We start from the raw sequence: 51,715 nt of genomic DNA, 5'->3' as shown, positions 1-51,715 counted from the left end.
GATCGGTCAGTAGTTCCTCGAACGCGGCCACGGCACCATCGGCATCTCCTGCGTCGCCTCGAAGGTCGGCGAGGTTGTGGCGAGTAGTCAAGGTGTCGGGGTGGTCGGGCCCCAGCACCCGCACCAGATCGGTCAGTAGTTCCTCGAACGCAGCCACCGCACCGGCAGCATCACCCGCGCCCCGCCAACGGGCCAGGTTGTGGCGGGTGGCCAGGGTGTGGGGGTGGTCGGGCCCCAGCACCCGCACCAGATCGGTCAGTAGTTCCTCGAACGCAGCCACGGCACCATCGGCATCTCCTGCGTCGCCCCGAAGGCCGGCGAGGTTGTGGCGAGTAGACAAGGTGTCGGGGTGGTCGGGCCCCAGCACCCGTATCTGATCGTCAAGTAGCTTCTTGAACGCTGGTGCACCGGCAGCATGCTCCACCTTGTCCTGACAACGGGCCAGGTGGCTGCGGGTGCTCAGGGTGTGGGGATGGTCGGGCCCCAGCACCCGTAACAGATCCGGCAGTAATTCCTCGAACGCGGCCACGGCACCGGCAGCATCACCCGCCTCACCCCGCCAACGGGCCAGGCGGCTGCGGGTGAACAGGGTGTCGGGGTGGTCCGGGCCGAGGATCTGGGTGGCTTGCGTGTGGAGGTGGTGGAAGTAGGTGGTGGCGTCGGCGGAGTGTCCTGCTTCGCCGCGGCTGTCTCCGGAGTGGAAGAGCACAGGGTGGGTGTCGGGGTTCCAGAGGTGGGTGCCGGTGTGGGTGTGCAGGTGGTCGGTGTTGGCACGCAGAGTCTGTACGTGGTTGGTGTCACGTTCCGTCCGGGGCCAGGTTTGCAGCAGTGCGTCGGCGGCGGCATGGGCGGTGTCGGCCGGGCGGTGGTCGGGGTGGTGCTGTTCGCGGGTGGCGCGCTGGACTAGAGCGTGTACGCGCACGCTGCGGTGGGGGTTGGCGGTATCGACGGTGGCCAGGCTCAGCCGGTGCAGCCCTCGGAGTGCGTCCCACACCTCGTCGGCATTCACTGGTTCCGACCTCAGGTGTCGGGTGGCGAGGTAGTTCTGCATCGCGGAGGTGGTGAAGATGTCGGCGGGGATGCCGTTGGGGTCGAGCACCGCGGCCAGCTCAAGGAGTGGACGCGCCAATCCGACGGGGGCGAGTTGGTCAGCGAGCTCGACCGACAGAGACCAGGTTGCGGCCACGGTGCTGTGCTGGTCATCCGGCAAACTCCCGGATTCTGGCACGAGTTGGTCGAGTCGGCGGCGTTGGTCAGCCAGCCGGTGCCGGTAGTCGGTGCAGGTGATCTGCCGGTCGGCAAGATAGGCCGCAGCCTGGGCTAACGCCAGCGGCAGATAGCCGACATCGGCAGCCAGCGCTTCTGCACCCTCGGCCAACGCCGGTTGGTCGGCGAGTTTTGCCTGTACATAGGCTAGGGCTTCCTGCGGGTGGAATAGGCCAACCTCCAGCATCCGCCGTCCCCGCCCGGACAGGGCTGCATCACGGCGGCGGGTGGTGACCACCACCCGCCCGGTCGCTCGCGGCGGCGGCCACAACCGGTGCACCTGTCCCGGCTCCTGTAGATCGTCCAACACGATCAGCCAACGCCGATCGGTTTCCCCGAGCCACTCCAAGAATCTCTGGCTCGCGAAGTCCTCGTCCTCCCCGCTGGTGATGAGCCCGATCTTGCTGGCCGCGGTCGCGTAGCCGGACACGATCGCCTCTCGACGGCCCGCCGTGATCCACACCAGAAGGTCGAGCTCTCCTACGGCCCACTGGTCTTCGGCGAACTCAGCCGCCAACTGCGTCTTACCTACGCCCCCCAACCCCGCCAACACCTGAGTGGGCACCGCTGTCTCGCCCGCACCGACCGTGTCCGCCAGCACGGTGCCGAGATGGCGCTGTTGGAAACAGTCCGCCCGTAGCGGCACCACACCGACCCGGCACGGCCATGGCACCGGCTGGGCCGGGTGAAAATGCACCCCACCCTGGTAGACAGCTCTCACGCTTCGGGCCTGGACGGCATCACCGCGGACCGTGCCGCTGATGTCGTTGCGGGTCCTCTCGTCATCCGCCACAAACGATCAGTGTGCCGCACCACATGATTGCTTACAGCGGCAACAAGCGAATTAACGCGAAACAGCTGCCCTACGGTGCCGGACCACAAGCAGGTGCGCCACTACGACAAGCGACGAGTCCCTGCCTGCGGGAGGGGCAAGGTGACCACCCTGCCCCGGCGTCCACAACCGCTGGCTATTGAAGCTCAGGCCTCCGCGTCGCTTCGGGCGATTCCTGGTATTCGTAGCCACGTTCTCTTGGCGGCCCCTGCGTGGTTCCCGGCCGCCTGCCTTCCGCTTCGCGCCCGGCCGCCGGCAGCCGGGACCGGCGCCAGCCGCACGCCCGGCGGACCGGCTTGGCCGGGCTCGCATACAGCAGGCAGGCGGCCCCGCAGGGGCCGCCCTTGATGAAGTAAAGAAACTCTGCACACGAAGGCTCTGGGCGGTTGAGCTGCGGTTAGAGGTTGCGCAGCTTGTCGAGGACCGTTCCCAGTAGTGAGGCTGTCGGCTCGGCCCACCTTCGGCGGAGCGGTGCTTTGGGTGCGGTGCGTGGAGAAGGGATCTCAAGGTCTTCAGAGGACAAGTCCCCGCGCCATGCGGTGATGTAGCCGGTGGGTGGCGTGCTGAGTCTGTGCTTGCCCACGATGCCCCCTGCTTCGTAGGTCAGTTCTCGTCGCTGCGGCCGTTGCGGATCTGGGTGATGCGCCCTCTGGTGATGCCGACGGAGTCGGCGACGTCCGCGAAGCTCATCCCGTGGTCGCGGTGAGCACGTTCGATCGCGGTGCGGCGGAGTGCGGCAAGCTGGGTGATTCGCTGGCGGCACTCGTTGATCAGCTCGGTGGCACGGGCGGCTTGGTGTACCGGGTCGGGTTCTTCGCGGAGCTCTTCGATGTCGTCCCACCGGGCGGCTTCGGTGGCCGCGCGAGGCTGCTGGGGCGGAACCAGCGGTGTTTCGGAGAGTCGGGATCTGGCGTCCTCGGTGGGCTGCGGAGGAGTCGGCGTCATGGCGTTATCAGTGCCCGTCGACGATCAGCGGCTGGTCGTCGTCATGGAGAGCTTGGGCGAGCTGGACCAGGGCGGTCGCGAGCTGTTCGCGCTGGTCGTCCGTGGCTCGCCCGGCTCCGATGTCGAAGGCGGCATCGTCGAGCGCCCACTGAGCTTGGCGCAGCAGCACGGCTAAAGATCGGGACTGGTCGGACATCGGCTCCTCCAATCGACCGGGACACTCAGCGACTCAATCGAGACATTCAAGCAGAACAAGTCAATCAAGCCTAGGGATAGGCACCTAAACGAGCCAACTGCGACAGTTCGAGCGTGGAGCAGCGGCGTCTCGTGCCGACCGGCGACCTTGCGCGTGAGCTGGGGATCAGCACGCGCACGGTGGCGCGCTACGTGCGCGAAGGTCTGCTGACTCCGAACGAGGTCACGCTGGGCGGCCATTACCGCTGGGACATCGAGGACGTCCGGCAGCAGATCCGCGAGCTTCGCGAGGGCGACGGCGAATGACCACGGCAAGCGCGATGTGTGCGGGCTCCGGCGTGTCGACTGGGGGCGAGTGAGTGCCGCCCAACGAACGACTGCGGGACGCTCTGCACCGCCAAGGCGTGACGAGCGAAGGTCTCGCCCAGGAGCTCAAGGTGGACCCGAAGACCGCGGAGCGGTGGGTCACCACGGGTCGAGTGCCGCACGCGCGGACCCGTCAGGCTGTCGCGGTGCGGCTTGGGGAGAACGAGCGGTACCTGTGGCCTGAGGCTGTGGGGAAGGAACGCCGGGAGCAGGTCAGCGAGTCCGAACTTCTCCACGTCTACCCGCACCGCAGCGCAGTACCGGCCGACCTGTGGGATCGGCTGCTGGACCAGGCGACCGAGCGCGTCGACATTCTCGTCTACGTCGGCATGTTCCTGACGGAGAAGCCGGATCTGCTGGCAACGCTGCGGGAAAAGGCGGCAAACGGCGCGCAGGTGCGGCTGGCCTTCGGCGACCGCGACGCTCCCGCGCTGATTCAGCGCAGCCTGGATGAAGGCATTGGGGAACGCACGATTTCAGCCAAGGTCGATCATGCGCTGGCGTTCTTCAAGCCGCTGGCCGAAATCCCGGGCATCGAGATCCGGACGCACGGCACCGTGCTGTACAACTCGCTGTACCGGTTCGACGAAGAGATGATCGTCAACCCCCACGTGTACGGCAAGCTCGCCTCGCACGCGCCAGCGATGCACCTTCGCCGCCTGGGTGTCGGCGACCTGTTCAACACCTACGCGGAGAGCTTCGATTCGGTGTGGTCCGCTGCGGCGCCCTGCACCTGGTAAGCAGGGGTCATGCCCAAGAAGGACCACTACGACGACCCCGCCGCACCTGTGGCGAATAGCCTCGTGGTCGCCGTGGCTACTGTCGTCCGCGACGATTCCGGCCGAGTGCTGATGATCGAGCGCACGGACAACGGTCTCTGGGCGGTACCCGGCGGTGCTCAAGACCTGGGGGAGAGCACCCGCCAAGCGGCTGAGCGCGAAGCCTTCGAGGAAACCGGCATCACGATCGCGATCACCGGCATCGTCGGGATCTACTCGGACCCGCGCCACGTCATCGCCTACGACGATGGCGAAGTGCGGCAGGAGTTCTCCATCGTCTTCCACGCGCGGCCGACCGGCGGCGAGCTCCGGACCAGCCAGGAATCCCGGCGCGTGCACTGGGTCGAGCCGGAACGCATCGCCGAGATCGATATCCATCCCTCCATGCGGCTGCGCATCCAGCACGCCTTGGAGGAACGGTCCGAGCCGTACCTCAGCTGACCGCGGCCTCGGCGCGCTGCCGAGTCCGGTCCACCGCCGCGAGCAGTTCCGGAGCGGCCTCGGTGATGAAGGTCGTGACTAGGTGGCCGGGGCCGTAGCGCTGCTTGATCTCCGCGATGCGTTCCCGCGCGTCGACTTCCTCGCCATCGGGCGTGGTGTTCAAGTCGCAGTACCAGAGCGCATCGCGAATCGGTCCGCGTTCGTCGGTGAACTCCGACAGCTCCGCCGACAGCCCGCGCAGGCACGCTTCGAGTTCGGCGTACGAGTGGTGCGCCACCAGGTGCACGAGTCGATCGGGCGCTTCGATGCTCCGCAGGAAGACGGCACCGTCGAGCGGGTGGAAACCGGTGGTCGCGATGTCCGGCGCATAGCCGACGTCGTGCAGGATTGCCGCTGACTCCAGCAGATCGGCTTCCTCACCCGCGGCCGACCGGAGTGAACGCGCGCGTTCGGCAACACCCTGGACGTGAGACCACCGGCGCGGCAGGCTCTCGGACAGCTTGCGCTCGGCCACGTCGAAGGCCCACCCGAACAGCGTCACGGCCGACACCGTATCCGGTGGGCACTGGCTCAGGTGCCCCTCAATGTGTGACGTCACGAGGGACGCGGAGGGACGTTTTTGCGCCCGGCAGACGTCCGCAACCGTCCTGGCACGCGGTGAATGCGTCCGCCGGATCACGGCAATCTTGAGGCATGACAGGGCAGAGCAGGAAACCACAGGGGCTAGGAACGGTCTTCCAGAGCCTCGACCCGAGCGCGGAGCTCGGAAACGGTGTCCTGAAGCTCGGCGAGCTGGCGGTTAATGGCGGCTGTGGACGGGTCGGTCCGCGCTTCCTCCTTGGCGGGGGGTTCCTGCGCGAAGTAGCCGAGTCCCGAAACGGCTTCCGCGTAACCGTCTTGAGCCAACTGGTTCAGCGCCTTCTGCGCTGTCATCGCCGAGACCTCGTGCTGTTTCGCGAGGGCACGGACGGACGGCAACCGCGTTCCCGGGGAGAGATCGCCGCCATCGATCTGCCTCGCTATCTCGGAGGCCATCTCCTGGTACGGGTGCGCGGCGACTCGGTGCTGATCCACAAGGTGACTGTACCGAGACGCCACATGACGCGCTAGATCACTCGATCGGAGCAATACGGCCCGTACTAGCACTGTGCTATTGTGGACTAGTACGACAAAGAACGACAAGCGACGCTAAGGATCACGCGATGCGGAACATTCCGGTGAACTTGCAGGGCTACAAGCTGATGGTGACGGAGTCTCCGGCGCTGAAGATGCGCGAGAACGACAACGGGGTGGAGGAGCCGGTCACGGACCGCTCCGGGGCACAGCACTTCGTGGTGTCGCTGTTCGCGAAGAAGCGCCCGCAGGAGGGCCAGTTCGCGGAGAAGGGCGAGGAGATCAAGGTGACCCTGACCGCCGACCCCGGCGACGGGTTCGAGGAGGGCACCTACGTGCAGCTGATCGACGCGACGGTCTCGCCCTGGCAGACCGAGCGCAACGGCCGTTACGCCTCCGGGCTGGCCTACCGCGCGGCGGGCGTGACCCCGCAGCTCTGATCTCCGCCACGTCCGGCGCGAGGTTCCTCGTCTAACGCATTTCTCAAGCCGTTTTTACGGCTGCTCGTTCTTTGATGAATTCCATAGTGGACCGAACTATGCCTTTTTCCGGTACGTCGTGTGCGTACCGGATGGGTTCTGGACGAAACGCCGTGAGGCGTCGGGCGGAGCGAGACGCCCCTGACGAGTCCCGATCGGAAAGGGGGACGACTGTGGCTGACAACTGGGCTGGTGGTTTTCATGGTTCGGGCTGTTTGGGGGTGCGCCGATGATGCGGGATGCGGCCGTGCTGGCGGAAGTGATGACCGAATTGCTGGATGCGCGGGCTCGGGTCGCTCGGTTCGGTGGCACCGTTCGCGACAACCGTCAATCGGTGTGGGCGGAAGACCTCGGCGATGCCTTCTCGGCGGGACTGCGGGAGGTGCGCGGGTTTGTCGGGCAAGTCGGGGAGTGATGGCAGTGACGACGTGGTGCCGGTGATCGCGGACCTGCGTTCGCACCTGGAGGCGGCCCGATCGTGTGCCGCCCGCGGATCGCCCCGGTTGCGGGCGGCATTGGCGGTGGTGCTGGACGAAGTGGAGCGGGCCGTGTGGGAGTTCGAGCGCAGGCACGTCACAGAGCAACGATGAAGGGAGCAGGGATGCAGAGCGCAGGTGTAACGCGATTGGCCGCGTTGCGGACTCGGCTGGACGAACTGCGGCAGGCGTTGGACTCGGTGTCGCTGGTGGCTGAGGAGTTCACCGACAAGCGGGATGCGGCGGCGGTCGAGGGAGAGGCGCGGCGTGCCATCACGGCGCTGAACCGAACCACCGGTGGTTTGAAGAAGAAGGCCGGTGTCGTGGTCGCGAAGGGGTGGAAGTGATGGAGGGTGTGCAGCGACGCATTCGGGAACTGGATGCGGCGATGGCATCGGTGAACCGGATGTGCCGGAAGTTCGGAATTCCGGCGGGATCTGAAAAAGACCTGTCGGCGACCAAGAAGGCGGTGGGCAACCTCATCGCGCAGATGGAGCTGTCGGCGCGGCGCAGCTGACGCGCATTCATTTCGTCCAGGGGCATCGGACCTTTCCCGGTCCGGTGCCCCTTTTCTTGTTCTTCACGCGGGAAGGGTTTCGATCATGTCGGATACGCGGGTCAAGGTGAACACCCCGGTTCGGGCTGCTGGCCGGTTCGTCTGGCGGCATCCGCGGTCGGTGGCGGCGAGCGTCGCTATCGGTACGGCGACCTGCTACGTCGGGTACGTCGCAATGCTGATCGGCGCCGGGGCGCTGGTGGTGGCCGGTGGGTCGTGGCGGTTGCTGGACGGGCCGACGTTCGACCGGTTCGCCGGTCGGTTGCTGCGGGCGTGGTGGCGACGCTGGGCGGTGTACCGGAGACGGTGGTTCGCGCTGGCCTACCGCGTCGGGCTGGTCGTGACCGATCACCGGGGCCGGGAGCGGGTGCCGGTGGTCGAGCGGATTTCCTCGTCGTGGTGCTGGGATCACGTCCGGCTGCGCATCGTCGATACCCAGGCTCCGGAGGACTACGAAGCCGTCATCGGGCGTATCGCGAATGCCTACGGGGCGCTGCGGGGCTCGGTGCGGGTCCTCGGCCCGTCCAAGTTGTCGCTGGACTTGCAGCGCCGCGAGCCGTTCCACGACATGCACGTACCGGTGCCCGCGTTGTCCGATCACGCGGCCGGGGTCGACCTGGCTCGGCTGACGTTGGGGCGGGACGAATACGGCCGGGACTTCGCGCTGAACCTCTCGGCGACGCATGTCCTGGTGGGCGGTGCGACCGGGGCCGGTAAGGGATCGGTGCTGTGGGGGTTGCTGCGCAGCTTGGCCGCGATGATCCGGGCCGGGTGGGCTCGGGTGTGGGTGATCGATCCCAAGGGCGGGATGGAGTTCTCCGCCGGGGCCGGGATGTTCCACCGCTTCGCCACCTCGGATGAGGAGGGCGTGGAGCTGCTGGCCGAGTACACCGACGTTCTCGACAGCCGGAAAGCCGAACTCGGCGCGGCCGGGTTGCGTTCGTTCACGCCCTCGGTCGAAACCCCGTTGGAGCTGCTGGTCATCGATGAGCTGGCGGCCATGACCGAGTACGCCGACCGCCCGATCCAGAAGGAATTCGAGCCGATGCTGGGCAAGGCGCTGACCCAGTACCGGGCGCCGGGCGGACGGGTCGTGGGCGCGGTGCAGGAGCCGACGAAGGACACGGTGCCGATGCGCGGGCTGTTCCCCACCAAGCTCGCGATGCGGCTGGACTCGGAGAGCTACGTGGACATGTGCCTCGGCGAAGGGATGCGGGACCGGGGAGCGCTGGCCGACCAGATTCCGGAGTTCCTGCCCGGTGTCGGCTACTGCAAGGTCGACGGCCGCCGCGAGCCCGTGCGGTTCCGCGCCGGGTACAGCACTGATCACGACATCGCCGATCTTGTGTCCTTCTGCACCTCCGGACCCGGCTCCGAGGTGGTCAACCTCCGCGCGACCGGCGCGGCATGAACCTCTTCAACGTTCGCGAGCTGGTCCGTTCCAGACCGCTATTTGTGTTGCTGTGAAAGGAAATTTGCCATGTTCCAAGTTCATCTGACTCTCGGCTCGTTGGGCGTGCTCGTCCTGCTCGGGTTCGTGGCGCTCGGCGTGGTGGCGCTGGTGTGGATGCTGGCCGGTTCGGCCGCCGGGCTCCTGGTGCTGCTCGTGCTGCTGCTGGTCGTGCAGGGCGTGAAGTCCCTGATCACCACTTCGACCGGGGAATAAGAGGGGAGGGACGGATGATGTGGCCGTTCCGCAAAGCCACCGATCAGGAGTCCGGGCGAACTCGGCGGGTGGAGCGGCTGGGCGTGCGGATCGCGGAGTCCAAGCGGCTGCGTCCGTTGTCCCTCGATCCCGATCTGATCGCCGTTGCGATGGAACGCACCCGGCGGCGCACCGTCGCCGGGTTGTGGTTCTTCCTCGCCCTCGGCCTGTCGTTCACCACGACCGGAGTCCATGCGTTCCTCGCCGGAGACGCGGGGATCGGTGATCCGGTGTGGTGGGCGGCTTGGACGGTGGAACCGATGTTCGCGGGGTTGCTGATCCTGCTTCTCAACTTCGAGGCGGTGATCCTCGCGCACGGGGTGGCGCCGGGTCACCACTGGTGGACTCGGATCAAGCGGGTTCTGCTTGGCGCGACGCTGTTTATGAACGTCGTGCCCCAGCTCGATCCGGCGCGATTCCAGCTCGGATCGCTGGCGGTGCACCTGATCATCCCGGTCGTGGTCTACGGCCTCGCCGAAGTCATTCCGGTGATCCAAGCGCGGTCACGTCAGGTCGTGATGCAGGGCTACGCCGACGCCGTACAGCATGATTCACCTGCGGAAACCGTGGCCACGGAGCAACAGACGGCCGCAGCTCCGGCCGTGGCAGAACCATCTATACCGACGACTCCGGCGGTGGCTCCCGGGCCGGTGACGCGGGCTCCGCGGCTTCCGGCGCACGTGATGGATGCGCTCAAGCGCGTCCGCGACCAGGCGGGCGAGTCCGGGGACGGTTTCACCCCGGCCGACGTGCAGCGTGTGGTGAACGTGCCCGACGCGATGGCTGCCGCGATCCACGCCGACCTGATCACTACCTGACGCACTCTCGCAGCGGGGATTTCCGTTGCCACAACTGAACAAGCACAACCCCTCGAAGGCGGAGCGCTGCCACCGATGACGACCGGTGGTGCTCCGCCTTCGTCATGCTCGAAAGGGATCACCTCTGATGGTGCGAACTGCTGCGGCGGTTGTGGACCGCTACCAACGACGCTTGCACGCCACCGACTACCAGCGGTGGCGCGACCAGGTCGAAACCACCGGCGGATGTACCCATCCGGTGCGCATGACCGGCGCGTGGACCGTCACCGACACCGCGACCAGCGAAGTTCTCGCGCACCGCGGCGGGCACGTGATGGTGCCGTGCGGAAACCGGCGCGAAAGCGTCTGCGCGGCCTGCTCGGACCGCTACGCGGCCGACGCCTTCCACCTCCTGCGAGCCGGGCTTTCCGGTGGCACGAAAGGCGTTCCGGAGCATGTGACCGAACGCCCGCGGGTGTTCCTGACCCTGACCGCCCCGTCGTTCGGTCCGGTCCGCGACGACGGGCAACCGCGGTTCCCGTCCCGCTACGACTACACCGGGCACGTCCTGTTCAACGCCCACGCCGGGGTGCTCTGGCACCGGTTCGTCACGTCCCTGCGCCGCCACCTCGCGAAGGCGGCCGGAATCCGGGTCCGGGAGTTCGGCGACCACGCCCGGCTGTCCTACGCCAAGGTCGCCGAGTACCAGCGCCGCGGAGCGATCCACTTCCACGCCGTGATCCGCCTCGACGGCCCCGACGGTGCCACCGACCAAGCGCCCGCGTGGGCCACCCCGGACCTGCTGACCAACGCCATCCACGCCGCTCACGCTCAGGTCCGGATCACGACTCCGGAGATCGACGGCCGACGTTGGGAACTGGCCTGGGGCAAACAGATCGACGTCCGGGCGATCGAGCCCGCCAACGCGCCCGACTTCGAGGATGACGACGGGCAGATCAGTGATGACCGGCTTTCGTCCTATGTGGCCAAGTACGCCACCAAGGGAACCGGCAAGTCCGAGGCCGCTGACCGGCCGATCCGCTCCGATGCCCACATCGAGCAACTGCGGATCAATGAGCATTACAAGCAGCTCATGCGCACCGCCTGGTCACTCGGCGCCCTGGAGGAGCTGGATCACCTCAACCTGCGCCGCTGGTGCCACATGCTCGCCTTCCGCGGCCACTTCCTGAGCAAGTCCAAGGCGTACTCGACCACGTTCAAGCAGATCCGCGGCGACCGCCGCCGCTTCCGCCTCGAAGCCGCCCTGGCCGAGCTCGGCGTTATCGAGGACTCGGTGACCGTGGTCAACCACTGGGACATGACCTCCGTCGGGCACCGCACCCCCGAAGAACGCGAGATCGCCGAAGGAATCGCCCAACGCCGCCGCGACACCCGCAAACACCGCCACGCCACCGAACGAAAGGACTGACCGCCATGCAGAAGCTTTGGGGACCGCAAGACGTCGCCGACTACTTCGGCGTGCCGGTCGGCACCGTCTACCAGTGGCGCACCCGCGGAACCGGCCCGATCGGCAAACGAGTCGGCAAACACGTCCGCTACCGACCCGAAGACGTCGAAGCCTGGTTCGACGAACAACCAGGAGGGGTCATCTGATGGCTGACATCGATGATCGCTGGCACCGCAAAGACCCGAACGGCAAGCAGCAGCGGACCGACCGGTACGGGGTGGGCGCGCGCTGGCTGTTGCGCTATCGCGAGGCGGACGGCACTCAGCGCAAGAAATCCTTCCACCGCAAAGCCGACGCCGAGCAGTACGCGACGACGGTCGAGCACGGCATGATGTCCGGTACCTACATCTCACCGGATGCGGGCAAGATCACTGTGCAGGAGTGGGCGGTCCGGTGGCTCCAAGCTCAGGGGCATCTCGCCCGGTCCACGTTCGCCCGCTACGAGATCGCGATCAACCGACACATCGTCCCGAAGTGGGGTCGGGTCCGGTTGTCCGCGATCAAGCACGCCGATGTTCAGACGTGGGTGTCCGGCTTGGCGGGGGAGTGGTCGGCCGCCTCCGTCGTGAAGGTGCACCGGGTGCTCTCGCAGATCCTCGCGTGGGCGGTGCGGGACGGGCGGCTCGCGCGCAACCCGGCCGAAGGAATCCGCCTGCCCCGGCCCGACCTGCCGGACCACCGTTATCTTGATCACTCCGCGGTGGCGAAGCTGGCCGAGCGGTGCGGCCCTTACGGGATGGTCGTGCGCTTCCTGGCCTACACCGGCTTGCGGTGGGGCGAGATGGCGGCGCTGCGGGTCGGCCGGGTGGATCTGGTGCGTCGCCGGTTCCTGGTCGCCGAGTCGGTGACCGAGGTGAACGGTGAACTGGTGTGGGGATCGCCGAAAACGCACGAGCGGCGCTCGGTGCCGATGCCCCGGTTCCTGGTGGAAGAGCTTCGGCCCCGGGTCGAGGGCCGGGCGGATGATGCCTTGGTCTTCACGGCCCCTCGTGGAGGCGTCCTGCGGTATCGGAACTTCCGCCGGAACGTGTTCGACGCCGCGGTTCGGGATGTCGGACCGGCCGGGTTCCACCCGCACGAGCTACGGCACACCGCCGCTTCGCTGGCGATCGCCTCGGGGGCGGACGTGAAGCTGGTGCAGCAGATGCTGGGGCACAAGACCGCGACGATGACGCTGGACCTCTACGGACATCTGTTCCCGGACCGGCTGAACGATGTGGCCGACCGGATGGACGCTGCGGCATGTGACCCGAATGTGCCCCGCGAGTGATCTTGCAGGGGTGCGGTAACGCTGTGAGATGGGCGCCCTCGGCAGGACTCGAACCTGCGACACCTGCCTCCGGAGGGCAGTGCTCTATCCGCTGAGCTACGAGGGCTTGTCGTTGCTGACGTCGTTCACCTTAGCGCATGGGGCCGGACAGTCGATAAGGGGGCCTGCGCGGTCGCGATCTTCGCGGCGAGTCCACTGGGTGGGCGCCGTCTTGCATTCATGCGTATTCGACTATATATCCTGGGGCGAGCGGAGAGGAGGTTCCTGATGGGACACGGCCATGGACATGGCCACGGGCATGGCATGTCGGCGGACGTGCCCGCCAGCGCCTCCTGGCGCTACTCGCGGCGGCTAGCCGTGGCGTTCGTGGTGCTGCTGGCGTTCTTCGTCTTGGAAGCGCTCGTGGGGTATCTCGCGTCATCCCTCGCGCTGCTGTCGGACGCGGGACACATGCTGACGGACGTGCTCGGCGTCGGGATGGCGCTCGCCGCGATCACCGCGGCACGCCGCCCGGCGGCGGGGAAGCGGACCTTCGGCTGGTACCGCATCGAGGTGCTGGCGGCGTTGGCGAACGCCGTGCTGCTGTTCGGCGTCGCCGTCTACATCCTCGTGGAGGCCATCGGCCGGTTCCAGGAGCCGCCGGAAGTGGCCGGTGTGCCCATGATGCTCACCGCCGCCGCGGGACTGCTGGCGAACCTCGTGGTTTTCCTGCTGCTGCGCAAGGGTGCGGGAGAGAGCCTCAACGTGCGCGGTGCCTACCTCGAGGTGGTCGCCGATTCGATCGGCTCCATCGGCGTACTGCTCGGTGGGGGCCTGTCGCTGGCGTTCGGCTGGTACCTGGCCGACCCGATCGTCGCCGTCGCGGTCGGGCTGTGGGTGTTGCCGCGCACCTGGAAGCTCGCCAGGCAGGCGCTGCGCATCCTCGTGCAGCAAGCTCCCGAAGGCGTCGACGTGCAAGCGATGCGCGACGATCTCGGCGCGCTGCCTGCCGTCACCGAGGTGCACGACCTGCACGTGTGGACGCTGACCTCCGGGATGGAAGTCGCCTCCGCGCACTTGGCCACCCCGTCCGACGCCGATCACGGCGAGGTGCTGGTTGCCGCGCAACGGATGCTCGCCGAGCGCTACCGCATCGAGCACGCGACCTTGCAGGTCGAACCGGTCGAGTGCGCTCGCCGCTGCGAGGCGTTGACCTGGTGAAACGAAACCGGCCCGCACCGAGCGGTGCGGGCCGGTCCAGTTCGGCGCCCAGCGTCAGTCTTCGTCCTTGCCCGGAGTCTGCTTGGCGACCTGCATCAGGAATTCGATGTTGGTCCGCGACTTGCGCAACCGGTCCTGCAGCAGCTCCAAGGACTGCTGCGCGTCCAAGGCCGAGAGCACCCGGCGCAGCTGGTGGGTCACCGCCAACTCGTCCGGGGACAGCAGGATCTCGTCCTTGCGGGTGCTGGAGGCGTCCACGTCGACCGCCGGGAACAGCCGCTTGTCCGAGAGCTTGCGGTCCAGCTTGAGCTCCGCGTTGCCGGTGCCCTTGAACTCCTCGAAGATCACCGTGTCCATGGTGGAACCGGTCTCCACCAGCGCGGTGGCGAAGATGGTCAGCGAACCGCCGTTCTCGATGTTGCGGGCCGCGCCGAGGAACCGCTTCGGCGGGTACAGCGCCGTGGAGTCCACACCACCGGACAGGATGCGCCCGGATGCCGGGGCGGCCAGGTTGTAGGCCCGGCCGAGGCGGGTGATCGAGTCCAGCAGCACGACCACGTCGTGGCCCATCTCCACCAGCCGCTTGGCGCGCTCGATGGACAGCTCGGCGACCGTGGTGTGGTCTGCCGGCGGCCGGTCGAAGGTCGAAGCGATGACCTCGCCCTTGACCGAGCGCTGCATGTCGGTGACCTCTTCGGGGCGCTCGTCGGCGAGCACCACCATGAGGTGGCATTCCGGGTTGTTCGTGGTGATCGCGTTCGCGATCGCCTGCAGGATCATCGTCTTGCCCGCCTTCGGCGGGGAGACGATCAGCGCGCGCTGGCCCTTGCCGACCGGCATGACGAGGTCGATGATCCGGCCGGTGAGGTTCTGCGGCTCGGTCTCCAGCCGCAGCCGCTCGTTCGGGTACAGCGGGGTCAGCTTGTGGAACTCGGAGCGGCCCTTGGCGGCGTCCGGCTCCAAGCCGTTGATCGCGTCCACCCGCACCAGCGGGTTGAACTTCTGCCGCTGCTGCTCGCCCTCCCGCGGCTGCCGGATGACGCCCTTGATCGCGTCACCGCGGCGCAGCCCGTACTTGCGGACCAGCGACAGCGACACGTACACGTCGTTCGGCCCGGCGAGGTAGCCGGAAGTGCGCACGAACGCGTAGTTCTCCAGCACGTCCAGGATGCCGGCCACCGGCAGCAGCACGTCGTCCTCGCGGACCTCCGGCTCGCCGCCGCCTTCGCCGCGGCCGCGGTTGCGGCGGCGGTCCCGGAACCGGCGTCCGCGCCTGCGGCCGCCGTCATCGTCGTCGTCCTGCTGGCGGTTGTCCTGCTGGCGGTTGCCGCCGTCCTGCTTGTCCTGCTGCCGGGAACCCTGGCGGTCGTTGCGGTCCTGGCCGCCGCGGTTGTTGTCCTGGCGGTCGCCGCGGTCGTCGCCCTGGTCCTGGTTCCCGCCGCCGCGCCCGGAAGAGCGGCGCCGCCGGTTGTTGCCGCCACCGCGGCGGGGCTCTTCCTCGCCGCCCTGGTCGGAGTTCTGCCGCCGCGGACGCCCGCGAGTCGGAGCACCGTTGGTGTTCTGCTCGGCGGTCGTGTCGCGCTGCTTCGGCGAAGAGTCGGTCTCGTCGAGCGCGGGCTGGTGCGCCTTGCCGCCGCCGGAGGCGCCGTCCTGCGCGGCCTTGCCGGACTCCGGCGCGCTCTTGCCGGTGTCCTCCTGCGTCGCGGTGGACTGCTTGTTGCCCGCGCCGCGGGAACGCTGCGGCGCACCGCCGCCCTGCCGCTCCTTGATGGCGGCGATCAGGTCACCCTTGCGCAGTCCGCCGGTGTCGATCCCCAGTTCCCCCGCGAGTTGGCGCAGCTCGGGGAGGAGCATGCCGGACAGCCCTCCGCGACGGCGCGGGGTGCCGTTGCTGTCGGTGCCCGAGGACTGGGCGGAGTCCTGCCCGCCGGCCGCGGGGACGCCGTTGGCCGCGTCGCTGCTCAACAGTTCGGTGTTGCTCACGAATGTCCTTCCTGACCGGACCGCGCCTCCTACGCGGCCCAGCGGATTGCCCGCCCGCTCATGCTCGCGGACGGCCTTTTGCGCTACCGGCCCGATGCCGGTCGAGTTCAACACGCACGCGCGGCTCGATCGGCGTCGGCGATTAGCCGGAACCAGCGGCATTGGGCGGTAAGAGGAGCCCAGCCCTGGCGTTCGTCCGATGTCGTTGCGCGGTTGCGGTCGTCACGCGCCTGCGTGCTGGAACCACGGTCCACGTGCGACGCATCCACTCCGATCCACACTTGCCGGTGCACGCCCTGCTGCCGCCTCACTCAGGTGTTGTCGTTCACGGGGAGCGCTGTGATTTCCGGTCCGGCCCGAAGTGTCGCCGTGCAGGACCGCAGACAGTGGCACCGGGGTACACGCCGATCCGGCGTCGATCGCCGCGGGCGTGCCCGCTGCCCCCGACTCGGCGGTTCGCCGAGTTCCCGGTACGAATCCACCGGAGCGGGGGCCGCCGCCTCGCGCGAACCCCATTGAGTTGACAACTCCTGCCTCTGCCACCGCGGCCGAGTACCCGCCGATCCTGACCTTCACCCGCGCCGGGTGGAGTCAATTCACTAGCGAGAGATGTGCCCCGGGAAACGATGCCCCGGATGCGGCACCGGCGCTCTGCGCGCGGTGACTGATTGACCTTGAGGGTAGACGCCCCGCCATCGAGGTGCAACAACCTCACCGGTCGCGGCCACACCCTCTGTCGATCATGGTGTTCGGCGTCCGCCGTGCTGCAACAGCCACGGAATTCGATCGAATCGGCGCCGCTCCGAGAGTGCCGTACAAGAACCCGATCGGCCTTGCAGCGAGCACTGCGCGGTGCCACCGAGCGAACCGGAGCCGTATCACGCACGTACAGCACCGGAACACCAGCCACCGGACTTCGTCCGGCTGACACTTCCTTTGTACCACCGCGCTCGGAGGAATGGTCCGGCCGGTCGGCTATTCGATCTGCGACCGCCCGGACACCACCCGAACGCCGCAGCGGTCCACCGGCAGGTGCAGTGCGGTGAAACCCGTGCTGTGCGCGGAATTCGGCAGTTCGCCGCGCGGTGGCAAGGCCAGCACGGTCGGCCCGGCTCCGGAGACCGCGGCCGCCACCCCGGCGGCCCGCAACCGCCGCACCAGCTCGATCGTGGCGGGCCACGCGGGTTCCCGGTAGTCCTGGTGCAGCCGGTCCTCGGTGGCCGCGGGCAGCAGCGACGGGTCGGTGGTCAGCGCGTGCACGGCCAGCGCCGCGCGTCCTGCGTTGAAGGCGGCGTCGGCGTGCGGGACCTGCGCGGGAAGCAGCCCCCGCGTGGTGTGCGTGGCGGATTCACCGGCGGGCACGAATGCCACCGGGTGCAGGTCGGCGTGCGCGGGCAGGCTCGCGGCCCGGAACCGGTCGCCGTCCTGCCAGGCGATCACCACGCCACCGAGCAGGCTCGCCGCGACGTTGTCGGCGTGGCCTTCCTCGGCGGCGGCCAGGTGCAGCGCCTGATCCAGGTTCTTGTTGTCCCGCAACGCGAAACCGGCGAGTTCGTAGGCCGCGGCCACGCCCGCGACGATCGCGGCGGCCGAGGACCCGAGACCGCGGGAATGCGGGATGCTGTTGCGGCACCGCAGCCGCACCGCGCGCCGGGGCAGGCCGAGTTCGGCCCAGGTCCGGTGCAGCACTCGGACCACGAGGTGTTCGTGGTCGGTGGGGATCGCCGCCGCGCCTTCGCCCTCGGCCGAGACCTCGGCGGTGCCGTCCGGGCCGTCCACGACTTCGACGTGCACCGCGTCGTACAGCGCCAGGGCGATGCCGAGCGCGTCGAAACCGGGGCCGAGGTTGGCGCTGGAAGCCGGAACCGTGACCCGCACGGCCGCACCGGCGGATGGGGGGCCAGCGGGTGGGGGAGCGGCAGGCCCGCTCACGCCAGCTCCAGCGCGGTGGCCACGGCGCTCGGATCCACCGGCAGCGGCTCGACCTCGACCATGCCCGCCAGCGCGGTGTCGGGGTCCTTGAGCCCGTGACCGGTCACCGTGCACACGACCTTGGAACCCGCGGGCAGCCTGCCGTCCTCGGCGGTGGCCAGCAGCCCGGCCACGCTGGAGGCCGACGCGGGTTCGACGAACACGCCCTCGCGGGAGGCCAGCAGCCGGTACGCGTGCAGGATGTCGTCGTCGCTGACCGCGGCGAACAATCCGTCCGATGCGGTCTTCGCGGTCTGCGCGCCCTCCCAGGACGCGGGGCTGCCGATGCGGATCGCGGTGGCGATCGTCTCCGGTTCGGTCACCGGCTCGCCGCGCACCAGCGGCGCCGAACCGGCCGCCTGGAAGCCGAACATCCGCGGCGTGACCGGGATCAGGCCGTCCGCGGCGTACTCCGCGTAGCCCTTCCAGTAAGCGGTGATGTTGCCCGCGTTGCCCACCGGCAGGCAGTGCACGTCCGGTGCCGCGCCGAGCACGTCGCAGATCTCGAACGCCGCGGTCTTCTGCCCCTCGATGCGCAGCCGGTTCACCGAGTTGACCAGCGTCACCGGGTGCTCGGCCGCGGTCTTGCGGGCCAGTTCCAGGCAGTCGTCGAAATTGCCCTGCACCTGCAGGATCTTCGCGCCGTGCAGCACGGCCTGCGCGAGCTTGCCCATCGCGATCTTGCCCTGCGGCACCAGCACCGCGGAGGTGAGCCCGGCGCGCGCGGCGTAGGCCGCGGCCGATGCCGAGGTGTTGCCGGTGGATGCGCAGATGACTGCCTTGCTCCCGGCGGCGAGCGCGTGCGTCATGGCCACGGTCATCCCGCGGTCCTTGAACGAGCCGGTCGGGTTCGCGCCCTCGACCTTGAGGTGCACTTCGCAGCCGGTGAGCGCGGAGAGGTGCGGTGCGGGAACCAGCGGTGTCCCGCCCTCCTGCAGGGTCACCGCCGGGGCGCCCTCGGGCACGTCGACGCGATCCCGGTACGCCTCGATGAGGCCGGGCCAGCCGGTCGCGCGCGCGGGCGCGCCAGGGATGTTCGGGGTCACGACGATTCACCTTCCACGCGCATCACGCTGACGACCTCGCGCACCGCGGGCAGCTCCGCAATCTTGTCCACAGTGGACTTGAGTGCGGCGTCGGTCGCGGTGTGGGTGACCACGACCAGGCTGGCCTCTTCGCCGCGGCCCGCCTGGCGCACCACCGAAATGCTCACATCGTTGTCGTTGAAGGTGGCCGCGACCTGCGAGAGCACACCCGGTTTGTCCGCCACGTCCAGGCTGATGTGGTAGCGCGTCGGCGTCGAGCCCATCGGCTGCACCGCCAGCTTCGCGTGCGCCGACTCCCGCGGCCCCCGGCCCGAGACCACCAGGTTCCGGGCCACCGCGACCAGGTCGCCGAGCACCGCGCTGGCGGTCGGGCCGCCGCCGGCGCCCTGGCCGTAGAACATCAGGTTCCCGGCGGCCTCGGCCTCCACGAACACCGCGTTGAAGGCGCCGCCCACGCTCGCCAGCGGATGGTTGCGCGGCAGCATCGCCGGGTGCACCCGGGCCGAAACGGCCTCGGTGCCGTCGGCGTCGACGACCCGCTCGCAGATCGACAGCAGCTTGACCGTGCGGTCCAGCTCCTTGGCCGCGGAGATGTCGCCGGGAGTGACCGCGGAGATCCCCTCCCGGTGCACGTCGTTGGCGGTCACGCGGGTGTGGAACGCCAGCGAGGCAAGGATCGCGGCCTTCGCCGCCGCGTCGAAGCCGTCCACGTCCGCGGTCGGATCCGCCTCGGCGTAGCCCAGCCTGCCCGCCTCGTCCAGGGTCTCCGAATAGCCCGCCCCGGTGGAGTCCATCGCGGAGAGGATGTAGTTCGTGGTGCCGTTGACGATGCCCATCACGCGGTGGATGCGGTCCCCGGCCAGCGACTCGCGCAGCGGGCGCAGCAGCGGGATCGCCCCGGCGACGGCGGCCTCGAAGTAGATGTCCACCCCGGCCTCGTCGGCGGCCTCGTACAGCTCCGAGCCGTACTCCGCCAGCAGCGCCTTGTTGCCGGTCACCACGGACTTGCCGGCCCGCAGCGCGCGCAGCAGCAGCGAACGGGCCGGTTCGATCCCGCCGATGAGCTCCACCACCACGTCGACGTCACCGTCGACCAGCGCGGTCGCGTCCGTGGTCAGCAGCTGCTCGGGCACCGCCGGGTGCTTGTGCGGGCGCCGCACCGCGACGCCGGTCACCTGCACCGGAGCTCCGACGCGGGCCGCGAACTCGACCGGCCGGTCCTGCAGCAGCCGCAGCACCTCGGTTCCGACCGTGCCGCAGCCCAGCAGCGCGACGCGGATCGGTGCACGGTCCTCGATCACTCACACCTCCAGCCGGAGCAGGTCGTCCTCGGTCTCCCCGCGCAGCAGCAACCTCGGCCGCCCGTCCCGCACCGCCACCACGGGCGGCTTGGGCAGCCGGTTGTAGTTGCTCGCCATCACGTAGCAATAGGCACCGGTAGCGGCGACCGCGAGCAGGTCGCCCGGAGCAATGTCCTCCGGCAGCCAGCAGTCTCGCACCACTACGTCACCGGACTCACAATGCTTGCCCACGATGCGGGACAGCGTGGGCGGCGCTTCGGCGGCGCGGGAGACCAGCCTGCAGTCGTAGATCGCGTCGTAGAGCGAGGTCCGGATGTTGTCGCTCATCCCGCCGTCCACGCTGACGTAGCGCCGCGAGACCCCGCCGTCGAGCTCGACGTCCTTGACCGTTCCCACTTCGTAGACGGTGACCGTGCCCGGCCCGGCGATCGCCCGGCCCGGCTCGACCGCCACCCGCGGCGGCTCGAACCCGGCGGACTCGCACTCCTTGCGCACGATCTCGTGCAGCCGGGACGCCAGCTCCGGCACCGGCAGCGGATCGTCCTCCGAGGTGTAGGCGATGCCCAGGCCGCCGCCGAGGTCGACGGTGTGCACGCTGTCCATCACCTCGGCGCCGTGCTCGGCGCGCAGGTCCGCCAGCAGCGCCACCACCCGGTGCGCGGACAGGCCGAACCCGTCGTCGTCGAAGATCTGCGAGCCGATGTGGCTGTGCAGGCCCACCAGCTGCAACGAGCGCGACTTGACGGTTCGCCGGGCCGCTTCCGCGGCGTCGCCGGAAGCCAGCGAGAAGCCGAACTTCTGGTCCTCGTGCGCGGTCGCGATGAACTCGTGGGTGTGCGCCTCGACGCCGACCGTCACCCGCACCATCACCGGTTGCAGCACGCCGTGCTCGTGGGCGATGTGCTCCAGCCGCGCGATCTCGTGGAACGAGTCCAGCACGATCGAGCCGACGCCGGCCTGCACCGCCGCGGTCAGCTCCGCGGTGGACTTGTTGTTGCCGTGGAAGGTGATCCGCTCCGGCGGGAAGTCGGCGCGCAGCGCGACGCGCAGCTCGCCGCCGCTGCACACGTCCAGGCTCAGGCCCTCCTGGGCGACCCAGCGCGCGACCTCGGTGCACAGGAACGCCTTCGAGGCGTAGTGCACCGAAGCGGGGTCGCCGAAGGCCGCCGCGTACTCCGCGCAGCGGGACCGGAAGTCGGCCTCGTCCAGCACGAACACCGGAGTGCCGTGCTCGCGGGCCAGCTCGCGGACGTCGGTCCCGGCGAAGCGCACCGCACCGTCGTCGCCGCGCTGCGCGTTGCGCGGCCACACCAGGTGGTGCAGTTCGTCGAGTTCGGCTTCGGCGGCCGGGGGCGGCCCGGCGGTGCTGCCCGGCAGCAGGACTTCGGCGTGCCGAGGCCCGGCGGGATGGGCGCGCATGATCGCGGCTCCTTATGAGAACTCGGGTGGATGCGGGTGCCCGCATCCGGACCGCCCGATCGCGGGCGGTGTCGGCAATTCACATTTGTTCGGGCGCGGTGACCCCGAGCAGCGCGAGGCCGTTGGCGATCACCTGGCGGGCCGCCTCGCACAGCTGCAGGCGGGCCACCGTCAGCGGGCTCGCCTGGTCGTCGCCCGGCTGCAGCACGCGGCAGGCGTCGTAGAACTTGTGGTAGGCGCTGGCCACGTCCTCCAGGTACCGCGCGATGCGGTGCGGCTCGCGCAGCTGCGCCGCGGAGAGCACCACCCGCGGGAACTCGCCCAGCGTGCGGATCAGGTCGCCTTCCCGCTCGTGGGTCAGCAGCGCCAGATCCGCCTGCTCGACCGGACCCCGCTCGATGCCCAGCGACTCGGCGTTGCGCTGCAACGACGAGAGCCGGGCGTGCGCGTACTGCACGTAGTAGACGGGGTTCTCGTTGCTGCGCTTGCTGATCAGGTCCAGGTCGATGTCCACCGCGGAGTCCACCGACGAGCGGATCAGCGAGTACCGGGCCGCGTCCACGCCCACCGCGTCGACCAGGTCCTCCATGGTCACGACGGTGCCCGCGCGCTTGCTCATGCGGACCGGTTCGCCGTCGCGCACCAGGTTCACCAGCTGCCCGATCAGCACCTCGACCGAGTCCGGATCGTCGTCGAACGCGGCGGCCGCGGCCTTGAGCCGGGAGATGTAGCCGTGGTGGTCCGCGCCCAGCATGTAGATGCACAGGTCGAACCCGCGGGAGCGCTTGTCGCGCAGGTAGGCGACGTCGCCCGCGATGTAGGCGGCGGCGCCGTCGCTCTTGATCAGCACCCGGTCCTTGTCGTCGCCGAACTCGGTGGAGCGCAGCCACCAGGCGCCGTCGGCGAAGTACAGGTGCCCGGACTCCTTGAGCTGCTCCACGGAGCGCGCCACCGCGCCGGAGCTGTGCAGCGAGTCCTCGTGGAAGAACACGTCGAAGTCGGTGCCGAACTCGTGCAGGCTGCGCTTGACCTCGTCGAACATCAGGCCCACGCCGATCCGGCGGAACGTCTCGTGGCGCTCGTCCGCGGGCTGTTCCAGCACGTCCGGCTGCTCGGCGCGAACCTGCTTGGCGATCTCGCCGATGTAGTCGCCGCCGTAGCCGTCCTCCGGAACGGGCTCGCCCTGCGCCGCGGCGATCAGCGAGCGCACGAAGCGGTCGATCTGCGCGCCCGCGTCGTTGAAGTAGTACTCGCGAGTCACCTCGGCGCCCTGCGCGGACAGGGTGCGCCCGAGCGCGTCACCGACCGCGGCCCAGCGCGCGCCGCCCAGGTGCATCGGGCCGGTCGGGTTCGCCGATACGAACTCCAGGTTCACCCGCAGGTCCCGGTAGCGGTCGCCGCTGCCGAAGTCCGCGGCCGCGGACAGCACCTCGCGGACGATCCCGGCCTGCGCGTCGGCGGCGAGCCGCAGGTTCAGGAAGCCCGGTCCGGCCACGTCGACCTCGGCGATGCCTTCCCGCCCGGTCAGCTCCTCGGCCAGCCAGCCGGCGAGGTCCCGCGGCGGCACGCCGGCCTTCTTGGCCACCTGCATGGCGATGTTCGTCGCGTAGTCGCCGTGCTCGGGGTTGCGCGGGCGTTCCACGGTCACCGCGTCGGGCAGCACGGATATGTCCAGGCCGCGGGCGGTGAGCACGTCGACGGCGGCACTGCGGACCAGGTCAGCGAGAACGGCGGGAGTCACCTGATGCAGTTTAAGTGCCGGTCTTCCGAGTCGTTTTGCCTGGGTGGGCGGTGCCGGGCGAGCGCGTTGCTCCGTTCGCCGCGCCGCGTTCCGCCGGAACCGGCTGGTCACCGCGTTGTGAGACCGTTATTACCCGCCGTGTTCGAAATTCTCCCCTGTTGATCGCGGCGTCCCTAAACTGGCGAGCCGTCCCGGCGACGGCGGGTGGAGGACGAGGACGAGATGACCAGCGGCAAGAAGAACAAGGCGATGCGCAACGCGCGCAGTTCCGTTGCGCAGCAGCGATCCGTCCCGTGGCTCACGATCGCCGGGGTCGGCGTCGTCGTTCTGGTGGCGGCCCTCATCTTCGGATTCGTGTACATGGAGCACCGCGAGAACACGGCCTCGGAGAGCGCGCAGGCCGAAGCGGACGCTGCTGCGGCGCCGTTCAAGCCCTCGCCGCAGAATCCCGACCCGTCGAAAAAGATCCCCGGTGTCGAAACCGCCGACTATCCCGGTATGCAGCACGTGACGGCTCAGCAGCGGGTGGCCTACGACAAGGCGCCGCCGTTCGGCGGCCCGCACGACAACGTCTGGGCCGACTGCACCGGCGTGGTCTACCCGCAGGCGGTACGCACCGAGAACATGGTCCATTCGCTGGAGCACGGTGCCGTGTGGATCGCCTACGCCCCGGAGAAGGTCGGCGCGGACGGCGTGCAGCAGCTGGCCCGGAGGGTGCAGAACCGCCCCTACACGATGCTTTCGCCGTACCCGGGGTTGGATTCGCCGATCTCGTTGCAGTCGTGGGGACACCAGCTCAAGCTCGACGCGCCGGACGATCCGCGGATCGACCAGTTCATCACCGCGCTGCGGCAGAACCCGAACGGCGTGTACCCGGAGGTCGGCGGCTCCTGCCAGGCGATCCCGGGCGGGTTCGACACGCAGAACCCGCCGCCGTTCGACCCCGCTGCGCCGCCGCCGGACGCCGTGCCGATGAGCGGTGCGGGCGCGCAGAGCGGTGCCGGTGACATGGGCGGGGGCCGTTGACCGGCGCGGCGTGGAACTCGCGGTGGCCGCTGATGGCACGGGTAGTCATCGCGGCCGGGGTGGCGACGGCTCTGCTGCTGCTCGGTGCCGCCGCAGGACTGCTGATCGCCGGGCCGGCACGACCATCGGAGCCCGCGCCCGGCGCGGTCGACGTCGGCTTTGCGCAGGACATGTCGATGCATCACCAGCAGGCGGTCACCATGGCCACGCTCGCGCGGGAACGCGGCGGCGACGCCGAGGTCCGCGGGCTCGCGTTCGACATCGAGACCAACCAGCGCGACCAGATCGGCCGGATGCAGGGGTGGCTGAACTTGTGGGGGCAGCCACCGCAGGCGAGCGGTCCGCCGATGCAGTGGATGCACGGTGGCGAGCACCAGCGCGGGGGCGAGCACCAGCACGGCGGCATGGCGGCCGGGGCGGGGATGCCCGGCATGGCCGACAGCGCGGAGCTCGCGCGGTTGCGGACGCTGCGCGGGCCCGCTTTCGACACCGAGTTCCTGCGGCTGATGCTGCGCCACCACGAGGGCGGCGCGCCGATGGCCCGCTACGGCGCCGAGCACGCCGCGCTGGCTCCGGTGCGCGGGTTGGCGAGCAACATGCTCGGCTCGCAGGCGACCGAAAGCGAACTCATGCGCGCCATGCTCGCCGCGCGCGGCGCGGCCCCGCTGCCGCCGGGTTGAGTCAGTTCTGCCCGCAACGCGTTCCGGGCCGGCGCGCCAGCAGCGCGGCCAGGACGAACAGCGTCGCCGCGCCGACGACCAGCATCGGCAGCAGCGGAACCAGGACCTGATCGGTGCTGACCGCGCACGCCAGCAGCACCACCGGGTAGCCGAACCGCAGCACGCGCCGCTGCCACCGTCGCGACCACCGCACTTGGCCACCGCTGAGAACCGCGAGCCCGGCGGCGCACCCGAACATCAGCGGAACCGACAGCGCCGTGGAAGTGCTCTCGGCCAGCATCCGGTCCAGCGCCGCGGCCACGCCGGCGGTTCCGCACAGGAACAGCGGCGGCAAGGCCAGCCACGACCGGATCCCGAGTTCGCCGAAGAGGGAGCACTGCTGCACGCCGGAAAGTGTGTACACGAACGTCCCGGTTCGCAGGACCTCGCGGGCCGCCGTGCGCCGGGCGGTCCGCGAGGCGCGCCGGGCGGTCGGTGCACCGCGCCGGGCGGCTGCCTGCCGGAATACCCCGCGGTGCCCCTGCGTTGCAGGTCAGCGCCCTCGATCTGGCAGAATGCCGGATCGGAAAAGGCACCGGTTCACCTCGCGGCGCACCCGGCGCGGGGACCCGGAGCCACGAACAGGAGGACAAGCGTTGAAGTCGGACATCCACCCCGGATACGTCACCACCGAGGTGACCTGTGGTTGCGGGAACACCTTCACCACTCGCAGCACCCAGGCCAGCGGCAACATCACCGTCGAGGTCTGCTCGAACTGCCACCCGTTCTACACGGGCAAGCAGAAGATCCTGGACACCGGCGGCCGCGTGGCCCGCTTCGAGGCCCGCTACGGCCGCCGCCCGCAGGGCGCTCGCACCAAGAAGTAGCTGAGCCGACGGCGCCCGCTCCCGCGACGCGCGGGGCGGGCGCCGTTGTCGTGCCGCACCTGTACCGGTCGAGAAGAAGGTTGCCGTGGAGACTTCGAAGCTCGAAGAGCTGCTCGCCGAGCATGCGGAGCTGGAACGGCGGCTCGCCGAACCGGACGTGCACGCCGACCAGGCCAACGCGCGCAAACTGGGGCGCCGCTACGCCGAACTCACCCCGGTGGCCAAGGCCGCCGGGGAATGGCACCGGGTGCGTTCCGACCTGGCCACGGCCCGCGAACTCGCCGACGAGGACCCGGCGTTCGCCGCGGAGGCCGAATCGCTCGCCGACTCGCTGCCCGCGCTGGAGGCCAGGCTCACCGAGCTGCTGCTGCCGCGCGACCAGCGCGACTCCTCGGACGTGCTGCTGGAGATCAAATCCGGTGAGGGCGGCGAGGAATCCGCGTTGTTCGCGGGCGATCTGCTGCGGATGTACCTGCGCTTCGCCGAGCGCCAGGGCTGGCGCGCCGAGGTGCTGGGCTCCACCGAATCCGAACTCGGCGGCTACAAGGACGTCACGGTCTCGGTGAAGGAGAAGGCCGATCCGGGCCCGGACGGCGTGTGGTCGAAGCTGAAGTTCGAGGGCGGCGTGCACCGGGTGCAGCGGGTGCCGGTCACGGAGTCCCAGGGCCGGGTGCACACTTCGGCGGCCGGGGTGCTGGTCTATCCCGAGACCGAGGACGTCGAGGTCGAGGTGGACGAGAAGGACCTGCGCATCGACGTCTACCGGTCCTCGGGCCCCGGCGGGCAGAGCGTGAACACGACCGACTCGGCGGTGCGGATCACGCACCTGCCCACCGGGGTCGTCGTCTCCTGCCAGAACGAGAAGTCCCAGCTGCAGAACAAGCTGCGCGCGATCCACGTGCTGCGTGCGCGGCTGCAGGCGATGGCCGACGAGGAGGCCGAGCGCGAAGCGGCCGAGACCCGTCGCAGCCAGGTGCGCACCGTGGACCGCTCCGAGCGGGTGCGCACCTACAACTTCCCGGAGAACCGGATCTCCGATCACCGGGTCAATTACAAGGCGTACAACCTCGAGCACGTGCTCGACGGCGACCTGGACGGCGTGCTGGGCGCGTTGATCACCGCCGACCGGGAGGAACGCCTCGCCTCGACCGGGTGAGCGCAGCCGTTCCGGCGTTTTCGGGCCTCGCCTGAGCGGGTCCGGAGATCACGCGCTCTAAGCTTGCCCCGTGACTCGACAGCCACTGCGCCTGGCCATCCTCGAAGCGGCACGCATGTTGTCCGCGGCAGGCGTGCCGAGCCCGCGCACCGACGCCGAACTGCTGGCCGCCCACCTGCTAGGGGTGGAGCGGACCAAGTTGATGATGGTGCCGCTGGTGGATCCGCCCGTGGTGGAAGCGCTGCACGCGCTGGTGCGGCAGCGGGCCGAGCGGGTGCCGTTGCAGCACCTCGTGGGCACCGCGACCCTCGGCAACGTGACGCTCAGCGTCGGTCCAGGCGTGTTCGTCCCGCGCCCGGAGACCGAGCTGCTGCTCGCCTGGGGACTGGCCACGCTCGAAGGGATCGAGCATCCCACCGTCGTCGACCTGTGCACCGGCACCGGCGCGCTCGCGCTGGCCGTGGCCAACGCGCGCCCCGACGCGACGGTGCACGCGGTCGAGCTGGACACGAACGCGCTGACCTGGGCGAGGCACAACATCGACCAGCAGGCCGCCGCGGGCGACACGCCGACCCGGCTGCACGCGGGCGATGTGCACGACCCGACGTTGCTGATGGACCTGGAAGGCCTGGTCGACCTGGTGCTGTGCAACCCGCCGTACGTGCCGGAGGGCACGCCGGTGCCGCCGGAAGTGCGCGAGCACGATCCGCACGAGGCCGTGTTCGGCGGCCGCGACGGGCTGGACGTGGTCCGGCAGGTGATCGCTTGCGGCGCGCGGCTGCTGCGGCACGGCGGCGGCATGGCGATCGAGCACGACGACACCCACGGCGGATCGGTGCCCGCGTTGTTGAAGGCCAGGAGGGTCCTGTGCGAGGTGGAGGATCACACGGACCTGGCCGGGCGTCCGCGGTTCGCCACCGCGTACCGCGCGGAACCTCAGCTGTGAGGTCGGGCTTCGCAGCCCGGAGATCTTTCGCCTGAGCGAGCGGTCCGGGCGCGCGTGTCCGCTCGGAGAGTTCGATCAGGCGCCTCGGGTGGCGGCGCTGCGCAGCCGTTTCCCGAGGCGGCTCAGCGGGACTTGTCGGTGCGGCTCGGCGCGCCGGGCTGCTGGGCCTGGCCCGGGACGGGCAGCTGGATCCGGCGGGTCGGCTGGTCGTGCGGGTTCGGCTTGGCCTCGGCCTGCGCGGACTCCGTCGCCTGCTGGGCCGCCTGCTGACCCGCGGTCGAACCGGCCGGGCTCGCCGCGGTTCCGGACGCCGAGGCGACGGGCGTCGCGGTCGCCGACTGCCCGGACCGGACCGGTCCCGCTGCCGCAGTTGCGGCCGCACCGGTCTTCGAGCCGCTCTGATTCACCGAGCCGCTCTGGTTCCCCGGGCCGCTCCCGTTCGAGCCGGAGGCGCCCGGCAAGTCCCGCCGCCGGATCTTCTCGGTAGGACCGTCCGCGGACGCCGCAGGACCGTCCACGGACGCCGCGGCGTCCTGCGGCCGATCCGCCGCCACGGCCTCCGCGGCGCCCTTGCGCGCCTGCTCGCGGGCTTCCGCGGCGGCCTCGCGCAGCGCGGCCTCCTCGGAGTCCTCCTGGTCCAGCCGCTCCAGCAGCGGCGTCGTCTGCCCGAGCAGTTCCGCGGCGTCGCGCAGCTTCGCCGCCACCGTGTCCCGCAGCTCGGTCAGCGAGTGCACCTGGTCATCGGCCTTGGTCAGCCGGCGCTGGGCCTCCTCGGTGGTGGCCACCAGCCTGCGCTCGGCGTCCGCGCGGGATTCCCGGACCAGCCGCTCGCTCTCCCGGGTGCCGTCGTCGACCAGGCGCGTCGCCTCGTCGGTGCACTCCTGGATCATCCGGTTGGCCTTCTCGGTGGCCTCGGCGACCAGGCGCTCCGCTTCCTGGGTGCTTTCCCGCTCGCGGCGCTGCGCGGCCTCGACGCTTTCCTGCTCGCGCTGCTGCGCGGCTTCGACGCTCTCGCGTTCGCGCTTCTCGGCGGCCTCGGTGCTCTCGCGCTCGCGGCGTTCGGCTGCCTCGGTGCTCTCCCGCTCCAGCTTCTCGGCCGCCTGGGTGGATTCGGTGTTGAGCCGGTTGGCTTCGTCGGTGGCCTCGCGGACCCGGCGGTGCGCCTCGTTGGTGCCTTCGCGGAGCCTGCGGTTGGCCTCCTCGGTGGCCTCGCGGACGCGGCGCTGCGCGTCGGCTTTGCTGGTGGCCTCCTGCTCGGCGAGGGTCTTCATCGACTCGGTGCGCCGAGCCGCCATCGCGATCTCGAAGTCCTCCTCGACCTGCGTCCGGCGGGCCTCGGACTCCTCGTCGGCGCGGACGCGGTTCTGCTCGGCCTCGGTGGTGATCCGCTCGGCCTCGGCCTTTGCCTTGTCCAGCACCGAGCGGTGCTCGGTCTCCATCTCGGTGCGCCGCTCGTCGACCTCGGCGATCAGCTTCTCGTAGCGGGTGCGCAGCGCGCCCGCCTCGGACTCGGAGCGGCTGCGGGTCTCGGCGGCGTCCTTCTCGGCGCGGCTGCGGATGTCGCCCGCCTCGTCCTGGGCGAGCTTGAGCATCCGCTGCAACCGCTCGCTGAGCCCTTCCAGCGTCGTCGGCGGCTTGGACAGCCGTTCGACCTGGCCGCGCAGGTTCTCGATCTCCGAGCGCGCGGATTCGAGCTGCTTGGACACATCCCGGGCCTGGGCGACGGCCGCGTCGCGGTCCGAGGTGAGGATGCGCAGATCGGCGTCGACCCGTTCCAGATGCTCGTCGACCTGAGCGCGGTCGTATCCGTTCTTGCGAACGAGGTCGAATCCCGAACCCAGCGGGAGTAGATCACGGTCGTCGGCGAGGCCCATGACGACCACGCTACCTGGAAGGCACCCGCGTTGTGGGAGGTGTGGGCGGGAACGGGGGAGTTTCCGCGGGGTCGCTCACCGGACCGGGTAAAGCCGGGCTGGACCGAGCCGAAGGACCCTGGACGCCGCCGGCGGTGTGCCCCGACCTTCGACAGGCGCATCCGGGCGGTGGAGGTGAGCGACGTGGCGACCAAGGCGAACGCGCAGGTCCGGCCGTGGAATCGTTGGCAGGACTGGGTGGCGCTGCTGCTGGGCGTGTACTTGCTGCTGGCCACCTTGTGGACCCGCACCAGCGGCGGCGCGGTCTCGGCGATGCTCGTGCTGGGCGTGCTGCTGGTGCTCGGCGCCGTGTGGTCGTTGGTGATGCCGGGCTCGATGACCAGCGAATACGCGCACATGGTGCTGGGCGTGCTGCTGTTCCTGTCGCCCTGGGTGCTCGGGTTCGCCGGTCTCGCGGGTGCCGCTTGGACCTGCTGGGTGGTCGGGGTGCTGGCCGTGGCGGTGGGCGCCGCCGCCCTGCCGGAGGCCGGCGCCGCGCACGGCAGTGCAGCGGCGGCCCCGCGATAGCGGGCGCGTCCGGCGGTCGCGTTCCGGCCGGTTCCGGCACCGCCGGTACGTTGCACGGAGGTGATCGACCGGCTGATCGACGCTGGAGGACGCGGTGGCATGGGCACTCGGAGCGCCGGAGCAGTCGTCGGCGTGCGGTTGCGGCCCGGCGGCGGAACCGCACGCCGAGGCTGCGGTCGCCGACGGTGCGTGCCGTTGTCCGGCACGTGAGCGGATCCTGTCCGCGGCGGGGGAGTTGTTCGCCGAGTCCGGGTTCGACGCCACCCCGACCTCGCGGATCGCCGAGCGCGCCCAGGTCCCGAAAGGACTGATCCACTACTACTTCCGCCGCAAGCAGGACCTGCTCGTCGCGCTGGTGGAGCGACTGCCGGACGAGGAGCTGGACCCCGCGCGGATCGTGCTGGCAGGCGACGTCACCGGCAGCCTGTACCGGCTGGTGTCCGAACTGGACCGGCGGTTCGAGTCGTCGGTGCTGCTGAGCCACTTGCTCTGGCGCGAAGCGGACACGCACGCCGCGGTCCGGCGGGCGTTGCAGGAGCGGTTCGACGTCGTGGTGCGCCAGATCCGCGAAGTCATCTCGGCCGCGCTGGCGCCTGCCGCGTCGGACGGGTCTGCGGCGGGTGGCGGTGCCGAGGACGTCGACACCGCCGCGCTGCTGCTGGCCAGGGTGGTCAGCCACCGGCACGCCGTGGCCCGGCACGGGGACGAGGACGAGCTGGACCGCGAGATCTGCTTCATCGCGCGGGCGCTGGAGCGGCCCGCACCGTGACGCCGAGGTGAAGCGCCGACCATGCCTTCCCGACGGCGCCTTCCGACGGCGCCTTCCGACCGGGCCTTCCGACCGGGCCTTCCCGACCGGGCCGTGACCGGAGCCGTCGCCGCCGCAGCCGTCAGGCCGCCGGTTCCACCAGTTCGACCAGGACGCCCCCCGCGTCCTTCGGGTGCACGAAGTTGATCCGGCTGTCCTCGGTGCCCCGCCGCGGAGCGTCGTAGAGCAACCGCAACCCGCTGGCACGCAGTGCCGCGCAGGCCGCGTCCACATCGGTCACCCGGTATGCGAGCTGTTGCAGTCCGGGACCGTTGCGGTCCAGGAACTTCCCGATCGCCGAGTCCGCCCGCAACGGCGCCAGCAGCTGGATCCGGGTGGCGCCGGCGGTGTCGCCGGGAGCGGCGAGCATCGCCTCCCGGACCCCTTGGTCCTCGTTCTGCTCGGTGTGGGTCACTTCCAGCCCGAAGGTGCTGCGCTGGAATTCGATCGCCGCGTCGAGGTCGGTGACCGCGATTCCGACGTGGTCGATCGCGGTGAGCAAGTCGTGCAGTTCGCCGTGCATGGCGGGCAGCCTAACGCGCGATGAATCCGCCGGAAGTGTGCGAAAGATGGCAGAAAAAGTGATGGCACCCGGCTCGGATTGCTCCGGACGGCGGAGTTCGACTGACTGGGCCGACGTGAGCATGTTGCCGCTTCACGTCGAAAGGTGGCTCATGGTCGATTTCAGACTTCTGCAGCGCGAACCCGGTCGTCGCAGACGCTGGCCGCGCGCGTTCGCCGTGCTGGGCGCGGTCGCGGTGCTGTCGGCTCCGGCGAGCGCGTTCGCCGCCGGTGGCGGGCCGGTGGTTTCCGGCGGTGGCGGGCCGAATCCCGATGAGCTGCGGCTCAAGCACGAGCGCGCGTGGCTGCCCGCGGGGCCGTTGCGATTCGGCGCCGAGCCCTACTCCGCGGCCGAGTCGGCCGCCGCGGATGCCGCCGCAGCCGAGGATTGCGGGCTGAGCGCGGCCGATGCCACCAACCTCACGCTGGCCCCGACCTGGCCGGAGGTCGCGGGTTCCGGGGCCGCACCCGCCCCGATGACGTTGTCCCGCTACGACGACCAGACGGCGCTGGCCGATCCGCAGCAGCGCGCCGAAGGTCTGTTCTTCAACCCCGGTGTCGGCATCTGGCAGCTCGACTCGGCAGGTCTGGGGGCGCAGGAAACCGCTGCCACCGCAGTGGATTCGCGGTCGGCGGCGAAGACGGCCGCCGCGCACGTCGTGGGTCGGTACTGCGACTCGGCCGCGGATGGTGCTTCCGCTGCGGAATCCCGTGCGGCCGCGTGGTCGGCTTGGCACGCCTGCGACGAAGGCGCGTGCGAGGACATCTACCAACGGCTCGCCACCAACGGCGTCACGAAGGTCGATTCGGTCGGCCGCTACGGCGGCGGTGAACCGCGCAAGTGCACCTTCGAGGGCGCCACCTACGACTGCCTCTACATCGATCCGCATGCTGCGGAAGGCGAAGATGCCTGGCTGTCGCCGGATTTCGGGCCGGCGCCGGTGCCCGCGCCGTTCTACGCGTTCACCTACTCCAGCGGGGGCGGCGAGTACGAGGTCCGGTACTGGCTGCAGGGTGATTCGGGAGCGGACACCGACGTATCGGCCTCCCGGAAACTGGGGACCGACGCGCGCAGCGAGCTGTCCTGGTCCGCGGAGTCCGCGCTGTGCGACACCACGGCAGGCCGCGGCAACTGCTGATCGGCAGGGGAGGGGAGCGCCGCCGCTTCCCTCCCGCATGTGCCCGAGCGCACCCCGCGGACCGGCTGGCACCGCGTGCCACGCCGGGTATGGTCCGGCCAGCCGCGGCAGGGGCATGATGGCGTCGGTGGTCGAATGGACCGGAGTCGAACGAACCGGGAGGCGGCAGTGGGCTCGTCTGTGATCGTTGCTGGAGCACGCACCCCGATGGGGCGGTTGCTCGGCTCGTTGAAGGACTTCAGCGGCGCCCAGCTCGGCGCGGTGGCGATCAGGGCCGCGTTGGAACGCGCGGGCGTGCCGCCGGAGCAGGTGCAGTACACGATCATGGGCCAGGTGCTGACCGCCGGAGCCGGCCAGATCCCGGCCCGGCAGGCCGCGGTCGGCGCCGGCATCCCGATGGACGTTCCCGCGCTGACCGTCAACAAGGTCTGCCTGTCCGGGCTGGACTCGATCGCCCTGGCCGACCAGCTGATCAGGGCGGGCGAGTTCGACGTGGTCGTCGCGGGCGGGCAGGAGTCCATGACGCAGGCCCCGCACCTGCTGACCAGCTCCCGCGAAGGCATCAAGTTCGGTGACGGCCAGCTCGTCGACCACATGTCCTTCGACGGCCTGACCTGCGCGTTCGACCAGATGGCGATGGGTGCCTCGACCGAGAAGTACAACTCCCGGCACGGCCTGACCCGCCGCGCGCAGGACGAGTTCGCCGCCCGCTCGCACCAGCGCGCCGGAGCCGCGGCCGAGCGGGGCGTGTTCGCCGAGGAGATCGCGCCGGTCAGCGTGCCGCAGCGCAAGGGCGACCCGGTCGTGGTCGACAGCGACGAAGGCATCCGGGCCGACACCACCGCGGACGGCCTCGGCAAACTGCGCCCGGCGTTCGCACCGGACGGGACGATCACCGCGGGCTCGGCCTCGCAGATCTCCGACGGCGCCGCCGCGGTCGTGGTGATGAGCAAGGCGAAGGCCGACGAGCTCGGACTGCACTGGTTGGCCGAGATCGGCGCGCACGGCGTCGTCGCCGGGCCGGACGCGAGCCTGCACGAGCAGCCGTCGAACGCGATCAAGGCCGCGCTGGCCAAGGGCGGGCAGCGCACCGCCGAGCTGGACCTCGTCGAGATCAACGAAGCGTTCGCCGCGGTCGGGCTGGTCTCCGCGCAGGCGCTCGGGCTCAGCGAGGACGCGGTGAACGTCAACGGCGGTGCCATCGCGCTCGGCCACCCCATCGGCATGTCCGGCGCCCGGCTGGCGCTGCACCTCGCGCTCGAGCTGCGGCGCCGCGGCGGCGGGCAGGGCGCGGCGGCGCTGTGCGGCGGTGGCGGCCAGGGCGACGCGCTGCTGCTGCGTGCGGCCTGACCTCGACGCACGGGGAAACCCGGAAATCACCCTGATGCCACCCGGGTTCCGGGTCACCGAGGCCGATCGCCCGGAGTGCGCGCCGCTACCCTGGCGGGCATGAAATGGCTACCTGGCGGATGGCAGCGCGCGGACCGGGCGGAACGGGAATGGGCGACCGTGCCGGGCAGGACCACCGAGAAGACCACCCTGAACCAAGGCAACGTCCAGGGTGGCCCGGGGACGCGCGTCTACGGCCGGGACGAACGACCGCAGGAGCCGGCCGCGCCGATCGGGCTCGGCCCGGAGGCCCGGGACGTCGACGTTTCCGCGGGCACCTTCCGGATGCTGCTGCTCGGCGGCGGGGTGAGCGGGTTCCTCACCGTGCTGTGCGCGGCGACCCTGGTCAACCGCGGCAACACGGTCGGCATGTGGATCTGGCAGCTGGTGTTCGGGGTCGTGTTCCTGTGGTTCGCGTTCTCCGCGAGCGGGATGCTCAACAGCCGCGGCTTCCTGGTGGACCGCAGCGGCTTCTACGCGCGCACCCGCGGTGAGGTGTTCGGCGTGCCGTGGAAGGAGATCTCCGCCATCGGCATCGGCCGGCTGCCGTGGATCGAGCAGAACCGGCCGGTGCACCCGGAGCGGCGGGTAGCGCTGGAGTTCTACCCGGCCGACGCCGGATTCAGCTCCCGGCACCCGGAGCTCGAGCGCTGGCTCGTCGAGGAACCGCCGTCCGTCGCGGACACCCCGGGCGTGCGCTACCGGTTCCACCTCCCGCCGTTCAGCCGCGTGCCCCGCGCGGTGGAGCAGGCGGTGCAGACCTCGGCACCGCGCAAGTGGATCGGCCATTACCGCAGGCACCTGCCGCCCATGCCGACGAACAACGACTCGGTCCGGCGCTGAGTCCCGGGGCGGTCCCGCGGCGAGCCGCAGCGGTTCACCAGCCGAGGCTGTCGAGCGGGTCGGCCGGTTTCAGCGCCGGGTCTTCGGCACCGAACGTGCGCGCCCGCCCGCGGCCGGTGCGCGCGGTCTCGAACCGGACCGTGACCCGGCCGAGCCCGGCGCCCTGCACCCAGCCGTGCCCGTGCTCCGGGTGGAACACGTCGTCGCCCGCTCGCCACGGGCGCTGGAACAGCGGCTCGGACTCGGCCGGATGCTCGGCGGGCTCGGCGCTCGGGACGTCCGCGGGCTCGTCGGCCGGGGAGTCGAACAGCGCCTCCTGCTCCGAGGTCGCCAGGCCCGAATAGGAGATCCCGACCAGCCGCACCGGCGTGCCCGGCGGTACGGCCACCGCGGTGAGCCGCCGCGCGGCCGCGCTGAACGAGGCCAGGTCCGAGGTCGCGGACGCGAACGTCTCCGCCCGGCTGATCGTGGTGAAGTCCGCGTCGCGCACCTTCAGCGTCACCGTCCGCGCCGCCCGCCCGGACGACACCAGCCTGCGGTGCGCCGATTCGGCCATGCCCGCCACCTCGGCGGCCAGCCGCGCCGGTTCGGTGATGTCCACGTCGAACGTGGTCTCCGCGCTGACCTGCTTGGCCTCGGCGCGTTCGGCCACCGGGTGGTCGTCGATGCCGTGCGCCAGGCGGTGCAGTTCGGCGCCGTGCGCCTGCCCGAGCAGCGAAGTGACGTCGCCGGGCTGCATCGCCGCGAGCTCACCGATGCTGTAAACGCCGATGCGGTGCAGCTTCGACTCGGTGACCGGTCCGACGCCCCACAACTTGCGCACCGGCAGCCCAGTGAGCAGCTCGACCTCCTGCTCGGGTGGGACCACCAGCGCCCCGTCCGGCTTCGCCAGCCCGGACGAGATCTTGGCGAGCTGCTTGCCGGAGCCCGCTCCCACCGAGGCGGCCACTCCGACCTCCCGCAGCACCCGCGCGCGCAGGTCCGCCGCGTACTGCTCGACGTGCTCGACCGAGGCGCCCGCCAGCTCCGCGGGTTCCAGGAACGCCTCGTCGATCGAGACCTGCCCCACCACGTCGGAGAGCTCCCGCACGATCTCGAACACCCGGCGGCTCACCGCCTGGTACACCCGCCCGCGCGGCGGCAGCACCACCGCGACCGGGCAGCGCCGCCGCGCCTCGGCCATCGGCATCGCCGAACGGGCCCCGTACTCGCGGGCCTGGTAGCTGGCGCCCGCGACGGTGCCGCGCGGGCCGAGCCCGCCGACCAGCACCGCGCGGCCGGCGACGGTGGGGCGGGCGAGCTGCTCGACGGACGCGAAGAACGCGTCCATGTCCATGTGCAGCACCCATCTCGGCATGGGGTTCATTGAACGAGAAGGCACCGACAAGCACCACGACCGCACCCGCGGCGGGGCGTGTTCAGCGCAGTCGGGAGTGCGCGTAGGCGGTCATGGCGTCGCGCAGGTACGCGGCCAGCCCGGCCGGTTTCTTGCGCTCGATGCGCTTGCGGAACTTCGGCTGGCTCACGTACATCGCGGCCAACCGCAGGTAGGAGTCGCGGTCCGGAGCCCAGAACCGGCAGATCCAGCGGTAGTGCTCGCCCGCGACCTGCTGCACCCGCGGATCCTCGCCGGGCACGCCCGCGAGGAAGAGCTCGGTGAGCCGCGCGCTGATCCGGTTCCATTCCTCGCCGATCGCCTCGGCGTTGTTGCCGTCGGCGTTGGCGGGCAGGTCGAAGCGGTCGGTGCGTTCCGGGTCGAGGTGGCCGATCAGGGCGGTGCCCACCTCGGCGGCTTCGGCGCGGTCCAGCGCCGGGACCGTGCTCGCGTCGTCCGGCGGAGTCGAGTCGTGCAGGTGGTTCGGCACCGCGTCCCTTCCTGAGTCCGCGCGGCGACCCCCGCCGCGCGTCCGGCTTTCCCGCGTGGGCACGGTAGCTGAGCGTACCGGGCGCGTGGGCGGTTTCGCGCTCGCCGGGGCGGGCCGTCAGCCCTGCCGCTCGGAATCTTCCGGTTCGGACTCGGACGCTGTTTGCTCGGGCGCGGCCTGCTGCTTCGGCGGGGAGAGGAAGACGACGCCGCGCTCCAGATCCAGCGGACCGCCGGGATCGTGCTCGCGTCCCGGCGAGCCGCCGTCGCCTTCGTGCTTGAGCTTGCGGCCCGGGAAGAGTTCACCGTAGGAAGCCATGCCCCCAGCGTAGATATCCGCGGACCGCCGTTGTGGCGCGACGAGCCGGGCGGACCGGATCGCCGCGCCGGATCAGAACAGCGCGCCTGCCAGCGCGCGGCGGCCCTTCGCGACCCGCTCGTCGCCCTCGGGGAACAGCTCGAACATGCCGACCAGGTACTCCCGCACCCGGTTGCGCTCGTCGCCGGAGGTGCGCTTGACGGTGCGCACCAGCCGGTCGAACGCCTCCTCGACCCGCTGCGCGGCCAGTTCCGCATCGGCAGCGGCGAGCTGGGCGTCGATGTCGTCCGGCGCGTTGTCGGCGCGTTCGATCGAGGCCGGGTCGGCGTTCTCCGCGCGGGCGCTGAAGCGCACCTGGGCGAGCGCGGCCTTGGCCTGCTCGTTGTCCGGTTCGGCGTCCAGGATCTGCTGGTACGCGGTTTCGGCCGCGGCGAAGTCGCCCGCTTCCAGCGCCTGCTCGGCCGCGGTGAAGCGCGGGTCCTCGGGCTCTTCGGCGGGTTCCTCGTCGTCGCCGCCGCCCTGCTCGGCCGCCGCGATGCCGGGCAACCGCTCCCGCAGCGCGTCGAGCAGCGCGTCGATCCATTGCCGCAGCTGGGGTTCGGGCTGCGCACCTTGGAACGCTTCGACCGGCTGGCCGCCGGCGATCGCGATCACCATGGGGATCGACTGCACCTGGAACAGCTGCGCGATCCGCGGGTTGTTGTCCACATCGACCTTGGCCAGCACCCAGCTGCCGCCGCCTTCGGCGGCGAGCTTCTCCAGCACCGGGGACAGCTGCTTGCAGGGGCCGCACCAGTCCGCCCAGAGGTCGACGACCACGGGCACCTGCATCGAGCGGTCGACGACCTCGGACTGGAAGTTGGCTTCGGTGACGTCGATGACCGTCGTGGCCGCGCCGCCCTGCGCTGCTGCGGAACCGCCGGGAGCCGAGCCGCCTGCAGCCGACGACTGGGCGTTCTCCGCCTTGTTCTTGAGCGAGGACAGGTCGACTGCGCCTGCCATCGCGGCGGACATTCCTGAGTTCTGGCGTGGATCTGGCCTCGTCACATCCCCATCCTGACACGGAGCGCCACGCGCACGGTGCGTGGGCAGGTGTTTCCCGGCGGCGACGGTCCGTGTTGCGGCGGTGTACGCGGCGCGGCGTCCGCGCTCGCGACTTTTGTCCCTCGAACGACTGGATGCAACCACTCGTTCGTATGACGGTATGCGTGTGTCTCTCAGGTTTTTCGGGAGTGGTCGCCGAAGGTGCCACCGAGCCGCGCGGGATCTTGTTCCGGCGCGGGCTCGCTGACAGGGGCCGGCAAGCGGCCGGCCCGCTGCCAAGAAGTTCGACTGAGAGGTACAGAAAGTGCGCATTGCAACCCGCGTCGCCGGCGCCGCCGGCCTCGCCGCCTTCGGCATGGTCTCCCTCGGCGCGACCGCGTTCGCCGACAGCGCCGGCAACGAAGGCGTCAACCTGGGCAACGGCAACAACGTGAGCGCGGCCCCGATCCAGGCGTGCGGGACCAACGCCACCGTGCTCGGTGCCGTCGTCCCGGTCCTCTCGCCGCAGCCGAGCCACTGCGTCAACGCTCCGCTGACCGACCACCCCTCGGCCGAGGGCTGAGCTCGATCGGCGCGTCCGGCCGGGGGCTCCACCGGGAGTCCCCGGCCGGGCCCGGTCAGCCTTCGCCGAGATGCTCCTCGACCCGCCGGACCTTCTGCTGCAACTGCCCGGTGTGCCCGGGCCGGATGTCGGCCTTGACGACCAGGCTGGTGCGCGGCGAGCGGGACGAAACCGCCTCCGTCGCCCGCTTGACCACGTCCATCACCTCGTCCCACTCGCCTTCGACGGTGGTGAACATCGAGGTCGTCTCGTGCGGCAGGCCGGACTGGCGCACCACGCGCACCGCCGCCGCGACCGCTTCGCTGACGCTGTCGTCGTCGCCTGCACCGGTCGGTGCCACGCTGAACGCCACCAGCATTCGTCCTCCAACCCTCGCGGAAACCTTCCGCCGCGATCATGCGCGGAACCCGGGCCGGTGCGCTCGCCGGTCGCGGCAACCTCGAAGGAGTTCCCGGGACGCATCCGGCCCGCTGCTAGCGTCGGCGACATGAGCGCCCGTGGTCCGCTGCCCTTCGACCCCATCGCACGTGCGGCCGAGCTCTGGTCGGAGCGGGTCGGCCCGTCCACGACGATGGCCGCGGTGACCAGCGTGATGCGGGTCCAGCAGATCCTGCAATCCGCGGTCGACAACGCGCTGCGGCCGCACAACCTGACCTTCGCCCGCTACGAAGCACTGGTCCTGCTGACCTTCTCGCGGCGCGGCAGCCTGCCGATGCGGGTGATGGGGGACCGGCTGCAGCTGCACCCGACCAGCGTCACCAACATCGTCGACCGCCTGGAGCACGACAAGCTGGTGCGCCGGGTGCCGCACCCCACCGACCGCCGCACCACGCTGGTCGAGATCACCGACGACGGCCGGGACTTGATGAAGCGCGCCACCGAGTCGGTCAACGAGGTCGAATTCGGGATGGTCGGGGTGACCGAGCGGCAGACCCAGCAGCTCACCGAGCTCCTCGGCAAGGTCCGGCACGCTGCAGGGGACTTCTGAGCAACTGGGTTCGATCTTGTTGGGAGTCACTGCTCAGCGGCTTCGCCGCTGACAAGACAACGGCAACCCGGACCGCCAAGTTCAACAGAGGCTCTGGGGCCGCGGTGTTGCAGCGCCCGCGGCTCAGTTGAGGGTTCGCAGCACGTGACCGACGTGGCCCCAGAAGGTCGGCTCCGTCGACTCGCGCGTGGTCAGCAGGCCGCGGCGATGCATCCAGCGCTCGAACGCGACCGACGCCAGCGGCGGCACGGAAGCGATCAGGCCGAGCACCAGCGTGCGGAACGGCCAGCGCAGCGGGCTGAACACGACCAGGCAAGTCACCACGTAAGCGGTGAACACCAGGCCGTGCACCCAGCCGAGGACCGTCACGCCCTCGGGCAACCCGAAGCCGTACTTGAACAGCATCGCGATCAGCAGGCCCGCCCAGGAGAACGCCTCGGCGACCGCGACGAAGCGGAACCAGCTTCCGTAGGTGCGCACCTGCCACCGCCTTTCGCGCCCGGAGGCGCCGTCCGATCCGTGCTGGGAGCCGGGTGAGCCGACTCGGCGCCGCCGTCACGGCTGCGAGCAGTTCCCCGAGTTGGTGCCGCCTTCGACGAGCAGTCCGGACCAGGCCCCACTTGCTACGAGTGTGCAGCGTGTGCGCGCTCACACTGCTTCGGGCTCCGGCTCTTCGCCGGTCGTGCGGTCCGGTGCCGAACCGCGGCACCGGCCGTCAGCCGCGCGCGTTCACGAACTCGCGGAGCAGCGCGTTGAACTCGTTCGGCCGCTCGCGGTTCGGCCAGTGCCCCGCCCCTTGGACCACCCGCAGTTGCGCGTCCGCGATGCCTGCGGCCGCCGTCTGCGAGGACGACAACGGCACCGACCGGTCCCGCTCGCCGTGCACCAGCATCACCGGACAGCCGATCTGGTCCAGGTGCGGCAGGTGGTTCACCCGCATGGATCGGCGGGCCACCGAGTCCCGCTGCCAGTCGGAGAACAGCGAGCCCCGCTGGCGCGCTTCGGCGATGACCTCGTCGACGATGCTCTCCATGTCCTGCGGTTGGTCGGCGAACAGCTGCTTGGCCAGCACCCGGCGCACCGTTGCGCGCCTGGTGGCCAGCAGGTTCTTGGTCCCGCGGTCCAGGAACCGCACGCGCGTGGCGAGGTACTTCAGCGCGTGGTTCTGCAGCTTGGGCACCAGCCCGCCGGAGCTGACCAGGACCATCCCGCGCACCCGGCGCGGATGCCGCAGCGTGAAACCGGTGGCGATGCTGCCGCCCATGGACAACCCCACCAGCATCGTGTCCCGCACGTTCCACGCGTCCAGCAGCCAGCGCAGCACCTCTTCGAATGTGCGCTGGTTCGCCCGGCCGTGCCACGGCTGACTGCCGCCCTGGCCGGGCAGGTCGGGAACGTAGACGCGGTGGTCGGCGGCCAGCACCGGGATCGCGTGCCGCCAGCTCAGCATCGCGTTGTCCAGTCCGGCGCCGTGCAGCAGCACGATCGCCGGTCCCGCGGAGCCCGCCCGGTAGTAGCGGATCTTGCCTGCGGGGAACTCCACGTGGTCGACCTCGACACCCTGCGGCGGGGCGGTCATCTCTCACTCCTCGACTGCTGGCTTGCTGCGGCGGGCGGACCCGGATGCGCGAATCGGACGTTCACTCGCCTGAGACGTTCCGCGGCACGGTCGCGTTGCGGTGCGGTTCTCGGCGACGGCGGTGCCGGGCCGCGAGCGGTGCCTGCGGCGCCCCGCGCCGATGGCGAGCGCATCCTTTCGATCTTGCATCGCCGCGCGGGTGTTACTCGGCAGGATATGCCCGCAGCGCATCGGCGTGGCACCGCCCGCAGCCCGGCGCGGCGGGCGTGCCAGGATCGACCGGGTGAGCACCGTGCATGACTGCAACCGCCCGGACGGCCGGGAGGCCGGCCTGACCGCCGCCGCGAACGCGGTGCGAGCAGGCGGACTCGTCGTCCTGCCCACCGACACCGTTTACGGCATCGGCGCCGACGCGTTCGACACCGAAGCCGTCGGCTCGCTGCTGACCGCGAAGGGACGCGGCCGCGACATGCCGGTGCCGGTCCTGGTCGGCTCCTGGAACACCGTGGACGGCCTGGTCATGTCGGTGTCCCGGCAGGCTCGCGCGCTGATCGAGGCGTTCTGGCCCGGCGGGCTGTCCCTGGTGCTGCCGCAGGCCCCGTCGCTGGCCTGGGACCTGGGCAACACGCGGGGAACGGTGAACCTGCGGATGCCGCTGCACCCGGTGGCGCTGGACCTGCTGCGCGAGGTCGGCCCGATGGCGGTGTCCAGCGCGAACCGCAGCGGCCAGCCGCCCGCGGCCACCGCCCAGGAAGCGCGGGACCAGCTGGGCGAGTCGGTGGACGTCTACCTCGACGGCGGCCCGTCCGGCGAGCCGGTCGCCTCCACGATCGTCGACCTCACCCAGTCGCAGCCGCGGGTGCTGCGGGAGGGGGAGATCAGCCGCGACCAGCTCGCCGAGGTGCTGGGCGTGGAGGTCGAACCCGCGCAGTGAGCCCGGTGCGCGGATCCAGTGCCATGCGGGCGAAAGGCCCCCGCGCCGGTTCCTCGCGTCCGAAGTGGATCGATCTTCGCTGATCCGGACCGGTGCTCGCGGCGCGTCCGAGTGCCGATAGCGTTGGTGCTGGATGCGCAACGTGCCACGCGATGAGGAGCGCCGAGCTTGAACACGCCGTTCCGGGGGCTGAAGACCGACCGGGCCGCCGGCCCGCGCGGGTAGCACCGCCATGGACAATTCGACGCTCTGGGCTCCTGCCGGCCTGCCCGCGCGGGAGTACCTGTTGGTGCTGCTCACCGCGGCGGCGGTGACCTTCCTGCTGACCGGCTTGGTGCGGCTGCTGGCGATCCGCGTGGGGGCGGTCGCCTACCCGCGCAAGCGGGACGTGCACCTGACGCCGATCCCGCGGATGGGCGGGGTCGCGATGTTCGGCGGAGTGCTGGCCGCGATGTTCCTGGCCAGCAACCTGCCCGCGCTCTCACGCGGTTTCGACTTCTCCAAGGACGCGGTCGCCGCGCTGCTGGCGGGCGGGGTCATCGTGCTGGTCGGCGCGCTGGACGACCGCTTCGAGCTGGACTCGCTGACCAAGCTGGCCGGGCAGGTCACCGCGGCCGGGATCCTGGTGCTGTTCGGCGTGCAGTGGTTCGGCTTCTGGGTGCCGTGGGGCGGCACCGAGGGGCACATCGGGCAGCTGATGGTGCTCAACAGCAACCAGGGGCAGCTGCTCACGGTGCTGCTGGTCGTCACGATGATCAACGCGATGAACTTCGTGGACGGCCTGGACGGCCTGGCCTCCGGGATCGGCCTGATCGCCGCGAGCGCGACCTGCGCGTTCTGCCTGAGCCTGCTGCAGCAGCACGGCGGCGACGTCACCGCCTACCCGCCCGCGCTGATCGCCGCCTCGATCGCCGGGGCGTGCATGGGGTTCCTGCCGTTCAACTTCCAGCCCGCGCGGATCTTCATGGGCGACTCCGGATCGATGCTGATCGGGCTGATGCTGGCGACGGCGAGCACTTCGGCCTCCGGCAAGGCCGATTACGCCGGTTTCGGCGGCAAGGACGCGCTCGCGCTGCTGTCCCCGCTGCTGGTGCTGGCCGCCGTGCTGTTCGTGCCGCTGCTCGACCTGATCATGGCGGTGGTGCGGCGCACCCGCGCGGGCAAGAGCCCGTTCCACGCGGACAAGATGCACCTGCACCACCGGCTGCTGGAGATCGGGCACTCGCAGCGCCGGGCGGTGCTGCTCATCTACCTGTGGGCGGCGGTGCTGGCCTTCGGCGCGGTGTCGTTGACGCTGTTCAGCGCCGCGGTCGTGGCATGGGTGGTCGGATTGGGCGTGTTGTCGGCCGCTATCATTTCCGCAATCCCGAGAATGGCCGAACGGTGGCGATCCGATCGAGGGGCCTGATGAGCGAGACGACCGACCAGCGCGCCGACGGCGCCGATGCGGGCAACCCGCACGCCGCGACGGTGCGCAAGCTGGCCGACGCCATGCTGCGGACCGCGGTGTGGCCGGGCGTGGTGGTCGTGCTGCTCGGGATCCTGGTCTCCGGCTTGCTGGCAGGGCTGCCGGGTGTGTTCGGCGCGCTGGTCGGCGGAGTGGTGGCGTTCGGGTCGTCGCTGCTCACGATCGGCCTGATGCGCTGGACCGGCGGGCTGCACCCGATGTTCGTCATGGTCGCCGCGCTCGGCGGCTACATGGGGAAGATGCTGGTGCTGCTGGTCGTGATGACGTTGCTCGGCGGAGTCGAGGGCCTGCACTCCTACGCGCTGGCGTTCACCATGCTGGCCACGATCATCGTGTGGGCCGCTTCCGAGGTCGTCGCGTTCCGGAAAACCAAGATCCCGGTCGTCGTTCCTGGTCAATGACGGTCTCAGCGGTGCTTCGCGGGTAGTGCCGGAGATGGGGTTACCCGCTGGTATCGTCCGGTTCGACCTGGTCGCCCTGGTGCGGAGGGTGATCACCTGACACCGATCGTGCACATGTCGCGTGTGACGGGGTCGACTTAGGTGTCAGATCGCGTATCAGGTACGTTAAGTGCAAATCATGACGATTCGCCCGACGGTGTGAACCGCGGGAGAACCGGAAGGAGCCCTGTTGGGCGCGCTGGTGCTGGCCCAAGGCGGAAAGTTTCAACCGCCGGGCGCGGAAGCTTTCGACCTCCCGCCGATCTTCGGCGGCGTCACCAAGCCGATGATCCTGATCGTACTCTCCGTACTGATCATCGGCGTCTACTTCCTGGTTGCCACCCGCAACCTGAAGCTGGTGCCGGGCAAAGGCCAGTTCGTCGCCGAGTTCCTCTACGAGTTCAGCCGGAACAACATCGCGCGGGACCAGATCGGCGCCAAGGAGTTCCGCCGGTTCGTACCGCTGATCTTCGCGCTGTTCACGTTCGTGCTGGTGAACAACATCTTCGGGATCATCCCGCTCATCCAGTTCCCCACCATGTCGCGCATCGGCTTCCCGGTGGCGCTGTTCCTGGTGGCGTACGTGGTCATCCACACGGTCGGTTTCGCCAGGCACGGGTTCCTCGGCTACTTCAAGCACGTCATGTTCCCCCCGGGCGTGCCCAAGCCGATCTACGTGCTGCTCGCACCGATCGAGTTCTTCCAGAAGTTCATCGCCCAGCCGGTCGCGCTGGCCATCCGGGTGTTCGCCGCGATGTTCGCCGGGCACCTGATCCTGATGGTGTTCGCCCTGGGCGGGGAGTACCTGCTCGTTGAGGCGGGTGCGGCGTTCAAGCCGGTCTCGATCGTCGCCTTCGCCTTCGCCATTGCCTTGACGTTCGTCGAAGCCCTGATCCAAGTGCTGCAGGCGTACATCTTCGCGTTGCTGACCGCCAACTTCATCGGCAGCGCGCTCGCCCAGGAGCACTGAGAGCAAGACCAAGACCTCCGATCCGCGCATGAGCGCGGACCGAGTTGAAAGGTAGTGAAAGTGAGCAACATCGTTCTTGCGCAGGCCGCCGAAGCCGCGACGAACATGAACCCCGGTCTCGCCGCCATCGGCTACGGCCTGGGCGCCATCGGCCCCGGCGTCGGCGTCGGCCTGATCTGGGCCGCGGTCATCAACGGCACCGCCCGCCAGCCGGAGGCCCAGGGTCAGCTGCAGGGCATCGCGTGGATCTCGTTCGTGCTGGTCGAGGTGCTCGCCCTGATCGGCCTGGTCATCTACTTCATCGCCTCCAACGCGTGACAATCCGGCACTGAAGCGTAGGGAGACGTCATGGTGAAGACGCAGACGTTGCTGGCCGCGGGCGGCCACAACCCGGTCCTCCCTGCTCCGACCGAGATCGTCGTCGGGCTGATCGCCTTCCTGATCCTGCTGTTCGTGCTCTGGAAGTACGCCGTTCCGCGCTTCGAGAAGGTCTACGCGGAACGCAGCGAGCGGATCGAAGGCGGCATCGCCCGCGCCGAGCAGGCGCAGGCGGAGGCTCAGCGGACGTTGGAGCAGTACAAGTCGCAGCTCGCCGAGGCTCGTGCCGAGGCGGCCCGGATCCGGGACGACGCGCGGGCCGAGGGCCAGCAGATCGTCGAGGAGATGCGGGCTCAGGCGCAGACGGAGTCCGAGCGGATCGTCACGCAGGGCCAGAACCAGCTCGCCGCGCAGCGTTCGCAGATCATCGCGGAGCTGCGTTCCGACCTCGGACGGCAGGCGGTCGACCTGGCGGGACGTATCGTCGGGGAGTCCCTGGAGGACGAAACCCGGCAGCGCGGCACCGTGGACCGGTTCCTCGACGAGCTGGAGTCCACCTCCGCACCGTCCGGTTCGGCACCGTCCGGCAGGTAGGCAGGGGTGCGAGGAGCACGCACATGATGTGGTCACCGGAAGTGCCCCGAGAGCGAAAGGCCCTGGAGAGTTGAGCACCCTCGTGAACGCCGCGAGCCGCGACGCGCTGGCAGCCACCGAGCTGCAGCTGTTGCAGGCCACCGACGGGGCCGGGGCCGCGGAGATCACCGGTCTGGCCGATGAGCTGTTCGGCGTGGCCGCGTTGCTGGGTCGCGAGTCGACCCTGCGCCGCGCGCTGGCCGACGCCTCGACCTCGCCCGGGACCAGAGAAGACCTGGTCAAGGACCTGCTGGCGGGCAAGCTCGGCCAGCGGTCGCTGCCGGTCGTCACCGAGGCCGTCCGCGCCCGGTGGTCCAGCGCCAAGGACCTGGTCCGCGGCCTGGAACGGCTGGCGCGGGTGGCGCTGCTGGTGCAGGCCGAGCGGGCCGGTCGGCTGGACGCCGTCGAGGACGAGCTGTTCCGGCTGGGCCGGATCATCGGTGCGGACCTGCCGCTGGAACGGCTGCTGGCCGACCCGGCCGGTTCCCCGGAAGGCAAGGCGGTCGTGGTCGACGACCTGCTCGGCGGCAAGGTCGAGCCGGTCACCCAGACGCTGGTGCGCCAGCTCGTGGAACACCCGCGGGGCGGACGGATCAGCGAGGGCCTGGAAGAGCTCGCGGAACTCTCGGCCAAGCGCCGGGAGCGGTCGGTGGCGCACGTGCGGTCGGCCGTGGCGCTGTCCGACGAGCAGCAGCAGCGGCTCGCAGCCACCTTGCAGCGGATCTACTCGCGGCCCATCGCGGTCCACCTGGAAGTGGATCCGGACGTGGTCGGCGGCCTGCTGATCCGGATCGGTGACGAGGTCATCGACGGCACCATCGCGGGCCGCTTGCAGTCCCTTCGGCGCGACCTGGCCGACTAGCGGCGAGGCGCAGCCGGCGAAGAACTTCCTCCCAGAGAACGAACCGAGAGCAGGAACGAGACATGGCGGAGCTGACGATCTCGTCGGACGAGATCCGCAGTGCGATCGAGAAGTACGTCTCCAGCTACTCCCCGGAGGTCAGCCGCGAGGAGGTCGGGGTCGTCACCGATACCGGTGACGGCATCGCCCATGTCGAGGGCCTGCCTTCGGTCATGACCGAGGAGCTGCTGGAGTTCCCCGGCGGCATCTACGGCGTCGCGATGAACCTGGAAGCCCAGGAGATCGGCGCGGTGATCCTCGGTGAGTCGGAGAGCATCGAGGAGGGCCAGGAGGTCCGGCGCACCGGCAAGGTGCTGTCCATCCCGGTCGGCGACGGCTTCCTCGGCCGCGTGGTGAACCCGCTGGGCGACCCGATCGACGGGCTCGGCGAGGTCAAGCCGGACGCCCAGCGCCAGCTGGAGCTGCAGGCCGCCTCGGTGGTCCAGCGCCAGGAAGTGCGCGAGCCGATGCAGACCGGCATCAAGGCGATCGACTCGATGACCCCGATCGGCCGCGGCCAGCGGCAGCTGCTGATCGGCGACCGCAAGACCGGCAAGACCACGGTCGCGATCGACACGATCATCAACCAGAAGAGCAACTGGGAAAGCGGCGACCCCGAGAAGCAGGTGCACTGCATCTACGTCGCGATCGGCCAGAAGGGCTCCACGATCGCCGGCGTGAAGCGGCAGCTGGACGAGTCGGGCGCCTCGGCCTACACGACCGTCGTCGCCGCCCCGGCCTCGGACTCGCCGGGTCTGAAGTGGCTGGCGCCCTACGCGGGCTCCGCGCTCGGCCAGCACTGGATGTACCAGGGCAAGCACGTCCTGATCGTGTTCGACGACCTCACCAAGCAGGCCGAGGCCTACCGCGCGATCTCGCTGCTGCTGCGCCGCCCGCCGGGCCGCGAGGCGTACCCGGGCGACGTGTTCTACCTGCACTCCCGGCTGCTGGAGCGCTGCGCGAAGCTCTCCAGCGACATGGGCGGCGGTTCGATGACCGGGCTGCCGATCATCGAGACCAAGGCCAACGACGTGTCGGCCTACATTCCGACCAACGTCATCTCCATCACCGACGGCCAGTGCTTCCTGCAGTCGGACCTGTTCAACTCCGGTCAGCGCCCCGCGATCGACGTCGGCATCTCGGTGTCCCGCGTCGGCGGTTCCGCGCAGATCAAGGCGATGAAGAACGTCACCGGCTCGCTGAAGATCGACCTGGCGCAGTTCCGCGAGCTGGAGGCGTTCTCCGCGTTCGCCTCCGACCTCGACGCGGCGTCCAAGGCGCAGCTCGACCGCGGTGCCCGCCTGATGGAGATCCTCAAGCAGGGCCAGGGCGAGCCGATGCCGGTCGAGGAAGAGGTCGTCTCGCTGTTCCTCGGCACCCAGGGCCACGTGGACACGGTGCCGGTGGCCGACGTGCAGCGCTTCGAGAACGAGTTCCTCGCCTACCTGCGCCGCACCCACGAGTCGGTGCTCAAGGACATCGTGGAGTCCAAGAAGTTCTCCGACGACGGCCAGCAGATCGTCGTGGACGCGGTCGAGGAGTTCAAGAAGCAGTTCACCGCCGCCGACGGTTCCGCGGTCACCGCGGAGGCCGAGGCCGACGCGATGGACGCGAACGCGGTGGGCCAGGAAACCGTCCAGGTCAACAAGCCCGCCCCGAAGAAGTGACCGGGTAGCTCATGGCGCAACTGCGAGAACTGCGAGACCGGATCCGGTCGGTCAAGTCGATCCGGAAGATCACCAAGGCGCAGGAACTGATCGCCACCTCCCGCATCACGCGGGCGCGTGCCCGGGTGGACGCTTCGCGGCCGTACGCGGCCGAGATCACCAAGGCCGTGTCCGAACTGGCCGGGGCGAGCACGCTGGACCACCCGCTGCTGGTCGAGCGCAGCGAACCGAAGCGGGCCGCGGTGCTCGTGGTCACCAGTGACGGCGGTCAGTGCGGCGGCTACAACGCCAACGTGCTGCGCGCGGCCGAGGAGCTGCAGAGCCTCCTGCGGGAGCAGGGCAAGACCCCGGTGCTGTACGTGATCGGCCGCAAGGGCGACGCGTACTACCGGTTCCGGCAGCGGGAGATCGCGGGCAGCTGGGCGGGCTTCGCCGAGAAGCCTGCCTACTCGGACGCGGCCGACGTCGGGGAGACGCTGGTCAGGGCGTTCCTGGCGGGCTCGGGCGACTCCCCGGACGGCGACGGCGGCGCGCCGGGTGTGGACGAGCTGCACCTGGTGCACACCGAGTTCGTGTCCATGCTGACCCAGAAGCCGACGGTCACCCGGATCGCTCCGCTGGAGGTCGAGTACTCCGAGGACCCGAAGAAGCCGCGGTCGGTCTACGACTTCGAGCCGGACGCGGACACGTTGTTCAAGGCGCTGCTGCCGAAGTACATCAACACCCGGCTGTTCGCCGGGCTGCTGGATGCGGCGGCTTCGGTCTACGCGGCCCGGCGCACCGCGATGAAGGCCGCCACGGACAACGCGGACGAACTGATCCGCAACCTTAGCCGGGAGGCCAACCAGGCCCGGCAGGCCCAGATCACCCAGGAAATCAGCGAGATCGTCGGTGGTGTCGAGGCGCTCTCGTCAGCAGGAAGTGAGTGACATGACTGCGACTGCCACTAGCACGGCTACTGGCACCGGCCGCGTCGTCCGGGTCCTCGGCCCGGTCGTGGACGTCGAGTTCCCGCGCGACCAGGTGCCCGACCTGAACAACGCGCTCACCGTGGACATCACCGCGGAGGGCATGGCCAAGACGCTGACGCTGGAGGTCGCCCAGCACCTCGGCGACAGCGTCGTGCGAACTATTTCGATGCAGCCGACCCAGGGCCTGGTGCGGGGCGTGACGGTGGCCGACTCGGGCGCGGGCATCTCGGTGCCGGTGGGCGATGTCGTCAAGGGCCACGTGTTCAACGCCCTCGGCCACTGCCTGGACGAGCCCGGCTACGGCGCGGACGCCGAGCGGTGGACGATCCACCGGAACCCGCCGGCGTTCGACCAGCTCGAAGGCAAGACCGAGGTGCTGGAGACCGGCATCAAGGTGATCGACCTGCTCACCCCGTACGTGCAGGGTGGCAAGATCGGCCTGTTCGGCGGTGCCGGTGTCGGCAAGACCGTGCTCATCCAGGAGATGATCCGCCGCGTCGCGAAGAACTTCGGCGGCACCTCGGTGTTCGCCGGTGTCGGCGAGCGCACCCGTGAGGGCAACGACCTCTGGGTGGAGATGAGCGAGTCCGGCGTGCTGGCGGACACCGCGCTGGTCTTCGGCCAGATGGACGAGCCGCCGGGGACCCGTATGCGGGTGGCCCTGTCGGCGCTGACCATGGCGGAGTACTTCCGCGACGTCCAGAACCAGGACGTGCTGCTGTTCATCGACAACATCTTCCGGTTCACCCAGGCCGGCCAGGAGGTCTCCACCCTGCTGGGCCGGATGCCTTCCGCGGTGGGCTACCAGCCGACGCTGGCCGACGAGATGGGTGAGCTGCAGGAGCGGATCACCTCCACCCGCGGCAACTCGATCACCTCGATGCAGGCGATCTACGTGCCCGCGGACGACTACACCGACCCGGCTCCGGCGACCACGTTCGCGCACTTGGACGCGACCACGGAGCTGTCCCGCCCGATTTCCCAGATGGGCATCTACCCGGCGGTGGACCCGCTGACCTCCAGCTCCAACGTGCTGGACCCGGCGATCGTCGGGGACGAGCACTACCGGGTGGCCCAGGAGGTCAAGCGGATCCTGCAGAAGTACAAGGAGCTGCAGGACATCATCGCCATCCTCGGTATGGACGAACTGTCCGAAGAGGACAAGGTGACGGTGCAGCGGGCGCGGCGCATCCAGCGCTACCTGTCGCAGAACTTCTACGTGGCCAAGCAGTTCACCGGCCAGGAGGGCTCCTTCGTGCCGGTGAAGGAGACCATCGAGGCGTTCGACAAGCTCTGCAAGGGCGACTTCGACCACTACCCGGAGCAGGCGTTCCTGTCCATCGGTGGTCTGGAAGACCTCGAGCAGGCCAACAAGAAGCTCACCGAGAAGTGAGTCCGGTCCCCGCCGCGACCGCGGTCGGCGGCGGGGATCTTCCGGCGGCAGCGGGTCGGGGTCCTCGTCGGATCCCGACCTTTTGCTGACGCCGGAGTGCTTCGGCGATCGGGCCGCGAGGCCGTGCTGCCCCGGTTCGCGCGCTGGTGAAACAAACCGGAAGTCGTTCGCGATCGACCGGGTGTGCTCGCCCGGTGGCGGCCCGCACCGCGGACCGCCCCTGTTCGGCCCTTCGGAGAACACCCGTCCGCCGCCCGCTAGACTGCGGGCGGTACACCTGACGAAGGAGACGCGCGTGGCCAACATGTCCGTCCAACTGGTCGCCGTGGAGCGCCGCCTGTGGTCCGGTGAAGCGACCGCGGTGGTGGCCCAGACGACCGAGGGTGAGATCGGCATCCTGCCGAACCACGAGCCGATGCTCGGCCAGCTGGTGGAGGGCGGCGTCGTCAAGATCACGACG

The 51,715-nt window shown here is 70.0% G+C and carries 59 protein-coding genes and 1 tRNA gene (1 of these 60 only partly in view); 39 read left to right on the top strand and 21 right to left on the bottom strand.

The genetic code is table 11. The features are described from left to right. Positions 1-2,059: tetratricopeptide repeat protein (locus tag INP57_RS30195; protein ID WP_200070356.1), on the bottom strand; the 2,059-nt coding region annotated here is incomplete at its 3' end. A gap of 642 nt (positions 2,060-2,701) precedes the next feature. Further along, positions 2,702-3,043 (bottom strand): sigma-70 RNA polymerase sigma factor region 4 domain-containing protein, encoded by a 342-nt coding sequence (locus INP57_RS12780; protein ID WP_200070355.1) that lies wholly within the window; start codon positions 3,041-3,043, stop codon positions 2,702-2,704. Here INP57_RS12780 and INP57_RS12775 point away from each other — a divergent pair. The 4 genes from INP57_RS12775 (at position 3,042) to INP57_RS12760 (ending at position 4,824) form a co-directional block, all read left to right on the top strand. Further along, positions 3,042-3,218 (top strand): hypothetical protein, encoded by a 177-nt coding sequence (locus INP57_RS12775; protein WP_200070354.1) that lies wholly within the window; start codon positions 3,042-3,044, stop codon positions 3,216-3,218. The genes INP57_RS12780 and INP57_RS12775 overlap by 2 nt on opposite strands. Before the next feature lie 134 nt (positions 3,219-3,352). Continuing rightward, positions 3,353-3,544: a MerR family DNA-binding transcriptional regulator gene (locus INP57_RS12770; protein WP_200070353.1), complete on the top strand. Its 192-nt coding sequence runs from the start codon at positions 3,353-3,355 to the stop codon at positions 3,542-3,544. A gap of 131 nt (positions 3,545-3,675) precedes the next feature. Beyond that, positions 3,676-4,344, top strand: a complete 669-nt coding sequence (locus INP57_RS12765) for an XRE family transcriptional regulator (protein ID WP_307850043.1) — start codon at positions 3,676-3,678, stop codon at positions 4,342-4,344. Positions 4,345-4,353: 9 nt separating this feature from the next. Continuing rightward, complete coding sequence (locus INP57_RS12760) at positions 4,354-4,824, top strand: NUDIX hydrolase (RefSeq protein WP_200070351.1); 471 nt, start codon at positions 4,354-4,356, stop codon at positions 4,822-4,824. Here the strand turns inward: INP57_RS12760 and INP57_RS12755 are convergent. Both INP57_RS12755 and INP57_RS12750 read right to left on the bottom strand, forming a co-directional pair. After that, a complete protein-coding gene (locus INP57_RS12755; protein ID WP_200070350.1) occupies positions 4,817-5,365 on the bottom strand; it encodes an HD domain-containing protein in 549 nt (182 codons plus the stop codon). The genes INP57_RS12760 and INP57_RS12755 overlap by 8 nt on opposite strands. A gap of 182 nt (positions 5,366-5,547) precedes the next feature. Continuing rightward, positions 5,548-5,898: a GntR family transcriptional regulator gene (locus INP57_RS12750; RefSeq protein WP_307850042.1), complete on the bottom strand. Its 351-nt coding sequence runs from the start codon at positions 5,896-5,898 to the stop codon at positions 5,548-5,550. Positions 5,899-6,026: 128 nt separating this feature from the next. Here INP57_RS12750 and INP57_RS12745 point away from each other — a divergent pair, with 128 nt between their 5' ends. From INP57_RS12745 to INP57_RS12695, 11 genes are all read left to right on the top strand, one after another. Further along, entirely contained in the window at positions 6,027-6,377 is a 351-nt protein-coding gene (locus tag INP57_RS12745) for a hypothetical protein (protein WP_200070348.1), read from the top strand. Between the two features lie 268 nt (positions 6,378-6,645). Further along, positions 6,646-6,831, top strand: a complete 186-nt coding sequence (locus tag INP57_RS12740; protein WP_200070347.1) for a hypothetical protein — start codon at positions 6,646-6,648, stop codon at positions 6,829-6,831. Beyond that, positions 6,809-7,006 (top strand): hypothetical protein, encoded by a 198-nt coding sequence (locus INP57_RS12735; RefSeq protein ID WP_200070346.1) that lies wholly within the window; start codon positions 6,809-6,811, stop codon positions 7,004-7,006. Before INP57_RS12740 ends, INP57_RS12735 begins: the two co-directional genes overlap by 23 nt. 11 nt (positions 7,007-7,017) lie before the next feature. Beyond that, a complete protein-coding gene (locus INP57_RS12730) occupies positions 7,018-7,239 on the top strand; it encodes a hypothetical protein (RefSeq protein ID WP_200070345.1) in 222 nt (73 codons plus the stop codon). Continuing rightward, on the top strand, positions 7,239-7,409 hold the full coding sequence (locus INP57_RS12725; protein ID WP_200070344.1) for a hypothetical protein: 171 nt from the start codon (positions 7,239-7,241) through the stop codon (positions 7,407-7,409). The genes INP57_RS12730 and INP57_RS12725 overlap by 1 nt, the downstream gene beginning before the upstream one ends. 85 nt (positions 7,410-7,494) lie before the next feature. Next, on the top strand, positions 7,495-8,859 hold the full coding sequence (locus INP57_RS12720) for an FtsK/SpoIIIE domain-containing protein (RefSeq protein ID WP_200070343.1): 1,365 nt from the start codon (positions 7,495-7,497) through the stop codon (positions 8,857-8,859). Between the two features lie 69 nt (positions 8,860-8,928). Beyond that, positions 8,929-9,114 carry a hypothetical protein gene (locus INP57_RS12715; protein ID WP_200070342.1) on the top strand — a complete coding sequence of 62 codons (186 nt, stop codon included), beginning with the start codon at positions 8,929-8,931 and terminating at the stop codon, positions 9,112-9,114. Positions 9,115-9,128: 14 nt separating this feature from the next. Beyond that, positions 9,129-9,971 carry a hypothetical protein gene (locus INP57_RS12710; protein ID WP_200070341.1) on the top strand — a complete coding sequence of 281 codons (843 nt, stop codon included), beginning with the start codon at positions 9,129-9,131 and terminating at the stop codon, positions 9,969-9,971. A 127-nt stretch (positions 9,972-10,098) separates the two neighbouring features. Beyond that, positions 10,099-11,379: a replication initiator gene (locus INP57_RS12705; protein WP_200070340.1), complete on the top strand. Its 1,281-nt coding sequence runs from the start codon at positions 10,099-10,101 to the stop codon at positions 11,377-11,379. Between the two features lie 5 nt (positions 11,380-11,384). Next, positions 11,385-11,564, top strand: coding sequence for a helix-turn-helix domain-containing protein (locus tag INP57_RS12700; RefSeq protein WP_200070339.1), 180 nt, complete (start codon positions 11,385-11,387; stop codon positions 11,562-11,564). Further along, positions 11,564-12,688, top strand: a complete 1,125-nt coding sequence (locus INP57_RS12695) for a tyrosine-type recombinase/integrase (protein ID WP_200070338.1) — start codon at positions 11,564-11,566, stop codon at positions 12,686-12,688. The genes INP57_RS12700 and INP57_RS12695 overlap by 1 nt, the downstream gene beginning before the upstream one ends. A 33-nt stretch (positions 12,689-12,721) precedes the next feature. Here INP57_RS12695 and INP57_RS12690 read toward each other — a convergent pair. Next, positions 12,722-12,794, bottom strand: a tRNA-Arg gene (locus INP57_RS12690). Between the two features lie 161 nt (positions 12,795-12,955). On the opposite strand from INP57_RS12690, the gene INP57_RS12685 reads away from it, so the two are divergent. Continuing rightward, complete coding sequence (locus INP57_RS12685; RefSeq protein ID WP_200070337.1) at positions 12,956-13,888, top strand: cation diffusion facilitator family transporter; 933 nt, start codon at positions 12,956-12,958, stop codon at positions 13,886-13,888. A 54-nt stretch (positions 13,889-13,942) separates the two neighbouring features. Here the strand turns inward: INP57_RS12685 and rho are convergent, their stop codons facing one another. The 6 genes from rho to argS all read right to left on the bottom strand — a co-directional run bounded on the left by rho (position 13,943) and on the right by argS (position 23,349). Continuing rightward, positions 13,943-15,871: a transcription termination factor Rho gene (rho, locus tag INP57_RS12680; protein ID WP_200070336.1), complete on the bottom strand. Its 1,929-nt coding sequence runs from the start codon at positions 15,869-15,871 to the stop codon at positions 13,943-13,945. Positions 15,872-16,846: 975 nt separating this feature from the next. Then, complete coding sequence (thrB, locus tag INP57_RS12675) at positions 16,847-17,749, bottom strand: homoserine kinase (protein ID WP_307850040.1); 903 nt, start codon at positions 17,747-17,749, stop codon at positions 16,847-16,849. Between the two features lie 50 nt (positions 17,750-17,799). After that, positions 17,800-18,888: a threonine synthase gene (gene thrC, locus INP57_RS12670; RefSeq protein WP_200070334.1), complete on the bottom strand. Its 1,089-nt coding sequence runs from the start codon at positions 18,886-18,888 to the stop codon at positions 17,800-17,802. After that, positions 18,885-20,189: a homoserine dehydrogenase gene (locus INP57_RS12665; protein WP_200070333.1), complete on the bottom strand. Its 1,305-nt coding sequence runs from the start codon at positions 20,187-20,189 to the stop codon at positions 18,885-18,887. Before INP57_RS12665 ends, thrC begins: the two co-directional genes overlap by 4 nt. Continuing rightward, positions 20,190-21,608 carry a diaminopimelate decarboxylase gene (gene lysA, locus INP57_RS12660; protein ID WP_200070332.1) on the bottom strand — a complete coding sequence of 473 codons (1,419 nt, stop codon included), beginning with the start codon at positions 21,606-21,608 and terminating at the stop codon, positions 20,190-20,192. Positions 21,609-21,687: 79 nt separating this feature from the next. Next, complete coding sequence (argS, locus tag INP57_RS12655) at positions 21,688-23,349, bottom strand: arginine--tRNA ligase (RefSeq protein ID WP_200070331.1); 1,662 nt, start codon at positions 23,347-23,349, stop codon at positions 21,688-21,690. A gap of 222 nt (positions 23,350-23,571) precedes the next feature. On the opposite strand from argS, the gene INP57_RS12650 reads away from it, so the two are divergent. Together INP57_RS12650 and INP57_RS12645 are read left to right on the top strand one after the other, a co-directional pair. Beyond that, the gene (locus INP57_RS12650) at positions 23,572-24,375 is read left to right on the top strand and encodes a thioredoxin-like domain-containing protein (RefSeq protein ID WP_200070330.1); all 804 of its coding nucleotides are present in this window, start codon (positions 23,572-23,574) and stop codon (positions 24,373-24,375) included. 32 nt (positions 24,376-24,407) lie between these two features. After that, positions 24,408-25,055: a DUF305 domain-containing protein gene (locus INP57_RS12645; protein ID WP_200070329.1), complete on the top strand. Its 648-nt coding sequence runs from the start codon at positions 24,408-24,410 to the stop codon at positions 25,053-25,055. 1 nt (position 25,056) lies between these two features. Here the strand turns inward: INP57_RS12645 and INP57_RS12640 are convergent, their stop codons facing one another. Next, positions 25,057-25,440, bottom strand: a complete 384-nt coding sequence (locus tag INP57_RS12640) for a hypothetical protein (RefSeq protein ID WP_200070328.1) — start codon at positions 25,438-25,440, stop codon at positions 25,057-25,059. A gap of 250 nt (positions 25,441-25,690) precedes the next feature. Between INP57_RS12640 and rpmE the strand changes: the two genes are divergently transcribed. The 3 genes from rpmE (at position 25,691) to prmC (ending at position 28,023) form a co-directional block, all read left to right on the top strand. Beyond that, positions 25,691-25,921 carry a 50S ribosomal protein L31 gene (gene rpmE / locus INP57_RS12635; protein WP_200070327.1) on the top strand — a complete coding sequence of 77 codons (231 nt, stop codon included), beginning with the start codon at positions 25,691-25,693 and terminating at the stop codon, positions 25,919-25,921. An 85-nt stretch (positions 25,922-26,006) separates the two neighbouring features. Then, a complete protein-coding gene (gene prfA, locus INP57_RS12630; RefSeq protein ID WP_200070326.1) occupies positions 26,007-27,077 on the top strand; it encodes a peptide chain release factor 1 in 1,071 nt (356 codons plus the stop codon). 70 nt (positions 27,078-27,147) lie between these two features. Continuing rightward, positions 27,148-28,023 carry a peptide chain release factor N(5)-glutamine methyltransferase gene (gene prmC / locus INP57_RS12625; protein WP_200070325.1) on the top strand — a complete coding sequence of 292 codons (876 nt, stop codon included), beginning with the start codon at positions 27,148-27,150 and terminating at the stop codon, positions 28,021-28,023. 122 nt (positions 28,024-28,145) lie between these two features. Here prmC and INP57_RS30325 read toward each other — a convergent pair whose 3' ends face one another. Further along, positions 28,146-29,897 (bottom strand): M protein, encoded by a 1,752-nt coding sequence (locus INP57_RS30325; RefSeq protein WP_200070324.1) that lies wholly within the window; start codon positions 29,895-29,897, stop codon positions 28,146-28,148. A gap of 183 nt (positions 29,898-30,080) precedes the next feature. Between INP57_RS30325 and INP57_RS12615 the strand changes: the two genes are divergently transcribed. Both INP57_RS12615 and INP57_RS12610 read left to right on the top strand, forming a co-directional pair. Then, positions 30,081-30,464 (top strand): SPW repeat domain-containing protein, encoded by a 384-nt coding sequence (locus tag INP57_RS12615; RefSeq protein ID WP_307850039.1) that lies wholly within the window; start codon positions 30,081-30,083, stop codon positions 30,462-30,464. Positions 30,465-30,678: 214 nt separating this feature from the next. Continuing rightward, positions 30,679-31,233, top strand: coding sequence for a TetR/AcrR family transcriptional regulator (locus tag INP57_RS12610; protein ID WP_307850045.1), 555 nt, complete (start codon positions 30,679-30,681; stop codon positions 31,231-31,233). Between the two features lie 121 nt (positions 31,234-31,354). On the opposite strand, the gene mce is transcribed toward INP57_RS12610, so the two are convergent. Continuing rightward, positions 31,355-31,795, bottom strand: a complete 441-nt coding sequence (gene mce / locus INP57_RS12605; RefSeq protein ID WP_200070321.1) for a methylmalonyl-CoA epimerase — start codon at positions 31,793-31,795, stop codon at positions 31,355-31,357. A gap of 151 nt (positions 31,796-31,946) precedes the next feature. Here mce and INP57_RS12600 point away from each other — a divergent pair, with 151 nt between their 5' ends. From INP57_RS12600 to INP57_RS12590, 3 genes are all read left to right on the top strand, one after another. Next, positions 31,947-32,972 carry a hypothetical protein gene (locus INP57_RS12600; RefSeq protein ID WP_233627365.1) on the top strand — a complete coding sequence of 342 codons (1,026 nt, stop codon included), beginning with the start codon at positions 31,947-31,949 and terminating at the stop codon, positions 32,970-32,972. A 168-nt stretch (positions 32,973-33,140) separates the two neighbouring features. Further along, positions 33,141-34,322 (top strand): acetyl-CoA C-acetyltransferase, encoded by a 1,182-nt coding sequence (locus INP57_RS12595; RefSeq protein WP_200070320.1) that lies wholly within the window; start codon positions 33,141-33,143, stop codon positions 34,320-34,322. A gap of 99 nt (positions 34,323-34,421) precedes the next feature. Beyond that, a complete protein-coding gene (locus INP57_RS12590; protein ID WP_200070319.1) occupies positions 34,422-35,204 on the top strand; it encodes a hypothetical protein in 783 nt (260 codons plus the stop codon). Positions 35,205-35,238: 34 nt separating this feature from the next. Here INP57_RS12590 and INP57_RS12585 read toward each other — a convergent pair whose 3' ends face one another. The 4 genes from INP57_RS12585 to INP57_RS12570 form a co-directional block, all read right to left on the bottom strand. Continuing rightward, positions 35,239-36,561, bottom strand: a complete 1,323-nt coding sequence (locus INP57_RS12585) for a DNA polymerase IV (protein WP_200070318.1) — start codon at positions 36,559-36,561, stop codon at positions 35,239-35,241. A gap of 61 nt (positions 36,562-36,622) precedes the next feature. Then, positions 36,623-37,069, bottom strand: coding sequence for a TipAS antibiotic-recognition domain-containing protein (locus tag INP57_RS12580; protein WP_295145946.1), 447 nt, complete (start codon positions 37,067-37,069; stop codon positions 36,623-36,625). Positions 37,070-37,186: 117 nt separating this feature from the next. Then, positions 37,187-37,387: a hypothetical protein gene (locus INP57_RS12575; protein WP_200070317.1), complete on the bottom strand. Its 201-nt coding sequence runs from the start codon at positions 37,385-37,387 to the stop codon at positions 37,187-37,189. A gap of 72 nt (positions 37,388-37,459) precedes the next feature. Then, positions 37,460-38,389 carry a tetratricopeptide repeat protein gene (locus INP57_RS12570; RefSeq protein WP_200070316.1) on the bottom strand — a complete coding sequence of 310 codons (930 nt, stop codon included), beginning with the start codon at positions 38,387-38,389 and terminating at the stop codon, positions 37,460-37,462. Between the two features lie 346 nt (positions 38,390-38,735). On the opposite strand from INP57_RS12570, the gene INP57_RS12565 reads away from it, so the two are divergent. Continuing rightward, positions 38,736-38,993: a hypothetical protein gene (locus INP57_RS12565; RefSeq protein WP_307850038.1), complete on the top strand. Its 258-nt coding sequence runs from the start codon at positions 38,736-38,738 to the stop codon at positions 38,991-38,993. Positions 38,994-39,048: 55 nt separating this feature from the next. Here the strand turns inward: INP57_RS12565 and INP57_RS12560 are convergent, their stop codons facing one another. Continuing rightward, positions 39,049-39,351: an MTH1187 family thiamine-binding protein gene (locus tag INP57_RS12560; RefSeq protein ID WP_200070315.1), complete on the bottom strand. Its 303-nt coding sequence runs from the start codon at positions 39,349-39,351 to the stop codon at positions 39,049-39,051. Between the two features lie 129 nt (positions 39,352-39,480). On the opposite strand from INP57_RS12560, the gene INP57_RS12555 reads away from it, so the two are divergent. After that, positions 39,481-39,981 carry a MarR family winged helix-turn-helix transcriptional regulator gene (locus tag INP57_RS12555; protein ID WP_200070314.1) on the top strand — a complete coding sequence of 167 codons (501 nt, stop codon included), beginning with the start codon at positions 39,481-39,483 and terminating at the stop codon, positions 39,979-39,981. A gap of 123 nt (positions 39,982-40,104) precedes the next feature. Here INP57_RS12555 and INP57_RS12550 read toward each other — a convergent pair whose 3' ends face one another. Continuing rightward, positions 40,105-40,461 carry a DUF3817 domain-containing protein gene (locus tag INP57_RS12550; RefSeq protein ID WP_200070313.1) on the bottom strand — a complete coding sequence of 119 codons (357 nt, stop codon included), beginning with the start codon at positions 40,459-40,461 and terminating at the stop codon, positions 40,105-40,107. 235 nt (positions 40,462-40,696) lie between these two features. Then, the gene (locus INP57_RS12545; protein ID WP_200070312.1) at positions 40,697-41,560 is read right to left on the bottom strand and encodes an alpha/beta fold hydrolase; all 864 of its coding nucleotides are present in this window, start codon (positions 41,558-41,560) and stop codon (positions 40,697-40,699) included. Positions 41,561-41,843: 283 nt separating this feature from the next. On the opposite strand from INP57_RS12545, the gene INP57_RS12540 reads away from it, so the two are divergent. The 11 genes from INP57_RS12540 to INP57_RS12490 form a co-directional block, all read left to right on the top strand. Continuing rightward, the gene (locus INP57_RS12540; protein WP_200070311.1) at positions 41,844-42,494 is read left to right on the top strand and encodes an L-threonylcarbamoyladenylate synthase; all 651 of its coding nucleotides are present in this window, start codon (positions 41,844-41,846) and stop codon (positions 42,492-42,494) included. A gap of 232 nt (positions 42,495-42,726) precedes the next feature. Continuing rightward, on the top strand, positions 42,727-43,902 hold the full coding sequence (locus tag INP57_RS12535; protein ID WP_200070310.1) for a glycosyltransferase family 4 protein: 1,176 nt from the start codon (positions 42,727-42,729) through the stop codon (positions 43,900-43,902). Continuing rightward, on the top strand, positions 43,902-44,363 hold the full coding sequence (locus INP57_RS12530) for a Cg1360 family ATP-synthase-associated protein (RefSeq protein ID WP_200070309.1): 462 nt from the start codon (positions 43,902-43,904) through the stop codon (positions 44,361-44,363). Before INP57_RS12535 ends, INP57_RS12530 begins: the two co-directional genes overlap by 1 nt. Positions 44,364-44,592: 229 nt before the next feature. Continuing rightward, on the top strand, positions 44,593-45,372 hold the full coding sequence (atpB, locus tag INP57_RS12525; RefSeq protein WP_200070308.1) for a F0F1 ATP synthase subunit A: 780 nt from the start codon (positions 44,593-44,595) through the stop codon (positions 45,370-45,372). 60 nt (positions 45,373-45,432) lie between these two features. Continuing rightward, the gene (locus INP57_RS12520; RefSeq protein ID WP_295148891.1) at positions 45,433-45,690 is read left to right on the top strand and encodes an ATP synthase subunit C-like protein; all 258 of its coding nucleotides are present in this window, start codon (positions 45,433-45,435) and stop codon (positions 45,688-45,690) included. A 30-nt stretch (positions 45,691-45,720) separates the two neighbouring features. Next, positions 45,721-46,284 (top strand): F0F1 ATP synthase subunit B, encoded by a 564-nt coding sequence (locus tag INP57_RS12515; protein WP_200070307.1) that lies wholly within the window; start codon positions 45,721-45,723, stop codon positions 46,282-46,284. A 70-nt stretch (positions 46,285-46,354) separates the two neighbouring features. Continuing rightward, positions 46,355-47,185: a F0F1 ATP synthase subunit delta gene (locus INP57_RS12510; protein WP_200070306.1), complete on the top strand. Its 831-nt coding sequence runs from the start codon at positions 46,355-46,357 to the stop codon at positions 47,183-47,185. 62 nt (positions 47,186-47,247) lie between these two features. Next, positions 47,248-48,891 carry a F0F1 ATP synthase subunit alpha gene (gene atpA, locus INP57_RS12505; RefSeq protein WP_200070305.1) on the top strand — a complete coding sequence of 548 codons (1,644 nt, stop codon included), beginning with the start codon at positions 47,248-47,250 and terminating at the stop codon, positions 48,889-48,891. 11 nt (positions 48,892-48,902) lie between these two features. Next, positions 48,903-49,820, top strand: a complete 918-nt coding sequence (locus tag INP57_RS12500; RefSeq protein WP_200070304.1) for a F0F1 ATP synthase subunit gamma — start codon at positions 48,903-48,905, stop codon at positions 49,818-49,820. Position 49,821: 1 nt separating this feature from the next. Next, a complete protein-coding gene (gene atpD, locus INP57_RS12495; RefSeq protein WP_200070303.1) occupies positions 49,822-51,255 on the top strand; it encodes a F0F1 ATP synthase subunit beta in 1,434 nt (477 codons plus the stop codon). Positions 51,256-51,550: 295 nt separating this feature from the next. Then, positions 51,551-51,715 carry the 5' end (the start) of a F0F1 ATP synthase subunit epsilon gene (locus INP57_RS12490; RefSeq protein ID WP_200070302.1) on the top strand. Its footprint extends 201 nt past the window's final position, so only the first 165 of its 366 coding nucleotides appear in the window; the start codon lies at positions 51,551-51,553; its stop codon lies beyond the right edge, outside the window.

Origin of the sequence: Saccharopolyspora galaxeae, assembly GCF_016526145.1 — a bacterium.
Lineage (GTDB): Bacteria > Actinomycetota > Actinomycetes > Mycobacteriales > Pseudonocardiaceae > Saccharopolyspora_C > Saccharopolyspora_C galaxeae.
Note: the sequence above shows the minus strand (reverse complement) of the source record. Positions and strands in the feature narration are given on the sequence as shown.

Bases quoted from the DNA above. Each gene is read 5' to 3' on its own strand.
- INP57_RS12545 (WP_200070312.1), bottom strand. From the start codon at position 41,560: ATGACCGCCCCGCCGCAGGGTGTCGAGGTCGACCACGTGGAGTTCCCC.
- INP57_RS12590 (WP_200070319.1), top strand. From the start codon at position 34,422: ATGAAATGGCTACCTGGCGGATGGCAGCGCGCGGACCGGGCGGAACGG.
- INP57_RS12705 (WP_200070340.1), top strand. From the start codon at position 10,099: ATGGTGCGAACTGCTGCGGCGGTTGTGGACCGCTACCAACGACGCTTG.
- INP57_RS12515 (WP_200070307.1), top strand. From the start codon at position 45,721: ATGGTGAAGACGCAGACGTTGCTGGCCGCGGGCGGCCACAACCCGGTC.
- INP57_RS12740 (WP_200070347.1), top strand. From the start codon at position 6,646: ATGATGCGGGATGCGGCCGTGCTGGCGGAAGTGATGACCGAATTGCTG.
- INP57_RS12780 (WP_200070355.1), bottom strand. From the start codon at position 3,043: ATGACGCCGACTCCTCCGCAGCCCACCGAGGACGCCAGATCCCGACTC.
- INP57_RS12555 (WP_200070314.1), top strand. From the start codon at position 39,481: ATGAGCGCCCGTGGTCCGCTGCCCTTCGACCCCATCGCACGTGCGGCC.
- INP57_RS30325 (WP_200070324.1), bottom strand. From the start codon at position 29,897: ATGGGCCTCGCCGACGACCGTGATCTACTCCCGCTGGGTTCGGGATTC.
- INP57_RS12720 (WP_200070343.1), top strand. From the start codon at position 7,495: ATGTCGGATACGCGGGTCAAGGTGAACACCCCGGTTCGGGCTGCTGGC.
- INP57_RS12695 (WP_200070338.1), top strand. From the start codon at position 11,564: ATGGCTGACATCGATGATCGCTGGCACCGCAAAGACCCGAACGGCAAG.
- INP57_RS12685 (WP_200070337.1), top strand. From the start codon at position 12,956: ATGGGACACGGCCATGGACATGGCCACGGGCATGGCATGTCGGCGGAC.
- INP57_RS12500 (WP_200070304.1), top strand. From the start codon at position 48,903: ATGGCGCAACTGCGAGAACTGCGAGACCGGATCCGGTCGGTCAAGTCG.
- INP57_RS12715 (WP_200070342.1), top strand. From the start codon at position 8,929: ATGTTCCAAGTTCATCTGACTCTCGGCTCGTTGGGCGTGCTCGTCCTG.
- atpA (WP_200070305.1), top strand. From the start codon at position 47,248: ATGGCGGAGCTGACGATCTCGTCGGACGAGATCCGCAGTGCGATCGAG.
- INP57_RS12725 (WP_200070344.1), top strand. From the start codon at position 7,239: ATGGAGGGTGTGCAGCGACGCATTCGGGAACTGGATGCGGCGATGGCA.
- INP57_RS12745 (WP_200070348.1), top strand. From the start codon at position 6,027: ATGCGGAACATTCCGGTGAACTTGCAGGGCTACAAGCTGATGGTGACG.
- INP57_RS12775 (WP_200070354.1), top strand. From the start codon at position 3,042: ATGGCGTTATCAGTGCCCGTCGACGATCAGCGGCTGGTCGTCGTCATG.
- mce (WP_200070321.1), bottom strand. From the start codon at position 31,795: ATGCACGGCGAACTGCACGACTTGCTCACCGCGATCGACCACGTCGGA.
- atpD (WP_200070303.1), top strand. From the start codon at position 49,822: ATGACTGCGACTGCCACTAGCACGGCTACTGGCACCGGCCGCGTCGTC.
- INP57_RS12560 (WP_200070315.1), bottom strand. From the start codon at position 39,351: ATGCTGGTGGCGTTCAGCGTGGCACCGACCGGTGCAGGCGACGACGAC.
- INP57_RS12600 (WP_233627365.1), top strand. From the start codon at position 31,947: ATGGTCGATTTCAGACTTCTGCAGCGCGAACCCGGTCGTCGCAGACGC.
- INP57_RS12535 (WP_200070310.1), top strand. From the start codon at position 42,727: ATGGACAATTCGACGCTCTGGGCTCCTGCCGGCCTGCCCGCGCGGGAG.
- INP57_RS12575 (WP_200070317.1), bottom strand. From the start codon at position 37,387: ATGGCTTCCTACGGTGAACTCTTCCCGGGCCGCAAGCTCAAGCACGAA.
- INP57_RS12710 (WP_200070341.1), top strand. From the start codon at position 9,129: ATGATGTGGCCGTTCCGCAAAGCCACCGATCAGGAGTCCGGGCGAACT.
- INP57_RS12760 (WP_200070351.1), top strand. From the start codon at position 4,354: ATGCCCAAGAAGGACCACTACGACGACCCCGCCGCACCTGTGGCGAAT.
- INP57_RS12570 (WP_200070316.1), bottom strand. From the start codon at position 38,389: ATGGCAGGCGCAGTCGACCTGTCCTCGCTCAAGAACAAGGCGGAGAAC.
- lysA (WP_200070332.1), bottom strand. From the start codon at position 21,608: ATGCGCGCCCATCCCGCCGGGCCTCGGCACGCCGAAGTCCTGCTGCCG.
- INP57_RS12645 (WP_200070329.1), top strand. From the start codon at position 24,408: ATGGCACGGGTAGTCATCGCGGCCGGGGTGGCGACGGCTCTGCTGCTG.
- INP57_RS12530 (WP_200070309.1), top strand. From the start codon at position 43,902: ATGAGCGAGACGACCGACCAGCGCGCCGACGGCGCCGATGCGGGCAAC.
- INP57_RS12650 (WP_200070330.1), top strand. From the start codon at position 23,572: ATGACCAGCGGCAAGAAGAACAAGGCGATGCGCAACGCGCGCAGTTCC.
- INP57_RS12730 (WP_200070345.1), top strand. From the start codon at position 7,018: ATGCAGAGCGCAGGTGTAACGCGATTGGCCGCGTTGCGGACTCGGCTG.
- INP57_RS12700 (WP_200070339.1), top strand. From the start codon at position 11,385: ATGCAGAAGCTTTGGGGACCGCAAGACGTCGCCGACTACTTCGGCGTG.
- INP57_RS12585 (WP_200070318.1), bottom strand. From the start codon at position 36,561: ATGCCGAGATGGGTGCTGCACATGGACATGGACGCGTTCTTCGCGTCC.